This window comes from Methylobacterium marchantiae, assembly GCF_042679825.1.
Taxonomy (GTDB): Bacteria; Pseudomonadota; Alphaproteobacteria; order Rhizobiales; family Beijerinckiaceae; genus Methylobacterium; species Methylobacterium marchantiae.
The window spans coordinates 1-54,281 of sequence record NZ_JBHTND010000017.1 but is presented as its reverse complement, the minus strand read 5'-3'; the positions used below and the strand labels follow the sequence as shown (position 1 = coordinate 54,281).

58 protein-coding genes and 1 tRNA gene (1 of these 59 running past the window's edge) are annotated in these 54,281 nt (G+C 67.1%); 30 read left to right on the top strand and 29 right to left on the bottom strand.

Annotated features, from left to right (window positions below; all coding sequences use genetic code 11):
• Both ACFQ4G_RS13630 and ACFQ4G_RS13625 read left to right on the top strand, forming a co-directional pair.
• Positions 1–270, top strand: the 3' portion of a protein-coding gene (locus tag ACFQ4G_RS13630) for a pyridoxamine 5'-phosphate oxidase family protein (RefSeq protein WP_238207394.1). 693 nt of this gene lie to the left of the window's left edge; the window shows 270 of its 963 coding nt (coding positions 694–963); the start codon falls outside the window, past its left edge; its stop codon occupies positions 268–270.
• Between the two features lie 135 nt (positions 271–405).
• Positions 406–2,106 carry a lysine--tRNA ligase gene (locus tag ACFQ4G_RS13625; RefSeq protein WP_238207393.1) on the top strand — a complete coding sequence of 567 codons (1,701 nt, stop codon included), beginning with the start codon at positions 406–408 and terminating at the stop codon, positions 2,104–2,106.
• Positions 2,107–2,122: 16 nt separating this feature from the next.
• Here the strand turns inward: ACFQ4G_RS13625 and ACFQ4G_RS13620 are convergent, their stop codons facing one another.
• The 8 genes from ACFQ4G_RS13620 to ACFQ4G_RS13585 all read right to left on the bottom strand — a co-directional run bounded on the left by ACFQ4G_RS13620 (position 2,123) and on the right by ACFQ4G_RS13585 (position 9,726).
• Positions 2,123–2,440 carry a type II toxin-antitoxin system RelE/ParE family toxin gene (locus ACFQ4G_RS13620; protein ID WP_238207392.1) on the bottom strand — a complete coding sequence of 106 codons (318 nt, stop codon included), beginning with the start codon at positions 2,438–2,440 and terminating at the stop codon, positions 2,123–2,125.
• Entirely contained in the window at positions 2,437–2,688 is a 252-nt protein-coding gene (locus ACFQ4G_RS13615; RefSeq protein ID WP_238207391.1) for a type II toxin-antitoxin system ParD family antitoxin, read from the bottom strand. The genes ACFQ4G_RS13620 and ACFQ4G_RS13615 overlap by 4 nt, the downstream gene beginning before the upstream one ends.
• Positions 2,689–2,825: 137 nt before the next feature.
• Complete coding sequence (locus ACFQ4G_RS13610; RefSeq protein WP_238207389.1) at positions 2,826–3,689, bottom strand: SDR family oxidoreductase; 864 nt, start codon at positions 3,687–3,689, stop codon at positions 2,826–2,828.
• Between the two features lie 4 nt (positions 3,690–3,693).
• Entirely contained in the window at positions 3,694–3,873 is a 180-nt protein-coding gene (locus ACFQ4G_RS13605) for a DUF1328 domain-containing protein (protein ID WP_238207388.1), read from the bottom strand.
• Positions 3,874–3,942: 69 nt separating this feature from the next.
• On the bottom strand, positions 3,943–5,292 hold the full coding sequence (locus ACFQ4G_RS13600) for a chloride channel protein (protein ID WP_238207387.1): 1,350 nt from the start codon (positions 5,290–5,292) through the stop codon (positions 3,943–3,945).
• 296 nt (positions 5,293–5,588) lie between these two features.
• Entirely contained in the window at positions 5,589–7,004 is a 1,416-nt protein-coding gene (locus ACFQ4G_RS13595) for a deoxyribodipyrimidine photo-lyase (RefSeq protein ID WP_238207386.1), read from the bottom strand.
• Positions 7,005–7,429: 425 nt separating this feature from the next.
• Positions 7,430–8,530, bottom strand: a complete 1,101-nt coding sequence (locus tag ACFQ4G_RS13590) for a TRAP transporter substrate-binding protein (RefSeq protein WP_238207385.1) — start codon at positions 8,528–8,530, stop codon at positions 7,430–7,432.
• 110 nt (positions 8,531–8,640) lie between these two features.
• Positions 8,641–9,726, bottom strand: a complete 1,086-nt coding sequence (locus tag ACFQ4G_RS13585; RefSeq protein ID WP_379040404.1) for a branched-chain amino acid ABC transporter substrate-binding protein — start codon at positions 9,724–9,726, stop codon at positions 8,641–8,643.
• On the opposite strand from ACFQ4G_RS13585, the gene ACFQ4G_RS13580 reads away from it, so the two are divergent.
• A complete protein-coding gene (locus tag ACFQ4G_RS13580; protein WP_238207508.1) occupies positions 9,725–9,868 on the top strand; it encodes a hypothetical protein in 144 nt (47 codons plus the stop codon). The genes ACFQ4G_RS13585 and ACFQ4G_RS13580 overlap by 2 nt on opposite strands.
• Before the next feature lie 153 nt (positions 9,869–10,021).
• On the opposite strand, the gene ACFQ4G_RS13575 is transcribed toward ACFQ4G_RS13580, so the two are convergent.
• Positions 10,022–11,191: a polysaccharide biosynthesis/export family protein gene (locus ACFQ4G_RS13575; protein WP_238207384.1), complete on the bottom strand. Its 1,170-nt coding sequence runs from the start codon at positions 11,189–11,191 to the stop codon at positions 10,022–10,024.
• 347 nt (positions 11,192–11,538) lie between these two features.
• On the opposite strand from ACFQ4G_RS13575, the gene ACFQ4G_RS13570 reads away from it, so the two are divergent.
• From ACFQ4G_RS13570 to ACFQ4G_RS13535, 8 genes are all read left to right on the top strand, one after another.
• Positions 11,539–12,765, top strand: coding sequence for an alpha/beta hydrolase (locus tag ACFQ4G_RS13570; RefSeq protein ID WP_238207383.1), 1,227 nt, complete (start codon positions 11,539–11,541; stop codon positions 12,763–12,765).
• 65 nt (positions 12,766–12,830) lie between these two features.
• On the top strand, positions 12,831–13,364 hold the full coding sequence (locus tag ACFQ4G_RS13565; RefSeq protein ID WP_238207382.1) for a gluconokinase: 534 nt from the start codon (positions 12,831–12,833) through the stop codon (positions 13,362–13,364).
• A complete protein-coding gene (locus ACFQ4G_RS13560; RefSeq protein WP_238207381.1) occupies positions 13,361–14,188 on the top strand; it encodes a Cof-type HAD-IIB family hydrolase in 828 nt (275 codons plus the stop codon). Before ACFQ4G_RS13565 ends, ACFQ4G_RS13560 begins: the two co-directional genes overlap by 4 nt.
• A gap of 225 nt (positions 14,189–14,413) precedes the next feature.
• Positions 14,414–15,322: a lytic transglycosylase domain-containing protein gene (locus ACFQ4G_RS13555; RefSeq protein ID WP_238207380.1), complete on the top strand. Its 909-nt coding sequence runs from the start codon at positions 14,414–14,416 to the stop codon at positions 15,320–15,322.
• 476 nt (positions 15,323–15,798) lie between these two features.
• Positions 15,799–16,716, top strand: a complete 918-nt coding sequence (locus ACFQ4G_RS13550) for a helix-turn-helix transcriptional regulator (protein ID WP_379040400.1) — start codon at positions 15,799–15,801, stop codon at positions 16,714–16,716.
• A gap of 242 nt (positions 16,717–16,958) precedes the next feature.
• The gene (gene cysE, locus ACFQ4G_RS13545) at positions 16,959–17,819 is read left to right on the top strand and encodes a serine O-acetyltransferase (RefSeq protein WP_238207375.1); all 861 of its coding nucleotides are present in this window, start codon (positions 16,959–16,961) and stop codon (positions 17,817–17,819) included.
• A 123-nt stretch (positions 17,820–17,942) separates the two neighbouring features.
• Entirely contained in the window at positions 17,943–18,155 is a 213-nt protein-coding gene (locus ACFQ4G_RS13540) for a DUF3126 family protein (protein WP_238207373.1), read from the top strand.
• A 165-nt stretch (positions 18,156–18,320) separates the two neighbouring features.
• Positions 18,321–18,653 (top strand): DUF6949 family protein, encoded by a 333-nt coding sequence (locus tag ACFQ4G_RS13535; RefSeq protein WP_238207371.1) that lies wholly within the window; start codon positions 18,321–18,323, stop codon positions 18,651–18,653.
• 51 nt (positions 18,654–18,704) lie between these two features.
• On the opposite strand, the gene ACFQ4G_RS13530 is transcribed toward ACFQ4G_RS13535, so the two are convergent.
• From ACFQ4G_RS13530 to ACFQ4G_RS13515, 4 genes are all read right to left on the bottom strand, one after another.
• A complete protein-coding gene (locus ACFQ4G_RS13530; RefSeq protein WP_238207369.1) occupies positions 18,705–19,397 on the bottom strand; it encodes a transglutaminase-like cysteine peptidase in 693 nt (230 codons plus the stop codon).
• Positions 19,398–19,549: 152 nt separating this feature from the next.
• Positions 19,550–20,146 (bottom strand): transglutaminase-like cysteine peptidase, encoded by a 597-nt coding sequence (locus ACFQ4G_RS13525; protein ID WP_238207500.1) that lies wholly within the window; start codon positions 20,144–20,146, stop codon positions 19,550–19,552.
• 392 nt (positions 20,147–20,538) lie between these two features.
• Positions 20,539–21,165: a PilZ domain-containing protein gene (locus ACFQ4G_RS13520; RefSeq protein WP_238207368.1), complete on the bottom strand. Its 627-nt coding sequence runs from the start codon at positions 21,163–21,165 to the stop codon at positions 20,539–20,541.
• 110 nt (positions 21,166–21,275) lie between these two features.
• Positions 21,276–21,893 carry a PAS domain-containing protein gene (locus ACFQ4G_RS13515; RefSeq protein ID WP_238207366.1) on the bottom strand — a complete coding sequence of 206 codons (618 nt, stop codon included), beginning with the start codon at positions 21,891–21,893 and terminating at the stop codon, positions 21,276–21,278.
• 493 nt (positions 21,894–22,386) lie between these two features.
• Here ACFQ4G_RS13515 and ACFQ4G_RS13510 point away from each other — a divergent pair, with 493 nt between their 5' ends.
• Positions 22,387–23,211, top strand: a complete 825-nt coding sequence (locus tag ACFQ4G_RS13510) for a rhomboid family intramembrane serine protease (RefSeq protein ID WP_238207364.1) — start codon at positions 22,387–22,389, stop codon at positions 23,209–23,211.
• A gap of 146 nt (positions 23,212–23,357) precedes the next feature.
• Complete coding sequence (locus ACFQ4G_RS13505) at positions 23,358–23,789, top strand: CBS domain-containing protein (RefSeq protein WP_238207362.1); 432 nt, start codon at positions 23,358–23,360, stop codon at positions 23,787–23,789.
• Positions 23,790–23,799: 10 nt separating this feature from the next.
• On the opposite strand, the gene ACFQ4G_RS13500 is transcribed toward ACFQ4G_RS13505, so the two are convergent.
• From ACFQ4G_RS13500 to folE, 3 genes are read right to left on the bottom strand one after another with little or no spacing between them, the layout of a single operon-like run.
• Positions 23,800–24,876: a patatin-like phospholipase family protein gene (locus ACFQ4G_RS13500; RefSeq protein ID WP_379040396.1), complete on the bottom strand. Its 1,077-nt coding sequence runs from the start codon at positions 24,874–24,876 to the stop codon at positions 23,800–23,802.
• Complete coding sequence (hisI, locus tag ACFQ4G_RS13495) at positions 24,873–25,313, bottom strand: phosphoribosyl-AMP cyclohydrolase (protein WP_238207359.1); 441 nt, start codon at positions 25,311–25,313, stop codon at positions 24,873–24,875. The genes ACFQ4G_RS13500 and hisI overlap by 4 nt, the downstream gene beginning before the upstream one ends.
• A gap of 17 nt (positions 25,314–25,330) precedes the next feature.
• Positions 25,331–26,158, bottom strand: a complete 828-nt coding sequence (folE, locus tag ACFQ4G_RS13490; protein ID WP_238207357.1) for a GTP cyclohydrolase I FolE — start codon at positions 26,156–26,158, stop codon at positions 25,331–25,333.
• Positions 26,159–26,379: 221 nt separating this feature from the next.
• Here folE and ACFQ4G_RS13485 point away from each other — a divergent pair, with 221 nt between their 5' ends.
• The 3 genes from ACFQ4G_RS13485 to ACFQ4G_RS13475 are packed head-to-tail and all read left to right on the top strand — an operon-like array spanning position 26,380 to position 27,708.
• The gene (locus ACFQ4G_RS13485; protein WP_238207355.1) at positions 26,380–26,823 is read left to right on the top strand and encodes an iron-sulfur cluster assembly scaffold protein; all 444 of its coding nucleotides are present in this window, start codon (positions 26,380–26,382) and stop codon (positions 26,821–26,823) included.
• Between the two features lie 4 nt (positions 26,824–26,827).
• A complete protein-coding gene (yidD, locus tag ACFQ4G_RS13480) occupies positions 26,828–27,160 on the top strand; it encodes a membrane protein insertion efficiency factor YidD (protein WP_238207353.1) in 333 nt (110 codons plus the stop codon).
• A 41-nt stretch (positions 27,161–27,201) separates the two neighbouring features.
• On the top strand, positions 27,202–27,708 hold the full coding sequence (locus ACFQ4G_RS13475) for an OsmC family protein (RefSeq protein ID WP_238207351.1): 507 nt from the start codon (positions 27,202–27,204) through the stop codon (positions 27,706–27,708).
• Here ACFQ4G_RS13475 and ACFQ4G_RS13470 read toward each other — a convergent pair.
• Positions 27,659–29,020 carry a 2-hydroxycarboxylate transporter family protein gene (locus ACFQ4G_RS13470; RefSeq protein WP_238207348.1) on the bottom strand — a complete coding sequence of 454 codons (1,362 nt, stop codon included), beginning with the start codon at positions 29,018–29,020 and terminating at the stop codon, positions 27,659–27,661. The genes ACFQ4G_RS13475 and ACFQ4G_RS13470 overlap by 50 nt on opposite strands.
• A gap of 361 nt (positions 29,021–29,381) precedes the next feature.
• On the opposite strand from ACFQ4G_RS13470, the gene thrS reads away from it, so the two are divergent.
• The gene (gene thrS / locus ACFQ4G_RS13465; RefSeq protein WP_238207346.1) at positions 29,382–31,409 is read left to right on the top strand and encodes a threonine--tRNA ligase; all 2,028 of its coding nucleotides are present in this window, start codon (positions 29,382–29,384) and stop codon (positions 31,407–31,409) included.
• 203 nt (positions 31,410–31,612) lie between these two features.
• On the opposite strand, the gene ACFQ4G_RS13460 is transcribed toward thrS, so the two are convergent.
• The 6 genes from ACFQ4G_RS13460 to ACFQ4G_RS13435 form a co-directional block, all read right to left on the bottom strand.
• Positions 31,613–32,740, bottom strand: a complete 1,128-nt coding sequence (locus tag ACFQ4G_RS13460; RefSeq protein WP_379040392.1) for a branched-chain amino acid ABC transporter substrate-binding protein — start codon at positions 32,738–32,740, stop codon at positions 31,613–31,615.
• 71 nt (positions 32,741–32,811) lie between these two features.
• The gene (locus tag ACFQ4G_RS13455; RefSeq protein WP_238207342.1) at positions 32,812–33,186 is read right to left on the bottom strand and encodes a DUF6867 family protein; all 375 of its coding nucleotides are present in this window, start codon (positions 33,184–33,186) and stop codon (positions 32,812–32,814) included.
• Positions 33,183–33,968, bottom strand: a complete 786-nt coding sequence (locus ACFQ4G_RS13450) for an ABC transporter ATP-binding protein (RefSeq protein ID WP_238207340.1) — start codon at positions 33,966–33,968, stop codon at positions 33,183–33,185. Before ACFQ4G_RS13450 ends, ACFQ4G_RS13455 begins: the two co-directional genes overlap by 4 nt.
• A complete protein-coding gene (locus tag ACFQ4G_RS13445; RefSeq protein ID WP_238207497.1) occupies positions 33,965–34,831 on the bottom strand; it encodes an ABC transporter ATP-binding protein in 867 nt (288 codons plus the stop codon). The genes ACFQ4G_RS13450 and ACFQ4G_RS13445 overlap by 4 nt, the downstream gene beginning before the upstream one ends.
• Positions 34,832–34,887: 56 nt before the next feature.
• Positions 34,888–36,240 (bottom strand): high-affinity branched-chain amino acid ABC transporter permease LivM, encoded by a 1,353-nt coding sequence (gene livM, locus ACFQ4G_RS13440; RefSeq protein ID WP_238207337.1) that lies wholly within the window; start codon positions 36,238–36,240, stop codon positions 34,888–34,890.
• Position 36,241: 1 nt separating this feature from the next.
• Entirely contained in the window at positions 36,242–37,159 is a 918-nt protein-coding gene (locus ACFQ4G_RS13435; protein ID WP_238207335.1) for a branched-chain amino acid ABC transporter permease, read from the bottom strand.
• Positions 37,160–37,485: 326 nt separating this feature from the next.
• Between ACFQ4G_RS13435 and ACFQ4G_RS13430 the strand changes: the two genes are divergently transcribed.
• The 4 genes from ACFQ4G_RS13430 (at position 37,486) to ACFQ4G_RS13415 (ending at position 39,908) form a co-directional block, all read left to right on the top strand.
• Positions 37,486–38,112: an acyl-homoserine-lactone synthase gene (locus tag ACFQ4G_RS13430; RefSeq protein ID WP_238207333.1), complete on the top strand. Its 627-nt coding sequence runs from the start codon at positions 37,486–37,488 to the stop codon at positions 38,110–38,112.
• An 80-nt stretch (positions 38,113–38,192) separates the two neighbouring features.
• Positions 38,193–38,384, top strand: coding sequence for a hypothetical protein (locus tag ACFQ4G_RS13425; protein WP_238207331.1), 192 nt, complete (start codon positions 38,193–38,195; stop codon positions 38,382–38,384).
• Between the two features lie 117 nt (positions 38,385–38,501).
• Positions 38,502–39,182 (top strand): cation transporter, encoded by a 681-nt coding sequence (locus ACFQ4G_RS13420; RefSeq protein WP_238207329.1) that lies wholly within the window; start codon positions 38,502–38,504, stop codon positions 39,180–39,182.
• Between the two features lie 111 nt (positions 39,183–39,293).
• Entirely contained in the window at positions 39,294–39,908 is a 615-nt protein-coding gene (locus ACFQ4G_RS13415; protein ID WP_238207328.1) for a PRC-barrel domain-containing protein, read from the top strand.
• A gap of 12 nt (positions 39,909–39,920) precedes the next feature.
• Here the strand turns inward: ACFQ4G_RS13415 and ACFQ4G_RS13410 are convergent, their stop codons facing one another.
• A complete protein-coding gene (locus ACFQ4G_RS13410; protein ID WP_238207327.1) occupies positions 39,921–41,036 on the bottom strand; it encodes an aldo/keto reductase in 1,116 nt (371 codons plus the stop codon).
• Between the two features lie 78 nt (positions 41,037–41,114).
• On the opposite strand from ACFQ4G_RS13410, the gene ACFQ4G_RS13405 reads away from it, so the two are divergent.
• A complete protein-coding gene (locus tag ACFQ4G_RS13405; RefSeq protein ID WP_238207326.1) occupies positions 41,115–41,741 on the top strand; it encodes a TetR/AcrR family transcriptional regulator in 627 nt (208 codons plus the stop codon).
• 135 nt (positions 41,742–41,876) lie between these two features.
• On the opposite strand, the gene ACFQ4G_RS13400 is transcribed toward ACFQ4G_RS13405, so the two are convergent.
• Both ACFQ4G_RS13400 and ACFQ4G_RS13395 read right to left on the bottom strand, forming a co-directional pair.
• Positions 41,877–41,961: transfer RNA gene (locus ACFQ4G_RS13400), tRNA-Leu, on the bottom strand.
• A 113-nt stretch (positions 41,962–42,074) separates the two neighbouring features.
• Complete coding sequence (locus ACFQ4G_RS13395; protein ID WP_238207325.1) at positions 42,075–42,380, bottom strand: FliM/FliN family flagellar motor switch protein; 306 nt, start codon at positions 42,378–42,380, stop codon at positions 42,075–42,077.
• Between the two features lie 68 nt (positions 42,381–42,448).
• On the opposite strand from ACFQ4G_RS13395, the gene lipB reads away from it, so the two are divergent.
• From lipB to ACFQ4G_RS13380, 3 genes are all read left to right on the top strand, one after another.
• Complete coding sequence (gene lipB / locus ACFQ4G_RS13390) at positions 42,449–43,195, top strand: lipoyl(octanoyl) transferase LipB (RefSeq protein WP_238207324.1); 747 nt, start codon at positions 42,449–42,451, stop codon at positions 43,193–43,195.
• A gap of 315 nt (positions 43,196–43,510) precedes the next feature.
• Positions 43,511–45,634, top strand: a complete 2,124-nt coding sequence (locus ACFQ4G_RS13385; protein ID WP_238207323.1) for a TonB-dependent siderophore receptor — start codon at positions 43,511–43,513, stop codon at positions 45,632–45,634.
• An 11-nt stretch (positions 45,635–45,645) separates the two neighbouring features.
• Positions 45,646–46,803, top strand: a complete 1,158-nt coding sequence (locus tag ACFQ4G_RS13380) for a PepSY-associated TM helix domain-containing protein (RefSeq protein ID WP_238207322.1) — start codon at positions 45,646–45,648, stop codon at positions 46,801–46,803.
• A gap of 61 nt (positions 46,804–46,864) precedes the next feature.
• On the opposite strand, the gene ACFQ4G_RS13375 is transcribed toward ACFQ4G_RS13380, so the two are convergent.
• The gene (locus tag ACFQ4G_RS13375; protein WP_238207320.1) at positions 46,865–48,673 is read right to left on the bottom strand and encodes a beta strand repeat-containing protein; all 1,809 of its coding nucleotides are present in this window, start codon (positions 48,671–48,673) and stop codon (positions 46,865–46,867) included.
• Between the two features lie 118 nt (positions 48,674–48,791).
• Entirely contained in the window at positions 48,792–49,679 is an 888-nt protein-coding gene (locus ACFQ4G_RS13370; protein WP_238207318.1) for a cation diffusion facilitator family transporter, read from the bottom strand.
• A gap of 287 nt (positions 49,680–49,966) precedes the next feature.
• Between ACFQ4G_RS13370 and ACFQ4G_RS13365 the strand changes: the two genes are divergently transcribed.
• Together ACFQ4G_RS13365 and ACFQ4G_RS13360 are read left to right on the top strand one after the other, a co-directional pair.
• On the top strand, positions 49,967–50,470 hold the full coding sequence (locus ACFQ4G_RS13365) for a Panacea domain-containing protein (protein ID WP_238207316.1): 504 nt from the start codon (positions 49,967–49,969) through the stop codon (positions 50,468–50,470).
• Positions 50,471–50,545: 75 nt separating this feature from the next.
• Entirely contained in the window at positions 50,546–51,238 is a 693-nt protein-coding gene (locus ACFQ4G_RS13360) for a hypothetical protein (RefSeq protein ID WP_238207314.1), read from the top strand.
• A gap of 27 nt (positions 51,239–51,265) precedes the next feature.
• Here ACFQ4G_RS13360 and ACFQ4G_RS13355 read toward each other — a convergent pair whose 3' ends face one another.
• Positions 51,266–51,565 (bottom strand): hypothetical protein, encoded by a 300-nt coding sequence (locus ACFQ4G_RS13355; protein WP_379040384.1) that lies wholly within the window; start codon positions 51,563–51,565, stop codon positions 51,266–51,268.
• A gap of 138 nt (positions 51,566–51,703) precedes the next feature.
• Between ACFQ4G_RS13355 and queA the strand changes: the two genes are divergently transcribed.
• The 3 genes from queA to tgt are packed head-to-tail and all read left to right on the top strand — an operon-like array spanning position 51,704 to position 54,217.
• A complete protein-coding gene (gene queA / locus ACFQ4G_RS13350) occupies positions 51,704–52,792 on the top strand; it encodes a tRNA preQ1(34) S-adenosylmethionine ribosyltransferase-isomerase QueA (RefSeq protein ID WP_238207310.1) in 1,089 nt (362 codons plus the stop codon).
• A gap of 13 nt (positions 52,793–52,805) precedes the next feature.
• On the top strand, positions 52,806–53,009 hold the full coding sequence (locus tag ACFQ4G_RS13345; RefSeq protein WP_238207308.1) for a hypothetical protein: 204 nt from the start codon (positions 52,806–52,808) through the stop codon (positions 53,007–53,009).
• Between the two features lie 20 nt (positions 53,010–53,029).
• Positions 53,030–54,217 carry a tRNA guanosine(34) transglycosylase Tgt gene (gene tgt, locus ACFQ4G_RS13340; RefSeq protein ID WP_379040382.1) on the top strand — a complete coding sequence of 396 codons (1,188 nt, stop codon included), beginning with the start codon at positions 53,030–53,032 and terminating at the stop codon, positions 54,215–54,217.
• Positions 54,218–54,281 lie beyond the last annotated feature (64 nt).

Genomic DNA, 54,281 nt, shown 5'->3' with positions numbered 1-54,281 from the left:
CTGACGATCCCGGATTACTCCGGCAACCGGTTCTTCAATACCCTCGGGAATATCCGCATCAATCCCCGCGCCGGGCTCGTCTTCCTCGACTTCGCCACCGGGGAGATGCTGCAGATGACGGGGCATGCGGAGGTGATCCTCGACGCTCCCGAGATCGCGACGCTTCCGGGGGCGGAGCGGCTCTGGCGCTTCACGCCCCGAACCATCGTCCAACGGCCCGGCGGATTGATGGAGGGGGCTGCTCCCCGATCGCCCGGCCGGGACGGGTGAACCGAGAACCACCTTCCAGTCCAAGACCGTCACGGCCGTTGCGTTGACCCTCCCGGACACGCTCCCTAGGGTGCCCGGCCCCGCTCGGTCCTCTCCGGGCGTCCCGCCTCTTCTCGCAGAACTGACGCTTTTCCCATGTCCGCCCCGCCTGTTTCGTCCCCGCTCGCCCTCGATCCCGCCCTCGTGGAGGCCGCCGCCAACGCGGCCGCATGGCCGTTCGAGGAGGCGCGCAAGCTCGTGGCGCGGCTGGAGCGCAGGCCGAAATTGGAGGTGCTGTTCGAGACCGGATACGGACCGTCGGGCCTGCCGCATATCGGCACGTTCGGCGAGGTCGCCCGCACCTCGATGGTGCGGCACGCCTTCCGCGTGCTCACCAACGACAGCGTCCCCACCCGCCTCATCGCCTTCTCGGACGACATGGACGGCCTGCGCAAGGTGCCGGACAACGTGCCGAACAAGGAGATGCTGATCCCGGCACTCAACCAGCCGCTGACCAGGGTGCCCGATCCGTTCGGCACCCATGACAGTTTCGGCGCGCACAACAACGCCGAACTGCGCCGCTTCCTCGACGCGTTCGGTTTCGACTACGAGTTCCGCTCCGCCACCGAATGCTACAAGGCCGGCCTGTTCGACTCGGCGCTGCTCACGGTGCTGGAGCGCTACGACGCGGTGATGGCGATCATGCTGCCGTCGCTGCGGGCCGAGCGCTCGGCGAGTTACTCGCCGTTCCTGCCGCTGCACCCGGAGACGGGGGAGGTGATGCAGGTGTCCATCGACGAGGTGCGGGTGAGCGCCGGCACACTGGTCTGGCGCGACCCGAAGACGGGCACCGCCTACGAGACCCCGGTCACCGGCGGCCATGCCAAGCTGCAATGGAAGCCCGACTGGGCCATGCGCTGGGTGGCGCTCGGCGTCGATTACGAGATGGCCGGCAAGGACCTGATCGATTCGGTGAAGCTCTCGGGCGAGATCGCCCGCGCCCTCGGTGGCGAACCGCCGGAAGGCTTCAACTACGAGCTCTTCCTCGACAAGGAGGGCAGGAAGATCTCGAAGTCGAAGGGCAATGGCCTCTCGATCGACGACTGGCTCGTCTACGGCACCGCCGACAGCCTCGCTCTGTTCATGTACAACAAGCCGCGCGAGGCCAAGCGCCTGTTCGTGGAGATGATCCCGCGTCAGGTCGACGATTACCTGAACTTCCTCGAGAAGTTCCCCGGCCAGGAGCCGGCCCAGCAGCTCGGCAACCCGGTCTGGCATCTCCACGCCGGTCATCCGCCGGCGGCCGAAGCCGTGGGCAAGGGCGGCGCGCTGAACTTCGCGATGCTGCTTAATCTCGCGGCGGTGGCCAATACCGAGGATCCGGCGGTCCTGTGGGGCTTCATCCGCCGCTACGACCCGGAGATCGGGCCGCGGACACATCCCGTGCTCGACCGGCTGGTCGGCCACGCGCTCGCCTATTTCCGCGATCTCGTGCGTCCGGCGAAGGTCTACCGGGCGGCGACGGAGGAGGAGAGGGCGGCGCTCACGGACCTGTCGGCGACCCTCGAGGCCCACAAGGATTCGACCGATCCGGAAGGGCTGCAGGCCATCGTCTACGAGGTCGGGCGGCGTCACTTCCCCGATCTGTCGGGCAAGGCCAAGAGCCCGGACGGGCGCCCCGGCGTGTCGCAGGCCTGGTTCGGCACGATCTACAACGTGCTGTTCGGCGAGGCGCGCGGACCGCGCTTCGGCTCCTTCATCGCGCTCTACGGCGTGGCGGAGACGCAATCGCTGATCGAGAAAGCCCTGTCCGGCGCGTTCCTGCCGGCCTCGACCGAGACGACCGCCCTATCGTGACTCTCGACCTCACCGATCATTCGCTGGCCGGATGATCGGTGAGGTGAGGACCGGGATCTCGGCTGGAATGCAGGATCGCGACGATCTCCACCGTCCCGGCATCATAGCGGAAGAAGATCACGTAACTTTCGCAAGGAAAGCTGCGTATGTCGCTCGGCAATTCCCGACGTGCCCGACCGAGCTTTCCCGGGAGCGTCGCCAATCGATGGCATTGGCTGCGAAGTCGCGCAACGAATCCCTGTGCGATGGCCAGGCTGCCGCTCATTTCGGTGACGTAACCGAGAATATCGACGAGGTTGGTTCGTGCGAATGGCAGGAACCGAGCCTTGCTCACTCCCCGTAGCCCAGAGCCTCGAGTTCCGCGCTCTTTGCCGCGAGCGCGGCATCGATCTCGTCCTCGCTCGCATGACCACCCGCTTCGATGGCGTCGCTCAAGGTCCGGCGCAGGGCCTGGAGTTTGGCTTCGCGCTCTTCGACGAGGCGAAGACCCTCGCGCACCACCTCACTCGCCGAGCCATAGCGTCCATCCTGCACGATGCGGGAAATAAACCCCTCCCACCGATCACCGACCGATACGTTCATGCCGTCCTCGCATTTGGATCGAGGCAAAAGCATAACATAAACGGTGCATTTTTTGACATAGAGACGCGGGCTGGAGGAGTAGCGACCATTCCGACGATGTCTGCGGCCCTGTCTCAGCCGGCGCCATGACCGTCGCCCTATTCCGACCGCCCGACCTGTCGCAGGCTCAGCGCCCAGACGCGTTCCTGAAGCGCCTCGTCCCGTCCGAGGGAGGAGGTCGGCACGGGCCTGCACTTCGAGAAATAGCGCCCGCTGACGCCCGCCACCTCCGGCGATGTGGCGAGATGGAGGGAGGTCGCGGCGCCATCGGTCGGATTGCTGAGAAAGGGCCGGATCAAGGACCAGCCGAAGCCGAACCAGCCTCCGGTGCCACCGGCGAACCCGCTGGCGATCACGCCGGGATGGAGGGAATTCGCGGTCACTCCGGTGCCGGCGAGACGGCGGGCGAGGGCGGCGGTGAACAGCACGTTGCCGAGTTTCGCCTGCGAATAGGCCTTCAATGCGCCGTAGCCTCCGGCACCGTCGATGTCGTCGAGGTCGATCCGGCCGCGCTTATGCGCCATTGAGGCGACGTTGACGATGCGGGACGGCGCGCTCGCCTTCAACAGGTCGAGGAGTTCCAGAGTCAGCAGCATGTAGGCGAGATGGTCGAGGGCCCAGGTCCGCTCCAGACCATCCACGGTGATATGCCGGGAATCGAAGATCGCCCCGGCATTGTTCACCAGCACGTCGAGGCGGGAGTAGGCATCCCGGACCTCGCCGGCGAGGCGTCGGATTTCGGCCTGCGAGGACAGATCGGCCAGGAAGACGTCGATACGGGCGCCCGGCACGGTCGCGCGGATACGGGAGGCCGCCCCCTCGGTGCGGGCGGCATCCCGGCCGACGATCCCGACGCGGGCGCCGGCCCGCGCCAATCCCAAAGCCGTCTCGTAGCCGATGCCGGAAGTGGCGCCGGTGACGAGACAGGTCTGTCCGGGGATCGACGGAGCGGGCGCCTTCATCGGCTCAGAAGATCATCTTCCCGGCGGCCACGGCGAGCACGACGATGACGATCGCGATCACGAGGAACACGCCGAACAGGATCCGCGACAGGGAGCGCGCACCCGAGGCGATCCCGGTGAAGCCGAGGCCACCCGCCAGGAGCGAGATGACGAAACAGATGAGGGCCCATTTGAGAAGGGTCATACGCGCGAAACTCCAGCGTGCGGAACGACCGATAACCGTCTCGGCCCGGAAGCGTTCCGCTCAAGCTTGTCAGGCCGTCCGGATCACGGGCGCGGAGCCGGGATCGGCCTTCTCCAGGATGATGGCCGCCAGCGCGTGGTAGAGCCCTTCGCGGCAGATCAGCTTGGAAACCGCGTCGGCGATGAGAGCGGTCACCATGAGCGGGATCATCATCGAGTGGTCCTGGGTCATTTCGGTGACGATGACGAAGGCGGTGATGGGCGCCTGCAGGGCGCCGGTGAGGTAGGCGGTCATGCCGATGAGCACCAGGGCACCGATCGGCACCTCCGCGAACAGGCCGTGCAGCCAGACGCCCATCCCCGCCCCGACGCTGAGGGAGGGCGCGAACAGGCCGCCGGGGATGCCGCTGATCGACGAGAACACCGTCGCCAGGAACTTCAGCGGCGCATAGGCCGGGTGGCCGGTATCGGTGCCGTGGAGCATGGCACGCGCCTCCTCGTAGCCGGTTCCGTAGACCGTGCCGCCCGATGCAAGCCCGCACAGGGCGACGCCGAGCCCGCACAGGGTGCCGAACACGACAGGATGGCGACGGATGGCGCCGCCGATCCGTCCCGGCAGCCCCCTGGCGAACAGGATGGTGACGCGGCCGAACACACCGCCGGCGACACCGCCGAGCACGCCGAGGATCGGCACGGCGAGCCAGCCGGGGCCGAAGGGCAGCAGGGCCTTGGTCGTGCCGAAATAGGTGTAGTCGCCCTGGATCGCGAGTGCCGTGAGCCCGGCGGCGATCACCGTGGCGACGATGAGCCCGCTGGTGCGCGCCTCGTAGGTCCGGCTCAGTTCCTCGATCCCGAAGACGATGCCGGCGATCGGCGTGTTGAAGGCCGCGGCGACCCCCGCCGCGCCGCCGGCCAGGATGACGCCGGGCAGGCGGTCCGCGTCGAGGCGGCCGACGGCGGCCATGATCGCCGCGCCCACCTGGACGGTCGGTCCCTCGCGTCCCGTGGAGGCGCCGCAGGCGAGACCGAAGGTCATGACCAGGATCTTGCCGAACGCCGTCCTGAGGGAGACCAGGGCGCTGCGGATCGCCGGATCCTCGGTATGGCGCGCGGCGATCACCTGCGGAATCCCCGACCCTTGCGAGTTCGGGAACACCCGGATGGAGAGCAGGATCGCGATGGCGAAGCCGAGCGGCGTCAGCACCAGTGCGACGAGCGGCGAGGGCGACACCATCCAGCGGAACACGTCCTGGGCCCAGTCGGCGAGCTTGGCCATCGCCACCGCCGCGAGTCCCACGCAGAGCCCTCCGAAGAGGAACAGCAGCCGCTGCCGCCACAATGGCGCGGCATCGAAGGCCGCGCCGCGCAGGCGGGACAGGCGTGTCCGCGCCGGAGGGGAGGCGGGTTCGGGTTCAAGCATGATCACCGGCCTGCGCAGACTTCGAAGTCACGGTTACGTGCTCGATCGCTCGTCCGATTGGCTGAAAGGAAGTGAACCGACCCCGTCTTTCCGGGGCTGCGCAGCAGAGCCCGGAATCGAGAACCATAGGTCGACGTTCATTCTGCTCCACCGGCGATTCTGGATTCCGGGCTCGCCTGCGGCGCCCCGGAATGACGGAGGGGATCACGGTACGGTACGACGCCAGTGCCGACACGAACTCGAAGCCCGAGGACACTCACCGGGCAAGGCCTGCGACGCAAGGCACATACCGCCCCTCAACCCGACTTCCGCGGTGGCTTCGCCTCGCTTTCCGCCTTGCAGAGCTCGCCGACGGTCTTGAGATAGGCCTTGGCGTCGAATTTCCTCAACGAGTTCTCGCTCTGGTAGCGCACGGTGCCGAAGATCTTGCGCCGTGCCCAGGGCCGGTCGTGCAGGCCGTAGACCCAGGCGACGTTGGTGAAGGAATTCGCGTCGCGCCCGTCGAGGAAGTAGCGGTTGTTGAGGCGCAGGGTCCGCTTGAATCCCTCCTCCGCGCTCGGGGACCATTCGAGGATCTTCTTGCCCCAGTACATGCGCAGGTGGTTGTGCATGTAGCCGGTCACCCGCATCTCGGCCTGGGCCGCGTTCCAGTATTCGTCGTGGGTCTCACCCTCCGCGAGCTGCTTTTCGGTGTAGCGATGCGGGCGCTCGTCCTCGGCATGGTCGGCCAGGGATTTCCGCGCCCAGTCCGGCACCGCATGCTCGTAGCTGTCGTAGCGCTCGGTGAAGTAGACGTGGTTCATGGATAGCTCGCGCCGCACGATCAGTTCTTCGAGATAGGAGGCCCTGTCCTCGGCGGCGCCCGCCTTCGATTCCCGGACGGCGAGGGCGATCTCCACGGGCGAGATCTGCCCGAAATGCAGGTAGGGGCTCATATGCGAGGCGGCCCCCGCCTCGGGCCGGTTGCGGTCGTTGCCATAGGAGCGGAACGGCCCGGCGAGATAGGCCTTCAGGCGCCGGCGCGCCTCGCTCTCTCCGCCGGTGAAGCGCTTCACCGGAGCGACCTCGCGGTCGAGGGTCATTCCGGCCAGCACGGAATCGGGATCGGAGACGTCGATCTCGCTCTTCGGCAGCCCACGTCCGGCCTTGTGCTTCACGGTCCGGGGTTTGAGCGCCTCCACATACTCGTCGAGGAGCTTGAGGATCTTGGGGCGCAGGGTGCGGGCCGCGTATTCGTGCTTGGGAGAGGCGGTCTCCACCGGCACCACCACGTCGCCCTCCACCTGGACGATACGGGTCTTTGCCGCCTTCACGATCTCGCCGTACCAGCGCTTCTGGATGGCGAGGTAGCCGCGGTCGAGGACGAGGAGTGCCGCCTCGTCGGACAGCGCGATGGCGATGTCGGCAGGGGACGCCTTGCGCATGACGAAGTGGATGCCGCGCGCCTCCAGCCCCGCCTTCGCATCGGCGAGGCCCTGCAGCAGGAAGGCGTAATGGCGCGCATTGGCCTCGGGAAAGCCGTTCGCCCCGTCGAGCAGCCCGAAACAGGCGACGACGGGAAGGCCGAGCCTGTTGGCCTCCTCGATGGCGAATTCGAGCGCCGGGTTGAAATGCGCTCGGTTGGCCTGCTGCATCAGATAGAGGACGTACGATCCGCCCGCTTGCGGATCGCCGTCATTCAGATCTCGAATTCTCTGCGCCTGTATCGCCATCGTGTGAAACGGGTCCTGTGTGGTCGATGAATCTGTGGCCCGGCAGGCGAGGGGCGGGAGTTAACGATTTGGTCATGGATCGGCGCCGGAGACGGACGCCGCCAACATTCGCAGGCGTGAATTCAATGCATCGACAACGCCATGACGAGCGATGATTGCCATAGATGCAGCAGATCGGCCGCAAGACTGTCGCCGGATTTGACCTGAGACATTTTCGATACAGAAGGATTGCGAAGTGTGTCGCCGCACGAAAAGGGATCGTCGCGTTGCGCGAACGACCTTGCAATTCCGTGCAGGAGGATCAGATTGTGCATTGCGGGAGCGCGATGGCGTCGCGGTCCTGCTGCCCTCCTTGGGCGTTTCCTCCCTAGACTTCGGGCCGCTCTTCGGAGCGGCCTTTTTTTCTGATCTCAGCCTCGGGCCGGTCATCCGCGAGCCCGCGCCCGGATCATGAAATTGTCGTAGGTGTATTCCGCCACCTGGAACCAGAGATATTCCTCGTTCCGGAACGTCTTCATAGCTTCGTAGATGCGTTTGAAATCGGCGCTCCTAGCCGAAATCTCGCCGTAGACGTCGTTGGCGTGTTTCAGCGCCGCCTCCATCACGTCCTGGGGGAAGGGACGGAGCTGCGCACCGCCGGCCACGAGGCGGCGAAGGGCGCGGGGATTGCGCGCATCGTATTTCGCCTGGACCTCGGCATGGGCCTGCGCCGCCGCGGCCTGCAGGATCGCGCGATAGGCTTTCGGCAGCGCCTTCCACGCCTCCGCGCCGATCCAGAAATGCAGCATCGCGCTGCCCTCCCAGAAGCCGGGGTAATGATAGGTCGGCGCTACCTTCTGCAGCCCGAGCTTCTCGTCGTCGTAGGGACCGATCCATTCGGCCGCGTCGAGGGCCTTCGATTCCAGGCCCGCATAGATCTCCGGTCCCGGCGTCGCCTGGGGCACGGCGCCGAACTTCGCCAGGACCTGGCCGCCGAGACCGGCGATGCGGATCTTCATGCCCTGGAGGTCGGCGGTGCTCTTCACCTCCCGTCGGAACCAGCCGCCCATCTGCGCGCCGGTATTGCCGCCGGGAAGGCTCACGAGCCCATGCTTGGCGAAGACCTCCGAGAACAGGTCGGCGGCGCCCCCCTGGAGCCACCACGCATTCTGTCCGCGCGCATTGAGACCGAAGGGCAGGGCGGTGGCCAGCGCGAAGGTCGGATCCTTCGCGGTGCCGAGGGTCGCCGGCGCATGCCCCATCTCCACCGCGGCGCTCGACACCGCATCGATCACGCCCTCGGCCGGAACCGGCTCGCCCGGCGGCAGGACCTGGATCTGGAAGCGGCCATCCGTGGCTTCCGAGACGAGGCGCGACACGGTCTCCGGCGCGCCGAACAGGATGTCGAGGGATTTCGGGTAGTGGGAGGCGAGCCGCCAGCGCGTCTCGGGCATCGTCTCGGCCCGCGCCGCTCCCGTCGACAGGGCCGCGGCGGCACCGCCGAATCCGGCGGCGAGCAGGCTGCGGCGCGCAGGGTATGAGGCCATGGAAACTCGCTTCGCCCGTTTCTCGGTTCGTTCACGAACGGGACAGGAAGCAAATCGATCCGATATTCGTCCTCGTTCCACCTGTCCGGCCCCTCGCCCGCCGAAAACGATCAGGGAGGGCTGGCGTAGGTGAAGGTCCCGTCCTTCCATACATAGAGCACGTAGCCCTGCGCGGTGACATCGCCCTTGCCATCGAATCCCACCGAACCGAGGACGAGGTCGAAACGCTCGGTATGCAGGGCCGCCGCGATGCGCCGTGCATCCGTGCTGCGGGCGAAATTGCCCGCCTCCACCAGCGCCTGGAGGGCGGCATAGCCGTAGATCGTCGAGCCCTCCACGTCGCCGCCCGCGGCCTTCAGCGCCTGGACCACGGGGGCGGCCTCGGGTTTGCGGCGCGGGTCGAGATAGAAGGTCATCAGCACGCCGTTGCTGGCCGGGCCGGCGGCTGTGGCGAAATCCTGCGTGGCGATGGCGGAGGTGCCGAACCATTGCGGCCGGAAGCCCCGCTCCGCGGAGATCCGCACGAGCCGGCCCATTTCGAGGGCGTCGCCGCCATAATAGGCCACGGCGATCCCCGCATCCTTCAGCCGGTCGGCGAGCGCCGCATCGTCGGCGTCGCTGGCCACGAAGGCCGTGGCCAGCGCCTCGTTGATGCCGATCCGGTTGAGGTTGTCCTTGGTGGCTGCGGCGAGGGCACGGGAGCCCGGACTCTGGTCGTTGAGGATCGCGATCTTCCTGTCGCGGAAGCGCTCAGCCAGCACGGTGGCGGAGAGCTTGGCCTGGTCGTCGTCGCGCCCGCAGACCCGGAACACGTTCGGAAGCCCGCGATCGGTGAGTTTGGCGGCGACGGAGGCCGCGGTGATCATGGTGATGCCGTTGGCGGCATAGACCTCGGAGGCGGCGAGCGAGGCGTTCGAGCAGACATGGCCGACGACGAGGCGCACCTCGCTCAAGGCGTAGTGCTTGGCCACCGCCACGGCCTTGTTGGAATCGCAGGCATCGTCCTGGACGTCGAGCTGGATGGTCTGCCCGGCGAGCCCGCCCTTGGCATTGGCGTCCCGCACGGCGGCGCGGACGCCGCGAAGGACCTGCTCGCCGACGGCGACGTAGGCGCCCGATTGCGGAACCGCGACGCCGACCGTCACATCGGCTCGCGCAGCGGAAACGACGAAGAATGCGGCAGAGACGGCGACCATGAGAGCGGAAACGACCGTTCTCGGCGCGGCGGATGCCGGCCTGCGCAGGGCCACGCGGAAGCATCCGCTCGCCGGCCCGAAGAAGCGGGCCACCCGTCTCATCCTCATGTCGCCCCGCCCCAACGCCCGTCCGGCCCCCTGAAAGACAAGCGAGCCCCGCGAGTTACCCCCCGGCTCCCATGGCATCGCGGAGCCGTGCGACAAGGCCGGCCAGAACGCAAGTGCCCCGGTCTGTCCACCTGGCCGGACCGGGCCGATCTGAGGGCCGTCCCGACCCGCGAGGACAGAGGCGATCTCAGTCGATCGCGCTGCCGACGCGGACGCCGGTGGTGATCGGCTGGGCCGCTGCGGCGAAGACGGAGAGCACCTTCTTGATCTCGGTGAACGGCGCGTTCGAGACGTAGATCATGTCGCGATTGCGCATGCGGAACGCCTGGGTGAGAAACAGGCTGTTGGGATCGCGCATGTCGACCCGGTAGACCACCGGCACCAGCGGCGTGCCGAGGAGCGGGCTTCCGGGCTTGAGGCGGCGCACCACGGCCGCCGGCTCGAACCGGAAGATGAAGGTCCCGGTCGGATCGGCATCGACGTCGCGCTGGCCGCGCGCCTTGGCCAGGGCCTGGGCCAGGGTGATGCCCTCGGCCTGGAACGCGATCTCGGTCGCCTGACCCAGGGCACCCACCGCCAGGAAGGTCTGGGGGTCGCGCACGAGGGTCAGGTTGTCGTTGGGGCGCAGGTAGATGTTCTCTTTCGGGTTCGACACCACCGTGGTCAGCGGCACCGTCGCCGTGGTGCCGCCCCGCGACAGGCGCACGAACGTCTCGTTGACGGGCGTCTTGACGCCGCCGGCGCTGGCGATGACGTCGAGGATGCGGTCGCCCTGGGAGCCGAGGGGGACGCGGGCGCCGCCGATGGATTCGCCGCCCACGGTGACCGATTGCGAGATCGCCCGGGTCACGGTGACGATGACCTGCGGCTGGATCGCCTTGCCGGCGAGTTCGGTCTCGATCAGCGACTGGACGTCCTGGGCGCGCCGTCCGGCGACCTTGATGCGTCCGGCATAGGGCACCGAGATCGCGCCGTCGCGCGAAACGACCTGCTCGGGCAGCTGCGCCGCCTTCGAGCCGGCGGAGAAGGAATTGACCGTGAGAGGTCCCGAGAACAGACCGCCCGATCCCGCCTCGAACACCGAGACCGCCACGGCGTCGCCGATACCGATGACGGATTCCGCCGGAGCGCGATGGTCGCCGAAGGATGCGAACAGGCTGTCGAGGGGGCGTCCGCGCATGGCCTCGACCACGGCGGAGCTCATGTCGATGAGTTCGTAGCGGGCGAAGGTGCCCTCGCTCGTCGCCTGATCCGCCCCGTCCACCACAGCCGAGGTCGAGGGACCCGCAGCCGGCAGGAAGGCGTTGCATCCAGACACCGAAAGGGCGGTGACAAGGACGATAGGCAGAGTGCGCATGCAGTTTCGCCTGTCGGTTTCTCTCATCCGCTGCCTAAACCAAAGCCGAGTCACTGTCCGTGGCGAGGCGGTCACACTCCCGACCCGAAGGCAGGACCGGTGCGGATCGTCCCCGTTACCCACATGCCGGCACCGTCGATCCTTCCGCGCCGGTCGCGAGCGAAAGCGCTCGACGCTGGACGGAAGTCCATGCGATTTTCCCCATCGTGAGCAGGGGCGCCTGCGACGATGCCCATGCGACGAGCAGGACGCCATTGTCTGATACGATACCCGACGGTCCGCGCGGCCACCTCGCCGGGAACTCTCGAGCCGGGACTACCTGTGCGGAGAGTTCCCGGCACGGCCCCGTGCGAAGACGGCACGTCTTCTATGTGCCCGGCTACGATCCGGAGGGGCGCACGCGCTACCGCATGCTCTTCGTGCGCGAACTGACCCTCTACGCCAAGCGGTTCGGCCAGCCCAAGCGCCGCCTCGAACGAGCGGTGATGGGAAAGGACGGGCTCTCCCAGCGCTGGACGGTCGCCGCCGAACCGGCCGTCGAGGGGGCGGAGACGAGCTACGACGTGCTGCTCTGGGACGATCTCGTGCTCAAGGATTTCGCCCGGTGGCGCATCCTCAGCGTCGTCCTGCTGTTCCTGGGCAGCCTCCACGCCATCGTCACCGGCATGATGGTGAGATTCTACCGGCTGAACTGGAAATACGGCAACGTCATCCTCTATCCGCTCTTTCTGATCCTGCTTCTCACCCTCGTGAGCGGGCTGATCGCGCATCAGGTCCACGCCCATCTCGGGGAGGGGTACGGACACAGTCTGCGCTGGCCGTTCTGGCTGACGGTGCCGCTGGGCCTCATGGTCGGCATCGTCTGGATCAAGTCCCTCGATGCCCTGCTCGAGAGGGCCTTCTTCTGGCAATTGCTCAACGACTGGGTGTTCAACTGGCAGCACGGGCAGGGCTGGCGGCCGGATTACGACGCGCGTGTCGATGCCTTCGCCGCCCTCGTGGTGGACCGGCTCGCGACGTTCCGGGCGGAGGGAATCGTCCTCGACGAAGTGGTGATCCTGGGCCATTCCACCGGCGCCCTCACGGCCGTGGAGGTCGCCGCCCGCGTGCTCGCCGCCGACCCCGTGGTCGGGACGGGGACGACAGCGCTCGCCCTGCTGACCCTCGGTTCGGGGCTCCCCATCGTCGCCCTGCAGAGCGCGGCGCGCCGGGTGCAATCGGACATCGCGAGCCTCGTCGTCTCGGACCGCATCGTCTGGGTCGACTATTACGCTCCGCAGGACTGGATGAACTTCCCCGATTTCGACCCGGTGGCGCGACTGCCCCTCGATCTCGACGGACAGGTGGCGCGCAACCCGCTCGTGCGCTCTGCCAAGTTCCGCGAGATCATCGATTCCGAAACCTACATCAAGGTCCGATGGCGGCCGTTCCGGATGCATTTCCAGTTTCTCTTCGCCAATGACCGTCTCGGCGAATACGATTTCTTCGCCATGGCGCTCGGGCCGCAACGCCTGCGCGACCGCGTGACGGGCCCCCGGGTCTTCGCCGGCGCCGACAGGACGACCAGGCCTTGACGACGGGATCCGCGAGAGGCTCGGACGCGGCAGGTTCGGACACGGTAAGGGCACCCGGAACGGACATGCCCCGCGTCATCATCGTCATGGGCGTCTCGGGCTCGGGCAAGAGCACCGTGGCCGGCCTGCTCGCCGAAAGCCTCGGCTGGGGCTTCGTCGATGGCGACGCCTTCCACACCCCCGAGCATGTGGCCAAGATGCGTGAGGGCCATGCCCTCGACGACGCCGACCGCGCACCCTGGCTCGACGCCATGGCGGCCTGGATCGGCACGTGCCTCGCGGCCGGCAGACCCGGCATCCTCGTCTGTTCGGCGCTGAAGCGGGCCTATCGCGACGCGCTCGTCCGGGGGCGGGCGGGCATCCGCATCGTCTATCTCGAAGGCGACCGCGACCTGATCGCGACACGGGTCGCGGTCCGGACCGGCCACTTCATGCCGGCGGCCCTGCTCGACAGCCAGTTCGCCATCCTCGAGCCGCCGGCACCGGAGGAGGGCGCCGTGGCAGTGCCCATCGCCGGCAGCGCGGAGGCGATCGTGGCAACGATCCTCCGCGCGTTGGGTTTGCAACCCGACGCGTCGATTCCGCAGGACACAGAATGACATCGGGCCCCCTCTCCGGCGATCGGCGGATCGCCTTCGTGATTTCCGACGTGGACGGCACTCTCGTCACCTCCGACAAGGTTCTGACACGGCGCAGCAGAGAGGCGGTCCGGCGGCTCGAAGCATCCGGCATCGGCTTCACCATCGCCTCGGCCCGACCGCCGATGGGGCTCACCTCGTTGATCGCCGATCTCGACCTGCGGCACCCGATCGGTGCCTTCAACGGCAGCACCCTGATCGAGCCCGACGGCAGCATCATCGCCGAACACCTCATCCCGGAGGACACGGCACGCGAGGCCGTACGGGGTCTCGGCGCGCTCGGCCTCGACATCTGGGTCTTCGCGAAGGGACAATGGAACCTGCGCAATCCGCACGGGGCCTATACCGATCTCGAGCGACGGACCCTCCGGGCGGAGCCCACCACCGTCGCGGATCTGGCTCCGCTCCTCGACGCGGCGTCCAAGATCGTCGGCGTGAGCGCGGATGCCGACCATCTCGCCGCGTGCGAGAGCAGGATCGCCGAGGCCCTGGGGAACGGCGCCGACGTCCACCGCTCGCAGGCCTATTATCTCGACGTGACGCCGCACGGGCAAGGCAAGGGCAGCTTCGTCGACGAGATGGCCCGCCGCCTCGGCATCCCCCGGGCTCGGATCGCCACCCTGGGTGATGCGGCCAACGACGTGCCGATGTTCGCGCGCAGCGGGTTTTCGGTCGCCATGGGCAACGCCGGAGAGGCGGTGAAGCGGGCCGCCTCGACGGTGACGGCGACAAACGACGACGAAGGGTTCGCCGAAGCCGTCGAAGAATTTTTCTTGACCCGCTGACGCGCGACTCCCCGCGGGAATCGCCATCGCCCCTCAGAGCGTTGGCATTGCTCGCGAAACCGCCGATCCACGCCTCACCAGTCCCGCGCCACCTGTGCCATGTGCGCCACAGCACACGGGGAAACGGCTGCGCTCGTCCACAATCGTGGCAGCGGAGCCGCCTTCCGGCCTCAATTGGCCTCGACCCTGGCAGTCAGATCAAGAACGACGCCACCGGGTCTACGAATGAATCAGCGCCTTCTGCTCCTCGCCGTGGCTGCGGCCGTGCTACCGGGCCCGGTTCTCGGCCAGGGCACCCCGGCCCGCGACAACATCGATGCGTTGATCGAAGAGCAGGCCAAGGCAAACGGCGTTCCGGCGAGTTTCGTCCATCAGGTCGTCAAGCGCGAGAGCAACTACAACCCCAATGCGAAGGGCGGCAGCGCCCTCGGGCTGATGCAGATCAAGCACGCCACCGCGCGCGGTCTGGGTTATCGCGGCGACGCGGCGGGGCTCTACGACCCCAAGATCAACCTTCGCTACGGCATCGCTTATCTTGCCGGCGCCTATCGCACCGCCAAGGGCAATATCCACCAAGCCTATACCTACTATAATCGCGGCTACTATTACGCCGGCAAGCGCCAGGGCACCCTCGTCGCCGGCCTCGAGGATACCACGACGGCCTCGCCGCAATCGGGCGCGGCCTTCGGCGACGTCTTCAACCGCGGCTTCGGCGGCACGCGCAACGCGCAGCCCGATGCCAACATCACCGCGGCCGCCACCGCCCTGGCCTACGCTCCCAGCCCCACCCTGCAGGCCGTGCCGACCGAATTGGTCGAAGTCCCGCTGCCGCCGCGCCGCCCGGCCGCGCTCTCCGGCTTCGCGCCGGCAGTGGCCGAGATCGGCCCCGCCCACGCGACGGTCGCCACTCCCCAGACCACGGCACTCGCGGCGCTGTCCGTGAATCCCGCGGTTCAGCCGGCAGCCGCGGCGGTCACCGCGGAGGTCGCCTTCGGCGAGACCGTGGAAGTCCCGCTGCCGCCTCGCCGTCCCTCGGCGCTCGCTCTCGCCTCGGTCGGCCGGCCCGTGATCGCGAAGAAGGCGCCGACGCCCGGCACGGTGATGGAAGCTTCGGCACTCCCGTCGAGCCAGTAGGCGGAACGGTCGAGCCTCAGGATCAGGACGGACGATACCCGGCCCGAGGGCTGGTCCGGCGTTCGGGATGCCAGGCCACGAGATTTGGCAAGCTACGGGATTCGGCACGGGCCTCGCCCCCGAAGCCCGGACTCGCAAAAGCGACAAATTGCGCGCCGATTGAGGTGGAGTATGCGCATCCCCCGCTTGCGCCGGAGCCCCTCGGCGCTCACATGGTGCAGTGCGGCATAGCGGGCCCGAGGTTCGCAATGCGAGGGAGCCTGTCCGGAACTCGGGGGTCGGACCTCTAGCTTCGGGATCAGGCCTCAAGGTTGCGAAGCGTGGCCGCGGCTCTCATCCTCGCCGAGAACCGCGACACGCGATCGCCGCATGCGCGCCGGCCGTGATAGACCCTGTCGGCACGAATTGATGCTGTAGCAGGGCCGCCCGGCGGGATATGGTGTGATCAATCGGCATTCGGGACGGTGTGGTCCGGAATGCGAAAACGGAAGACGGACGACGGCATGGCCGGCGCGGCTGAACAAGAATCAATCTTCCTGGCCGAGCTCGGTCGGCGTGTCAGGCACGCGCGGACGGTGCGCGGCCTGTCGCGAAAGCTCCTCTCCCAGACCTCGGGGCTGTCGGAGCGTTACATCGCCCAGCTCGAGAGCGGGCAGGGCAACGTGTCGATCATCCTGCTGCGCCGCGTGGCGGACGCGATGGGGGTGCGTCTCGACGACATGATCGCGGTGCAGGACACGCCGCCGGATTGGCACGTGATCCGTGATCTCCTCGCCACGGCCTCGGCGGAGCAGATCGCGCTGGCGAAGGGTATCCTCTCCGGACATGCCCCGACGAACGGCGAGACGCCCCTGCCTCGGGTGGCCGTGGTGGGCCTGCGCGGAGCGGGCAAGTCGACCCTCGGCCGCCGAGTGGCCGATCGCCTCGGCTGGACCTTCATCGAACTCAACGCCGAGATCGAGCGCGAAAACGCGCTGTCGGTGAAGGAGATCTTCGCGATCTACGGCCAGGAGGGATATCGCCGTCTCGAACAGGCCGCCCTGCGTCGCCTGACCGAACATCCCGGCCCGATGATCCTGGCCACCAGCGGCGGAATCGTCGCCGAACCTCTCACCTACGACCTGCTTCTCCAGGCCTTCTTCACGGTCTGGCTGCGGGCCAAGCCCGAAGAGCACATGCAGCGCGTGCGCGACCAGGGCGAGCTCGCCACCACCGGCGACCACACCTCGGCCATGCAGGAACTGCGGGCCGTGCTCCTCAGCCGCGAGCCGCTCTATGCCCGCGCCCCGGCGGTGGTGGACACGTCCGACATCCCCGTGGACGAGATGGTCGATCGGCTCGCCGCCGTGATCGAGACGCGTTTCGGAGCGGTGGATTACCGGCGCACCGCCTGACGGACTGGCGAGACGGCGCATGCCCCTTGATCCGCGAGGTGCGTTTCCCCACGCTATAGGGCATGGGAAAGGAACGGAGTGCTCCGGCTCTTCTTGACCTACGGGAGAGTGTTCTCCCGTATCCGTTCCCGGCGAGGCCGAGACGGTCGGTATGAGGCGGTCGCGCTGTCGAGGCCGCGCCGCATGCCGTAGATCTCGCGATCGAGACCCTGCGATCAAGACCCCGCGATGCGGAGGAATCCATGTCCGCCAGCCCTCTCCCGAATTCAGGATCCGGACACGAGTCCATTGCCGGGACCGTCGATCCCGTCTGGTCGCGCCTGCGCGGCGAGGCGGAGGCGGTGGTGCGCGAGGAGCCTCAGCTCGCCTCGTTCATCGTCGCGACCATCCTCAATCATTCGACCCTCGAAGCCGCGGTCTCGCACCGCGTCGCGGCCCGGCTCGGCCATGCCTCGCTGCCGGCGGAGCTCGTGGCGCACGGGTTCTACGAGGCGATCGCCGCGGACCCTCGGATCGGCGACAGCTTCCGCGCCGATATCGGTGCGGTGCTCGACCGCGACCCGGCAGCCGGCCGGGCGCTCGAACCCGTCCTGTATTTCAAGGGCTTCCACGCCATCCAGGCGCATCGGCTGGCGCATTGGTACTGGACCAGCGGCCGCCGCGATCTCGCGCTCTATCTCCAGAGCCGGTCCTCAGAGGTGTTCCAGACCGACATCCATCCTGCCGCCCGGATCGGTCGCGGCATCTTCCTCGACCACGCCACCGGCGTCGTCGTCGGCTCCACCGCCGTCATTGAGGACGACGTCTCGATCCTGCACGCCGTGACCCTCGGTGGCACCGGCAAGCAGGGCAGCGACCGCCACCCGAAGATCCGCCGCGGCGTCATGATCGGTGCCGGGGCCAAGATCCTCGGGAACATCGAAGTCGGCGAATATGCCCGCGTGGCCGCCGGTTCCGTGGTCCTGCGGCCGGTTCCGGCCCATACCACCGTCGTGGGCGTGCCCGCCCGCGTGGTCGGCACTGCCGGTTGCGCCGAACCGGCCCGCGCCATGGACCAGTTCGTCAATCTCGACCAGTTCATCCACATGGCCGAGGGCATCTGAACCCGTTCGCCCGCGCTTGCCCGGCGCGAAGCGGCATGGCAAGCGGTGCCCATCCCGCGAGGCACGGGACGGATCGAGCCGGTCCCGCCTCGACCGACCACCGATGAAGCAAGAGGCGAAAGCGTGAACAAGACCGACATCACGAAAGTCCAGGACTATATGCGTCGGACATTCGCCAACGCGAACATCCGGCTCGTGGCCCGACCCAAGAAGGACGATTCCGCCGAAGTCTATATCGGTGAGGAATTCCTCGGCGTGGTCTCCGTGGACGACGAGGACGGCGACCGCTCGTTCAACTTCGCGATGGCGATCCTCGACATCGATCTCGAGGATTGAGGGTCGAAAGGCGGGGACATGGGCGCGTGACCGACCGCGCCCCGCCCGGACACACGTATTTCTCCCTGTGCGTCGGTTAACCCTGACGCCGGGAAATCCTTAACGTTTCGTAAACGCTCTGGCAGAGTGCGTGCTTAACCCGTCGTTAACGGTGAAGCGCGCGCCATGGACATCAGCCCTTCCGCCATCGAATCGATCCAGACGCTCTGCGTCGGCCTCGCATTGTCGGGCCTTCTCGCGAGCGCCTTCGAACTGTTTTCCGATCGTCGCGCCAGTTTCAGCCTGCTGGAGCGCGGCGGCGTCGAGGCGGTCGCGGCCCTGCCCATCCTGGCTTTCGGCGCGCCCTTCATCATCCTGCGCAATACCGTGCGTGGCCGCCGCATCGAGCGCCGCCCGATCCCCTTCGTGATGATCGCGACGATCATCGCCTGTGGCTGGAGCCTCCTCTCGGGCCGCGTCGCCCTCGACCTCGCGCATCTGATTGCTGGCGGGATCTGACACCGGATCGCAGATTGCGATCGATCATTCCGCCCCCTTTCCCGGACGCCCTCACCGATTCGCGGTGGCCACCGGCGAGGCGACGCCGTTGAGCGAGACCCAAGCCATGCTGTCCTGGCCTTCGCGCTTCACGTAGGTGTATCCGGTACGCGGCGCGGAGAGGATCGCGCTGGTCTTGTTGTCGAGGATCAGGTCGCCCTTGTCGGTGCGCACCATCAGCACGGCATGACCCTCGCCGATATCGTCGATCACCACGGTCATCCGCAGCGCCCGACGGGGCAGGCCCCGCTCCACCAGCATCCTGCGCTTGAGCAGCTGGAAATCCTCGCAATCGCCGAATCCGTCATCGGGAAAATCCCAGCGGTCCACGACGCCCCAATGCGCCATGTCGGTGATCGGGTGGATGCGTCCGTTGACGCGGCGGTTGACGCTGGTGAGCGTGCGCCAGATCGCGGGGTTCAGGGTGATGAAGGCCGGCTGCGAGGTATCGACCGCGCATTCGGCGGGATATTTGGCGCAGAAGCCGTTCCAGGCCGCCACAGGCCGGGCGCCGCCATTCTCGCCCACGCTGGTGGCATCCGGGATGGCGGCGGTCGTGGAGACCGGGCGGGCTTGCGTCGCGGGCCCACCGAGGAGCAGGATCGAGCCCACCAGGGACAACTTCGCCGCTCGACCGGCCCGTCGCCACAGCCCGCTTCCCGAGAAGCTTCCGCCGCCGACGCCTCGCAGAACCGCGTGCCGCATTCCGGTCGCCCTGCCACTTGTTGCCGATGGCAAGAAACTGGCACGCCCGGGGCCGGGGCTCAATCCAAAAGTTAAACTCGAATTAACTTCCCACGAGGCCGGGGGTTCCGTGGCAGAGAAGTGATGTTTTCAGGCAACCCGGGAAACTGCGATCAGCGGTTGGCCGTGGTCACCGGAGACGTCACTCCTCCAAGCGAAACCCAGGCCACGGAATCCTGGCTCTCGCGTTTGATGAAGACGTAGCCGGTCCGGTACCAGGGCAGGATCTCGCTGGTCTTGTTGTCGAGGATCAGCTCCCCACGGTCGGTGAGGAGCGTCAGGACGGCGTGACCCTCGCCCTTCTCGTCGATGACGACGGTCATCCGCATGGCGCGGCGGGACAGGCCGGCATCGGCGAGGCGCTTGCGCTTGAGGAGCTGGAAATCCTCGCAATCGCCCATGCCGTCCTCGGCGAGGTCCCAGCGGTCCGCCTCGCCCCAATGATCCATGTCGGTGACGGCGCGCAGGCCGGTGTTCACCCGGCGGTTGACCGAGACGATGAGGTTCCAGGTCGCGGAGGTGAGGGCGATGCGCGCCGGCTCGTTCGCGTCGATGGCGCATTCGCCCGGGTAGCGCTGGCAGAACGAGACCCATCCGACGATCGGGCGGGCGGCGCCGAGGACATCGGCGGACTGGGACGGCGAGGGCAGGGCGGCCAAGGTCTGAGCCTGGGCGCCGCCGGCGCAGAACAGCGCGAGCCCCGCGAACATCCCGAGAAAGAGTGACTTCGTCCGTCCCATCGCGACCACCTCGTCCAACGAGGATCACGATGCCGCCACGCTTCCTGTGCCGCGCTGAAGCCGATACGCGCAATTTTATCGATTCGGCCTCGGGGCGGGGCCGGTGCGGGACAGGGCCAACCGCCGGCTGAACCGAAGGCTCGGATTGGCGAGATCGAGATCAGGAAGGCGTAACCATGCCAGGGCCGAGTGGACGGCGCGGCCTCGGTCGTCGACGATGGCGAGATCGCCATCGCCCGGTTCCGCGACGAAGCCGGGGCGAACGAGGGGATCTCGCCGACGCCCGGAACGCCGTCGGTGACAGGGGGAATGTCGGGGGATCGAAGGCTCTGTCCTGCCCTATCCGGGCCGGGATGCCGATCTCAGAGGATCAGGCCTTCGTGGAACAGATCCGGCGAGATCGGCAACATGAAGCTCACGCCGATACCGCCCTCGAAATAGCGCACGACGCGGCCGGGCGTCCGCCCGACCATGAGGCTCGCTCCGATCGACGGTGTCGTCTGGGTCGAGAGGGCGACGCCGGACATGGAGACGTCGATGATGCGGGCGGCGACCTCGCGCCCGCTCTCCAGCTTCAGCACCACCCCGGGATGGGACGGTGTGAGACGTTCGTGGTTTCGCCCTTCGGGAAGGCCGAGGGCCTCGCGGTTGGCGATCCAGGTGAGCTGGGAGGCGATCTTGTCCCGCTTGCGCTGGGTCGCGCTGAGGCGCAGGGCCATGCCGCCGGTCGTGAAGCGGGCGACGATCCCTTCGATCCGGCCGATGCTCTCGAGATACAGCACCACGCGCTCGTCGAGGGTACCGAGCACCGCACAGGTCAGGCGCACGCCGCCCGGGGACATGTCCACGGTCTGGCACGGGAATTCCCGGCGATCGGCCAGCATGTAGCGGCCGAGGAGGGCCACCTTGACGCGCTGATGCCGACGGAGATCCGACGGCCGCAGCAGGCGGACCGGCTTCGCTTCGGTGTGTGCGAAAGCCTCGATCATCAATACGGCAGACTCGGGTTGGATCGTCGTCGACGCAACCGTACGTGTCGGCTGGTTACGAAAATCTTTGCCCTGGAGAGATTGAGCCGGCATTCGCCCGGGAAAGCGTATCAGGCCCTTCCGCCGGGATGCACCATGAGATGACCGCGGCGCACCGGGATGCTGTCATTGGCCGGCTCCGGCAGGTTCCGGAGACCCGCCGCGGCGCCGTTCTCGGCGAGATCGATGACGTCGTAGACCGGGTCGAGCACGCGCAGGGACATCGAATCGAGCCGCACCACCGGCCGAAGCCCGAGCCATTGCGGGACGACCTGCGGGCTGAGCGATCCGAGCATGCGGACCTGGGTCTGGCCGCGATGGCGCAGGGGCAGAAGAAGCAGCTCGAGGTCGATCGGCTCGGCCTCCTGCGTGAACCCGCGCAATCCGGCGACGATCCCCAGCGTATCGACGGCGACGGTCTCCACCAGGCGCCAGGGATCGGCTTGGGTCGGGCCCCATATGTCGGCGAAGGCGCTGCCGCGCAACTCGCGGCCGAACAGGGCGCAGACCCGCGTCCCGGCGAGCCGGACCGTCGCGGCGGAGCGCGGCATGTCGAGTTCGAGAATGAGGCTTTCGGCCAGGACATTCCGGATTTCGCCGGGCTCGATCTCGCTCCTCTCCGGAGCGGCACGCTCCCGGCGAAGGCGATTCCAGTAGTGATAGAGCATTCGGCTGGTCGGATGCTTCATGGCGTCCCGTCGTGGCACGGCCCCGGTGGGACCTGTTCGAAATCGGGCCGGTCCGCCGAGCGCTGTGCCAGCGTCCGGGTTCGGCTACCGAGCCTGCCGCACACCTTATGCCCCTCCAAGGCGACGTGCCTCCTTAAGTTTTGATTAAGGTTAACAAGAGGTGGACGTTGCCGATGGGCGGCATCCGAGCGACACTGTCCTCGTTGATTGAAGCGAGACCGCCGATGCGGTCGCTCTTCTTGCGAAGTCATCGGAAGGACGGGTCTCGACCCGGGCGGCCTGCTGGTCCGGGCCGTTTCCGCTGAGGCGGATCTTTCTCTTGGGGGGAGGGCGTGAAAGCGTCCTCCCCCTCTTTTTTGATCGATGTCGTTTTCGATCATCTTCGCGACCCTCGCCGGATGAAGGCGGCCGATGGGCGAATCACGGGCCGCTCGCCGGAATTTGCGGGGTTCGGGGCTTGCGGCGGCGGCATCCGGCCCGACATGGTGGCGCCATGGATGCCACGCCCGACCTGCCGCGCCAGAGCCGCGTCCCCGTCTTCAACATGCCGACCGCGGTGACGGTCTCGATCGGCCTCCTGCTCGGCATTCATGCCCTGCGGGAGTTCGTCCTGCCGGACGAATGGGACATCACGCTCCTCCTGAACCTCGCTTTGATTCCGGGCCGTTGGCTCGTTTCGGTGGCTCCGGACCGGGCAGCGGAGATCCTGTCCGCCGCCGCCTCGGCCGTGGGGGATGCGGACGTGGTCCAGGCACGCTCGGCCTTCGCTCAATACGTGGTGGCCAATCCCTCCGCGAGCCTGTGGACCTTCGCCACCTATGCCCTGCTCCACGGCTCGTGGACGCATGTCATCTTCAACGTGGTCTGGCTGGCCGCCTTCGGCTCCCCCGTCGCACGGCGATGCGGCCCCTGGCGTTACGGTCTCCTCGGGCTCATCGGTGCGCTGGCAGGCGGAATCCTGCACGTGGCGATCGACCCGATGAGCACCGCCCCGCTGATCGGAGCCTCGGCCGGCGTCTCGGCCCTGATGGCCGCCGCCGCGCGCTTCGTGTTCCAGTCCCCGCCGCCCTTCCTGACCGGCCAGCCCTGGCAGCGCGTCACGCATCAGCCGCTGCAGACCATCCCCCAATTGCTCGGGAACCGCACGGCGGTGATGTTCCTCGGCATCTGGCTCGCCACCAACTTCGTGTTCGGGATCATCTCGCTGCCGCTGGGGGCCGAATCCGCGACCGTCGCCTGGGATGCGCATCTGGGCGGGTTTCTGGCAGGATTTTTCCTTTTCCCGATGCTGGACCGCTTGGGAGGCACGAAAGCGTAATTTTTCCGCAGGTTTCGGCATCGGAATGCGGGTCTGGCGGGTTGTCACGTCGAGCCTCGCGTCACACAATTCCGTGATGCGCCGGGATCAACCCGGTCAGCCGCCGCCCTCCGGGCGGCGTCCAGGACACACGGGAGACCACGTTCATGACCGTCGCACGCATTCTTGCCGAGAAGGGCGGGTCCGTCGTCACGGTGGAGCCGCACCGGACCCTCGACGAAGCCATTCATCTCCTTGCCGAGAAGCGGATCGGCGCCATCGTCGTGAGCGACGTTGAGGGCGCCGTCCTCGGCATCCTGTCGGAGCGCGACATCATCCGCGCCCTGGCCCGCCAGGGAGCCGGCGCCTTCGATGCCCCGATCTCGGAGCACATGACGGCGACGGTGACCACCTGCACCCGGTCGACCACCGTCGAGGACGTGATGCAGTTGATGACCGACGGGCGGTTCCGCCACGTGCCGGTGGTCGAGGACGGGCGCCTCGCCGGCCTCGTCTCCATCGGCGACGTGGTCAAGCGCCGGATCGCCGCCGTCGAGGCGGAGCACCAGGCCATGCGCGACTACATCACCATGGCCTGACGGATCGGCGTCAGACCCGTTCGGCCGCCGAGGCGATGAGTTCCCTGATCCGGGGCAACGCCGCCTTGGCCGCTTCCCGCCCGAGGAGAATGGCCTCCTCGGCGCGGTGAAATTCGAACAGGCCCATCTCCGCGAGACGCGGCGACAGCATCAGATCCGGCGGGTCGCGCTCCAGCCGAGCCCGCGAGATGCGGTCCTGCGTGATGTTGAAGGCATCGAACATCACCCGTCCCATGCCGGGCGTACCGGGCTCGCGGGGGACGGAGGAAGGTTTCCCCGTCATGATGCGCTGGGTGCCGCGCATGCGCCGCAACAGGCCCCATCCGCGCCGGGACGTCGCCATCGGCATCGTCGGCGACAGGGACGGGGAGGCGATACCCTCGGTTTCCGGCCCGATCACGAGTCCGGGCTCGGTGCGCGGATCGCCGTTGAGATTGACGCAGATCACCAGTTCGGCCCCGAGCCCGCGCGCGAGCTTGACCGGAACGGGGTTGACCAGGGTCCCGTCCATCATCAGCCGTCCGTCCAGACGCACCGGCGGAAACAGGCCGGGGAGGGCGTAGGAGGCCCGGATCGCCTCCACCAGGGAGCCGCGGGTCAGCCAGACCTCGTCGCCCGAGCCGAGATCCGTCGCGACGCTGGCGAAGCGGATCGGCAGGTTCTCCACCCGCCGCGTCCCGAGATCGCCTTCGAGGCGCCGCTTCAGGCGATCGCCGGCGATGAGGCCGGAGCCCAGCCGCAGGTCGAGAAGGCCCATGACCCGGCGCTTCGTGAGCGACAGGGCGAAATCCTTGAGGAGGTCGAGCTTGCCGGCGGCATAGCAACCGCCGACGACTGCGCCGATGGAACAGCCGGCCACCATGTCGGGATGGATGCCGGCCTCCTCCAGGACCTCGATCACGCCGATATGGGCCCAGCCCCGGGCGGACCCGCCCCCCAGCGCCAGACCGATCCGCGGTCGCGGCGGCGGCTGTTCGGCCACGGGCTCGACGCTGCCGCGCGGGAAGACCGGCTTCTGCGACAGGTGGGACAGCATGCCCTGGCGGTAGAGGGCGACCCCGCGAAAGGAGAGCCCGTCCCAGGTCACGGCCCGGCGGGTCCGAGCAGGGCCTCGCCGGTGGCGGGATCGAGGGTGACGGCACGGTAGAAACAGGATCGGCGCCCGGTATGGCAGCATCCGCCATCGCCACCGACCTCCACCGAGATCAGGAGCGCGTCCTGGTCGCAATCGACGCGCATCTCGACGACACGCTGGATCTGCCCGCTGGTGGCACCCTTGTGCCAGAGCTCGCCGCGCGAGCGAGACCAGTACCAGGCCTCGCCGGTCTCGAGCGTCAGCCGCAACGATTCCGCATTCATGTGGGCGAGCATCAGGACACGCCCGTCATGGGCATCGACGGCGATGCAGGCCACGAGGCCGTGTTCGTCGAAACGCGGTGTGAGCCGCATCCCTTCCTCGACCTCGCCGCGCGAGCCGGGCGGGGAGAACCCGCCGGGCGAGGCGGAACCTTGGCTGACCGTCATCGCCGAAGGAACCCGCCTCAGGACTTGCTATTGCGGACGAGGGTGAGGAACCGGACCTGCTCGTTGGCATCGTCCTTGAACGCGCCGCGGAACTGCGTGGTCAGGGTCGAGACGCCGGCCTTCTGCACGCCGCGCATGGCCATGCAGAGGTGCTCCGCCTCCACCATCACGGCGATGCCGCGCGGCTTGAGGATGCTCTCGATCACGTCGGCGATCTGGGCCGTCATGGTCTCCTGCGTCTGCAGGCGGCGGGCGAAGGTATCGACCACGCGGGCGAGCTTCGACAGGCCGACCACGCCCTTGGTCGGATAATAGGCGATGTGGGCCAGCCCCATGAACGGCACCATATGGTGCTCGCAATGGGAGTAGAACGGGATGTCACGCACGAGGACGATGTCGGAATAGCCCTCGACCTCCTCGAACACCCGCTCCAGCAGGGCGTCGGCATCCTGCTCGTAGCCGCCGAAGAGCTGGCCATAAGCCTTGGTCACGCGGGCGGGGGTATCGCGAAGCCCTTCGCGGTTCGGATCGTCGCCGGCCCAGCGCAGAAGCGTGCGCACGGCGGCTTCCGCCTCCTCGCGGCTCGGGCGGCCGGTGGCGATGGCATCGGGCACGCGCTTCGCCGAGGGCGGCAGTGGCGCGACCTCGGCGGGGGTCTCCACGGAGCGGGCGTTGTCGTTTCGCATCCCGTTCAGGGCCGCGGAGGCAGCTTTGGCAGTCGGGTCCATTCCCTGATCTTCCGTCTCGGTCAGCCGGTACGACAGGGATTTGAGCGCGGCATCCATGGCATCTCCCGCCCGGGCAACACGGGTCTTCATCGTCGTGCTATCTGGCTTTGCGTACATCGTCGAACCATCTCGGTCGCGTTTTCAGCCGCGTTGCCGCTGGCCGGCGCCCGAACGGTGAGGTCTCCTTGGCCGTGGGCGCGACCCTGGTCGACGAGCCGCCTCCTCGCGAAACGGCACGCTGGCGCCTATATCGTCGTTATCGCGCCGCCGCGCAATGCGGGGAATGCGGATCAGACCACCGAGATCGGAAGCCGGCTCCCTCCGGCAGGACGCGCCCCATGCTCGACGACATCTACAACCGCCGCATCCTCGAACTCGCGGCCGACATCCCCCGCCTCGGCCGGCTGGGCGCGCCGGATGCCAGTGCCACCGCCCATTCGAAGCTGTGCGGCTCCACCGTCACCGTCGATCTCGCCGTGGCCGACGGCACGGTGACGGATTTCGCCCACGAGGTGAAGGCCTGCGCCCTCGGCCAGGCCTCCTCCTCGCTCATGGCCCGCCACGTGGTCGGCGCGACGACGGACGACCTGCGGACGCTGCGCGAGACCATGCGACGGATGCTCAAGGAGAATGGCCCGGCACCGGAAGGCGCATGGGCGGAACTCGCGGTGCTGGAGCCGGTGCGGGACTTCAAGGCCCGCCACGCCTCGACGCTCCTCACCTTCGACGCCGTGGTCAACGCCCTCGATCAGGTCGCCGCGAAGGCCCAGGCGGCCGAATAGGGCCATGGTCCGCCGCGCGGCGCATCTCGCGATCCGGGGCTACCAGCTCACCCTGTCGAGCCTGATCGGCCGGCAATGCCGGCACTGGCCGTCCTGCTCGGACTATACCGACGAGGCGATCCGCCGGCACGGGTTCTGGCCGGGCGGCTGGATCGGGCTTTCGCGGATCTGCCGCTGCGGCCCGATGGGCACGCATGGCATCGACCTCGTGCCCGAGACGTTGCCCGAAGCCGCGGGCTGGGCCACGCCCTGGCGCTACGGCCGCTGGCGCGGGGTGAACGCGCCGCCCTCGCCGTTCGCCTGCGAGGCGGTGGAGAGCAATCCTGACCGGGGGTAGTGTTGCCCGATCACCGGTCGCGCATCCGGGAGAGACCGACCATGTCGACCCACATCGCGGACGTTGCCTGGATCCTGAAGCCCGGAGAGGACTTCGCCGCCGGGCGCTACAGCCGGGGGCACACAGTGAGTTTCGATGGCGGCGTGACGCTCGCCGGCACGGCCTCGGAGCATGTCGTCGGCAAATGGGCCGTGCCGGAGGCCGTCGACCCGGAGGAGATGCTGGTCGCCGCGCTCTCGAGCTGCCACATGCTGACCTTCCTCCACGTGGCCCGGCTCGCCGGCTTTGCCGTCGCGGCCTATCGGGACCATGCCGAGGGCGTGCTGGAGGAGACGGCTCCCGGTCGACATGCCCTCGCGCGGGTGACCTTGCGGCCCGAGATCGAGTGGTCGGGCGTCGCCCCCGACGCGGAACGCCTCGCCGGCCTTCACGAAGCGGCGCACGAGGGCTGCTTCATTGCGAACTCGGTGAAGACCGACGTGGTCGTGGCCGAGCCGGTCAGCTCGCGCCGATCCAGCGCATCACCACTAGCGTCCCCGTCACCGTGAGCGCGCCGCCGATCCGGGTAGCGATCTGGGCGAAGGGCATCAGGGCCATGCGGTTGGCCGCCGTCAGGATGGCGACGTCGCCGGTGCCGCCCTGGCCGCTATGGCAGGCATTCACGATGGCGGTCTCGATCGGGTACATGCCGAGGCGGCGGCCGACGAAGAAGCCCGCCGCCATGAGGGTCACCACCGTCGAGACGATGGTGATGAGATTCACCAGCGTGAACGCCGCCACCAGCTTGTCCCAGGGCGTCATCGACACGCCGATGGCGAAGAGCAGCGGGTAGGTCATGCTGATCTGGACGAACTTGTAGGCGACGAAGCCGCCGGCCTGGAGGCGCGGGGAGACCGCGCTGGCGAGCTTGGCGAGCACCGCCAGGAACAGCATCGCCACGGGGGCGGGAAGCCCCGTGAGATGGTGCATCATCACGCCGAGGAGATAGAGCGTCACCGCGGTCAGACCCGCCGCTCCCACGGTGGCGGCGTCCACGGGGATGTCGTCGACCTTCAAGGCGATGACGTCGTTGTCCTTGTCCGGCTGGAGCCGGCCCTCGCCGGTGAGGTGGGGCTTGCGCTTGCCCACCGCGTTGAGGGTGCCGGCGAGGATAATCGCCGTCAGGCTGCCGAGCATCACCGGCGGCAGCACCTGCGCGAAAACGTCGCCCTGGCCCTGCCCGAGGATCGCCGCGTAGCCGATGGAGAGCGGAATCGCGCCCTCGCCGACGCCGCCGGCCATGATCGGCACGACGAGGAAGAAGAAGGTGTGATAGGCGCCCAGGCCCAGAAGGGTGCCGACCAGGGTGCCGACGCAGGCCGCCGCCACGGAGCCCGCCGCCAGGGGCACGAAGATCTTGAGGAAGCCCTTGATCAGCACCTCGCGGTCCATGCCGAGGATGCTGCCGACGATGATCGTGGCGATGTAGAGGTAGAGGAAGTTGGTGAACTTGGTGAAATCCGTGATCGCCTTCACGATCGGCGTCGGGATCAGCATGTAATAGACCAGCGCCGAGGGGATGAAGGTCGCGAAGATCGCGCCCGCCCCGATATTCTTCAGGATCGGCAGGCGCTTGCCGATCTCGGCGCAGGTGAAGCCGCCGAGCGCCAGCACGGCGATCATCGTCGGCGCATCGGACTTGATCTCGCCCTCGGAGGTGAGGACGGCGAGGAGGGCCACGAGGATGACGTAGACCGGCGCCGGGATGATGCCGATCTTGAAATCCACGAGACGCCACCATCCCTCCGGCCGGAAGCGGCGCGTGGGCGCCTGGGCCGCCGGACCGGATTCGGTGGCGGAGGCGGAAGCTGGGCTCGCCATCGATACTCTCCCGTCGGCCGATCTCTTCGCGGGTCGGCACGTTCGATCGGACCTTCGTGGAGAGCGGCGCAGGACCTTTCGCCCGTCACCGGTCCCTCCCGGGTCCGTGCTGGATTCATGGGCTGACCGGGCCGGTGGATTGTCAATCTCGGGAGGTATCAACCCGGCCGGATCGTCTCGCGCCCTCGTTCACGTCCGCGAGAGGATACAACCACACGCGGCGGCGCCTCGTGCAGCGAACGGATTTCTTCCTCCTGCGAAACGGTCTAAACCGCGCCCCTCGCGCCGAGTGCGCGCCGCTCGAACACCACCCCGCTTACCTGCCTCGTTCGCAGGAGTGAGCGACAGGAGACCCTATCCGATGCCCATCCTGACATTCCCCGACGGCAACACCCGCAGCTACGACGCCGCGGTGACCGGCCGTACCGTCGTCGAGGGCATCGCCAAGAGCCTGGCCAAGCGGACGGTCGCCATGGCCCTCGACGGGCGCGTCCGCGACCTCGACGATCTGATCGAGGCGGATGTCCGAATCGAATTCCTCGACCGCGCCGACCCGCGCAGCCTCGAACTGATCCGGCACGATTGCGCCCACGTCCTGGCGGAGGCCGTGCAATCCCTGTGGCCGGAGACGCAGGTCACCATCGGCCCGGTGATCGAGAACGGATTCTACTACGACTTCGCCCGCGAGCAGCCGTTCACGCCCGAGGACTTCCCCAAGATCGAGGCGAAGATGCGCGAGCTCATCGCGCGGGACGCTCCCTTCACCAAGGAGGTGTGGAAGCGCGACGACGTGCGGTCGCTCTTCGAGGGCAAGGGCGAACAATACAAGGTCGAGCTCGTGGACGCGATCCCGCCGGGCGAGGATCTGAACATCTACCGCCAGGGCGAGTGGTTCGACCTGTGCCGCGGCCCGCACATGACCTCCACGGGCAAGGTCGGCACCGCGTTCAAGCTGATGAAGGTGGCCGGCGCCTATTGGCGGGGCGATTCCAACAACCCGATGCTGACCCGCATCTACGGCACCGCCTGGGCGACGAAGGAAGACCTCGACGCCTATCTCCACCGCCTGGAGGAGGCCGAGCGCCGCGACCACCGGCGCCTGGGGCGCGAGATGGACCTGTTCCACTTCCAGGAGGAGGGGCCCGGCGTCGTGTTCTGGCACGCCAAGGGCTGGACCATCTTCCAGGAGCTCATCGCCTACATGCGCCGGCGCCTGAAGGGCGACTACGCCGAGGTGAACGCGCCGCAGATCCTCGACAAGTCCCTGTGGGAGACCTCCGGCCACTGGGACTGGTATCGGGAGAACATGTTCGCCGCCCAATCCGCCGGCGACGAGGCCGAGGACAAGCGCTGGTTCGCGCTCAAACCGATGAACTGCCCCGGCCACGTGATGATCTTCAAGCACGGCCTGAAGTCTTACCGCGATCTACCTCTGCGCATGGCCGAATTCGGCATCGTCCATCGCTACGAGGCGTCGGGCGCCATGCACGGGCTGATGCGCGTGCGCGGCTTCACCCAGGACGACGCCCACGTCTTCTGTACCGAGGACCAGCTCGCCGCCGAGTGCCTGAAGATCAACGACCTGATCCTCTCGACCTACGACGATTTCGGCTTCGGCGACATCGTGGTGAAGCTCTCGACCCGCCCCGAGAAGCGCGTCGGTTCGGATGCCCTGTGGGACCATGCCGAGGAGGTGATGACCCGCGTGCTGGCGCAGATCGAGGAGCAGTCTGGCGGCCGCATCAAGACCGAGATCAATCCCGGCGAGGGCGCCTTCTACGGGCCGAAATTCGAATACGTCCTGCGCGACGCCATCGGCCGCGACTGGCAATGCGGCACCACCCAGGTCGATTTCAACCTGCCGGAGCGCTTCGGGGCGTTCTACGTCGATGCCGACAGCCAAAAGAAGGCGCCGGTCATGGTGCACCGGGCGATCTGCGGCTCGCTGGAGCGGTTCACCGGCATCCTGATCGAGCATTTCGCCGGCCATTTCCCGCTCTGGCTGGCGCCGGTGCAGGTGGTGGTGGCGACGATCACGCAGGATGCCGATCCCTACGCCCGCGAAGTGGTGTCGGCTCTCGACCGCGCGGGGCTGAGGGTCGAGTCGGACCTGCGCAACGAGAAGATCAACTACAAGGTCCGCGAGCATTCGCTGGCCAAGGTGCCGGTCATGCTCGTCGTCGGGCGCAAGGAGGGCGAGGAGCGTACCGTCTCGATCCGCCGGCTGGGCAGCCAGCAGACCCGCACCGCCCCCCTCGACACCGCCCTGTCGGAGCTGCTCGCGGAGGCGACCTCACCGGATCTGCGCCGCAAACAGGCGGTGCAGGAAAGCGTGCCGAGTGAGGACGTGGCGCTGGACGGGCAGCACGGGGAAAGCCCGACGCCGTGAGCGGGCATCGGCTCATCCAACACCATCGACCTCATCCTGAGGTGCCTGCGTAAGCGGGCCTCGAAGGAGGGCTTCAGGGATCGTGGTGCCTGCTGGACCCCTCCTTCGAGGCCTCCGCTACGCTGCGGCGCCTCAGGATGAGGTGGTCTGTTTGGACATATCTGCCGGAGCGGTGCCCGATCGGGCACCGCTCCGTGATCCAATTACGGAACTTCGTTGCCGGCGTAGTTGATGGAGCCGTCAGCGCCCTTCTTCCACATGTACATGACGTAGTCGGGCCGGGTGATGTCGCCCTTCTTGTCGTAGGAGATGTCGCCGATCACCGTGTCGAACGGCTTGCCCTGCTGCATGTAGGTGGCGAGCTTCTGCCCGTCGCTGGACTTCGTCGCCTCCATCGCCTGCTTCAGGATCTGCACGGCGGCGTAGGAATAGAGGGTGTAGCCCTCGGGGTCGAAGTTGATCGCCTTGAAGGCGTCGATGGTGGCCTTCGCCTTCGGGTTCTTGCGGGCGTCGGGCGAGAAGGTCATCAGCGTGCCGTCGGAGCCGGGGCCGCCCACCTGCGAGAATTCACGATCGGCGATACCGTCGCCGCCCATGAGCGGGGCGGCGAGGCCCTGGTCGCGCATCTGGCGGATCAGCAGGCCGGCCTCGGTGTAGAGGCCGCCGAAATAGACCACGTCGACGCCGGCCTGCTTCAGCTTCGAGACCAGGGAGGAGAAATCCTTCTCGCCGGGGTTGATGCCCTCGAAGACGACGTTGGTGCCGCCCTTGGACTTCAGCGCCTTCAGGGTCTCGTCGGCGAGACCGCGGCCGTAGGGCGTCTTGTCGTGGACGAAGGCGATCTTCTTGCCCTTGAACTTCTCGGCGAGGTAGGTGCCCGCCACCGCGCCCTGCTGGTCGTCGCGGCCGCAGGTGCGGAAGGTGTTCCAGTTGCCGCGCTCGGTATACTTGATCGCCGTCGAGGCCGGGCTGATCTCGATGATGCCGGCTTCCTGCAGCACGTCGGAAACCGGGATCGAGACGCCGGAATTGAACGCGCCGACTACGGCCTTCACGCCCTCGGAAGCGAACTTGTTGGCCACCGACACGCCCTGCTTGGGATCGGAGGCGTCGTCGCCCACGGTCATGACGAGCTTCTCGCCGTTGACGCCGCCGGCCTTGTTGATGTCGGCGATCGCCTGGGTCGCCCCGGTCTTGATCTGGGCGCCGAAGGCCGCGTTGGGGCCGGTGACGGGGACCACCACGCCGATCTTGATCTCGGCCTGCGCGGCGCCCGCCAGCATCAGCGCGCCCAGTGCCACGCTCATCGCCATCAGTGTTTTCATGGTCATTTCCCCTTGGATCGGCGCTGCGGCTCGACGCCCTGACCGCATGCGCAGGATTGCACGAAGATGTGTCGGGCTCACGTCCCCTGGTTCTGGCCCTGGCTCCCGCGCTCGCGCCAGGTGAGGGGGCCGGTGCGCTCGTAGAGCCAACGGTACTGCGTGGTCATCTGGCCCGTGCGGGTGACGCGGTAGCCCAGCGCGCCGATGGCGAGGATCACCACCGCGTCGAGGGCGTAGCCGGCCGGCGAGAGCAGCGTGCCCGAGAACAGGGCGTAGTGGAGGAAGCGCGAGACCGCCGCGATAGCGAGGCTCGCCAGCACGCAATGCCAGAACGGGCGCCAGCCGCGGGCGAAGCCGCTGCCGGCCATCCAGGCGGCGCCCCCGCCCATCGCCAGGGTGACGAGCAGGAAGATGCCGAGATTGGGCGTGTCGAGGGACAGGGTCTCGGTCAATGCTGGCCCCCTTCGAGATAGGCCGCCTTCACCTGCGGATCGTCGAGGAGCTCGCGGCCCGTGCCGCTCATCGTCACCGCGCCCGTCACCATGACGTAGCCGCGATGGGCCAGCTTGAGGGCGTGATAGGCGTTCTGCTCGACGATGAAGACGGTGAGCCCCTCGCGCTCGTTGAGCTCGCGCACGGCCGAGAAGATCTGCTTGACGATGAGCGGGGCGAGGCCGAGCGACGGCTCGTCGAGCATCAGGAGCTTCGGACGGCTCATCAGGGCGCGGGCGATGGCCAGCATCTGCTGTTCGCCGCCGGACATGGTGCCGCCGCGCTGGTCGAGCCGCTCCTTCAGGCGCGGGAACAGGACGCACATGCGCTCCAGGTCTTCCGCGAAGTGCCGCCCGCCATGCACGGCCGCGCCCATCTGCAGGTTCTCGCGCACGCTCATGCGGGAGAAGATGCGCCGTCCCTCCGGCGATTGGGCGATGTTGAGCCGCGCGATCTCGTGGGTGGCCATCCGGGTGATGTCGCGGCCCGCATAGGTGATGCTGCCGGTGCGCGCCTGCGGCTGGCCGAAGATCGTCATCATCAGGGTGGACTTGCCGGCCCCGTTGGCGCCGATCAGGGCGACGATCTCGCCCTCCTTCACGTGGAGGTCGACACCCTTCAGAGCCTGGATGCTGCCGTAATAGGCGGAGACGCCGCGCACATCGAGAAGCGGCGCCTTGGTCTGCGCGGCCTGCAGGGCGCGCGTCTCCTCCACGAGGACGTTGATGCCGGCGACGCTCATGGCTGGGCCTCCGCATGGGTCAGGCCGACCTCGGCCTCCACCGCCGCCACCTCCTCGTCGTCGACGCCGAGATAGGCCGCGATCACACGAGTGTCGGTGCGGATGTCGTCGGGCGTGCCGTCGGCGATCTTGGTGCCGTAATCGAGCACCACGATCCGGTCGGAGATCTGCATCACCACGGACATGTCGTGCTCGATGAGGAGGACCGAGGTGTCGTACTCGTCGCGGATCAGCCGCAGCAGGGTGTTGAGCTCGGCCGATTCCCTCGGGTTGAGGCCGGCGGCCGGCTCGTCGAGGCAGAGCAGCACCGGATCGGTGCACATGGCCCGCGCGATCTCGAGGCGGCGCTGGTCGCCGTAGGGGAGGTCGCCGGCCGCATCGTCGGCGCGCGCGGTGAGGCCGATCCGGTCGAGCCAAGCGGCGGCCTTCTCGATCCCCGCCTTCTCGGCGCTGCGATAGGCCGGCAGCCCGAGGATCCCGAAGATCGAGAAGCCGGAGGCCTTCATCAGCGGCTTGTGCATGGCCACCAGCAGGTTCTCCAGCACGGTCATGCGCGGGAACAGGCGGATGTTCTGGAAGGTGCGGGCGACGCGGGCGAGGCGGTTGACGTCGTGGCCGGGCAGACGCTCGAGCAGGTAGGTCTCGCCGCCCTCCTGCACCAGGCGGATCATGCCCTCCGTCGGCTTGTAGAAGCCGGTGATGCAGTTGAAGACCGTGGTCTTGCCGGCGCCGTTGGGGCCGATCAGCGCGGTGATGTCGCCGCGCCCGACCTTGAAGGAGAGGTCGTTGACGGCGGTCAGCCCGCCGAACCGCATGGTCAGGTGATCGACGATCAGGACCGGGTCCGCCGGGCCGCCGGGCATCGCGGCGGGGGGCTCGTCCTGCACGGTGGCGAGCCGGGTGAGGCCTCCGGCGAGCGTCATCGTGCGCGCTCCGCGATGGTGACCGAGGGCGTTCGTTCGGAGATGAGGCCGCGCGGGCGGAACACCATCATCGCCACCATGGCGAGGCCGAACAGCAGCAGGCGGTACTCGCTCGGATCGAAACCCTCACCGAACACGGCCTTCAGGAAGCCGAGATTGCGCAGGAGTTCGGGCCCGCCGACCATGACGATGGCGGCGATGGCCACGCCGATCTGGCTGCCCATGCCGCCGAGCACGACGATGGCGAGGATGATGGCGCTCTCCAGGAAGTTGAAGCTCTCGGGGCTGACGAAGGCCTGACGCACGGCGAAGAACGAGCCGGCGAAGCCCGCGAACATCGCCCCCAGCGCGAAGGCGGTGAGCTTGGTGATGGTGGTGTCGATCCCCAGCGACCGGCAGGCGATCTCGTCCTCGCGCAGGGCCTCCCAGGCGCGGCCGAGCGGCAGGCGGCGCATGCGCAGGGTCACGAGGTTGGTGACCAGGGCCAGGACCAGGATCAGGTAATAGAGGAAGACCAGCCGGTGCATCGGGTTGAAGGCGAGCCCGAACGTGGCGGCAAAGCCGTTCTCGCCGGCCGTGAAGGGCAGGCCGAAGAAGCTGACGCGCGGGATCGAGGAGATGCCCGCCGAGCCGCCCGAGAAATCGGTCCAGTTGATGAGGACGAGGCGGATGATCTCGCCGAAGGCCAGTGTCACGATGGCGAGGTAGTCGCCTCGCAGGCGCAGTACGGGAAAGCCCAGCAGCACCCCGAAGGCCGCGGCGAACAGGCCGGCGAGCGGCAGACAGACCCAGAACGACAGGCCGAACACGGTGGAGAGCAGGGCGTAGGAATAGGCCCCCACCGCGTAGAACGCGACGTAGCCGAGATCGAGCAGGCCTGCGAGGCCGACGACGATGTTCAGGCCCCATCCGAGCATGACGTAGGTCAGGATCAGGATGCCGAGATCGATCCAGTAGCGGCCTTCGCCCAGAGACCCGGCGCCGAGGGCGGCGAGGAGGGGCAGGGTGAGGGCGATTCCGAGGGTGATGGGCGAGAGGATCGCGGCGAGGCGGCTCGCCCCTTCCGCGACGGGCGCATGGGCGGCACGCCGCCGTGTCCGGCCGGTGAGGTAGAGCTGCTGCAGGAACCGCAGGACGAAGATGGCGGCGCAGAGGGCGAAGACGGTGCCCCAGCGGCTGGTGATGACGAGGCCGATGCCCTGGCCGAGATCGGTGCGGTAGCTGACGATGGGGACGCAGAGGCCCAGCGTCACCAGGGCGAACAGGCCCGCATCCTTGATCAGGCCGGGCAGGGCGGAGGCGTCGGCGCGGGCGGTCACGGCGATGGGGGTGGTCGAACCGGATGCCACGTCAGACCTTCTCCACTTCGGGCCGGCCGAGAATGCCCGAAGGCTTGAAGATGAGCACGACGATGAGGATCAGGAAAGCCGCCACGTCCTTGTACTCGATGGAGAAATAGGCCGACCAGAACGTCTCGATCAGCCCGATGATGATCCCGCCGATCACCGCACCGGGCAGCGAGCCGATGCCGCCGAGGACGGCCGCCGTGAAGGCCTTCACGCCTGGTACGAACCCGTCCGAGAACGAGACCACGCCGTAATAGAGCAGGTACAGCGTGCCCGCGACCGCCGCCAGCGCCGCGCCGAGGACGAAGGTCAGCGAGATCGTGCGGTCGACATTGATGCCGAGCAGGGCGGCCATGCGCCGGTCCTGCTCCACGGCGCGCTGGGCGCGGCCGAAGGGCGTCTTCTGCACGAGGTACCAGAAGCCGGCGAGGAGCACGGCCGTGGTGATCATGATGATCGCCTGCTTGTAGGACAGGGTCACCGTGTATTGCTCGTTCTGGTACAGGACGATCACGTCGCGCACGAGGGGCGGCACCGGCTTGTTGCGCGCACCCTGGACCACTTGGACGAAGTTCGACAGGAAGATCGACACGCCGATCGCCGAGATCAGCGGCGCGAGGCGGAACGAGCCGCGCAACGGCCGGTAGGCCACCCGCTCGATCGCCCATCCCCACAACGCCGTCAGCGCCATGGCGACTAACAGCACGATCAGGAAGACCAGGGCCACGGAGGACAGGCCGAGCCAGGTGGTGAGGATCAGGAAGGCGATGAGGGCGATGAAGGCCGAGACCATGAACACGTCGCCATGCGCGAAATTCACCATGCCGATGATGCCGAAGACCATCGTGTAGCCGATGGCGATCAGGCCGTAGATCGACCCGAGGGTCAGGCCATTGATGAATTGCTGGGCGAAGAATTCCATTGATGGGCTTTCGCGAATGGCGTGCCAGAGGGCCGCTCGGAAAATGCCCCGAGCGGCCCGGCCGCCATGCTCACAGTGAGTTATGCGCGGGAGAGGGGAGTATCCGCAAGAACGCCCCGGGGTCAATGCGAGAATCGCCGGACTCCCGTGCGATCCCCCCGCATCGTCACCATGAGAATTCCGGACGGCGAACGACGAGTGCCAGGAGATGGACAGGCTCCGAAAGCAACGCCGCGCGGAAAGTCCGGCCATGGACCCTACGGTTTCCCGTAGTACGCAAGCGTGTCGGGCGCTGCCAAGGATAAGCCGGAGACGGAGAGACCGGCATGATCCACATTATCACTCCCGCCAACGAGGCCAAGTATCGCGACGAGATGGAACAAGCTTGGCGTCTCCGTCACGACGTCTTCGTGACGGAGAAGGGGTGGTCCGACCTCGCCAAGCCGGATGGACGCGAGATCGATCAGTTCGATACCCAGCACGCCATCCATTTCCTGGCGATCGAGGAGAGCAAGGTCATCGGCTATAGCCGGCTTCTCCCGACGACACGGCCGCATCTTCTGTCGGACATCATGCCTCAGCTTTGCGAAGGCGATCTTCCGCGCGGCAGCGAGACCTGGGAATGGACGCGCCAGGCCGTGGCGCGCTCGCACCGCGCCCGGGGCAAGGTGGTGAACCCGATCTCCATCGCGCTCCTCACCGGCATCGTCGAATGGGGAATGAGCCACGGCGTGAACCGGCTCGTGCTGCAGATGCCGACGCTCTACCTGCTGCACGTGGTGCAGCTCCACTTCCGCGCCCGCCCGCTCGGCCTGCCCCACGCGATCAGCGGCGAGGACATCATCGCGGCGACCGCGGAGTTCGACGAACGCACCCTGGCGCGGCTGCGCAGCATCCGTGGCAATTCCGACTCGGTGCTCGCGCCATCGTCCTACGCGTATCTCGCCGCCTGATCCGGGGCCGCTCGACGGCCATCTCGAACTGCCACGAAGACAAAGATCTTCGGCACCATGATATTGAAGGGGCTGACATCATGTACGCATCGGTCATCGACCGGGACGAGAGTCTCGACAAATTGGCGGAGTATTGCATCGCGGCTCGGGGCGTCATCGAGGCATCGGGCACGTCGGTCATGCGTCAGCTGATTGACCTCCTGCTGTTCGAGATCGGCGTCGCCCTGGCCGAGAAGGCCGAGATCGAGCCGCAGCCGGCGCGCAGCAACTGAGGCGTCGGGGCGGTGTCTGCGCCGCCTTGACTATGCCGGGCCACCTCATTTCGGCCCCGACCCACCGGTCTGGTAACGCTCACGGCGACAGCATTCATCGCCGCCGAGACGTCTTCGATGAATCATCACGATACATCGCAGGCCCGGACGGTATCCGCGCCGGCGGGCGAGGTCAGCGCCGCGGCCGGCTATCGGCGCACGGTCTGGGTCGTCGCGGCCGGCACCCTGGCCTTCGCGCTCGGCGAGGCGCTCTGGGCGCATCTGATCGGCTCCGCCGACCTGATCAAGGATGCGAGCGGGTTCGGATACGACATCGCGCTGAACGTGGTCGCCGCATCGGTGTTCAGGCGCGGGGTCAGGATCGAGAGCCTGTCGGCCCTCGTCATCGGCGGCCTCCTCGCCGCCACCGGGATCGACGGCCTGATCGATTTCTGGACGGAAGTACAGAATTCCACGGTCGAGAGCATGGAGGAGGTCGTCACGTCGAACGGCGTCGCCACCGCCGTCTCCTGCCTCGCGATGGCCGCGCTGGTGCGCTTCCGCGACGACGAGAATCCTCTGATCAAGGCGACGTGGCTGAATGCGCGCAACGACGCCGTCGCCGACCTGCTCACCTCGGGCCTCAGCGTCTTCGCCCATCTCGCCCCGGTCCGCTGGCCGGAATACGCGCTGGACCTGATCGCGGTCATGTTCTCGTTCCAGGCCGCCTACACCGTCCTGCGCACATCCTGGCCGGATATCCGCGCCGCCCTGCCGGAGCGTGCCGCCGTCGCGCGGGTGTTCCGCCCGGGCCCTTGAGAGGCCGCATCGATCGGGGGAACGGCGGGGAGAAGCGTCCGGTATGAACCAGGGCCCGCTCGCACGTGTTGAAGTCCGGTAGATCGCACCCGATCGATTGAAAGACCCGACATGCCGGCACTCGCCCGTACCTTCGCGCTCATCCTCGCCGTCTCGGCGGCACCGGCCCTCGCGCAGGATGTCCGGAGCGGGAAATCTCCGTTCCTCACCCAGGCTCCGCTCGGCAGCGTCAAGGCTTCCAGGATCATCGGCCTGCGCGTGGTCGGGCAGGACCACGTCAAGGTCGGCACGATCGAGGATGTGGTGGTGGATGGCAGCGGCCGCATCCAGGCCGTCGTGATCGATGTCGGCGGGTTCCTCGGTGTCGGCGGCAAGCGGATCGCGGTGGCGTTCGACCAGATGACCTGGAACACCGACGCGAAGGCGGGGCAGGCGCCCGATCCCTCCATCGTCAAGCCGAAGGATGCTCCCTCCGAGGCCCAGGCGGCCAAGGTGACGCCGGAGACCATGCCTGGCGCCAGATCCGGCAACGCCGTCCTCAACGCGGAGACCACCGGCGACACCGAACAAGCCACCGGCCCGGCGGGCGCAGCCGCGACGACCGATGCCACGAAGGGCCGGGCGACGATCCAGATCGGCGAGCCGATCGAGGCGGAGATCCGCCAGACCAAGGCCGAGTTGCAAGCCGCACCGACCTTCGCCTACCCGACGCAGAAGGCGCCGTGAGACCCAACAGGCTCAGTCGGTCCAGCCCCGGACCGGCGAGCCTCCGAACACCACCTGCCGGCGCATGGCCGGCGTGAACAGGCCATAGAGCATCCGCGGGTCGGCCGGCGCGCTCGCGGCATCGAGCAGGCTGCGATGCTCGGCCGACAGGGTGACGTCGAGGGCGGCGACGTTGTCGGCGACCTGCTCGGCCCGGCTCACGCCCATCAGTGTCGAAGCGATGCCGCGCCGGCCCATCACCCAGGCGAGAGCGATACGGACGGGCGATTGCCCCGCTTCGTCGGCGATCCGGCGGAGCAGCGCGACGATCCGCCAGTTCCGCTCGGTGAACAGGCTGTCGCCGAAGGGATTTGCCCCGTCGAGACGCTTGTCGTCGGCCGGCCGCTCCGCACCGGGATCGGCCGCATCGCGCGGCAATCCTCCGGCCCGTGGGGCGGCGGCTTCCACGCTCGCCCGCTCGTACTTGCCGGTCAGCAGGCCGTAGGCGAGGGGGCTCCAGGGCACGAGGCCCATACCGGAATCGGCGGCGAGGGGCACGTGCTCGTCCTCGATGTCCCGGTTCACCAGCGAATAGAAATACTGGAGCGCGATCGGCCCGGGCGATCCACGGCAGGCGGCGAGCGTCGCGAGCTTGGCGGCGTACCAAGCCGGCGCGTTCGACACGCCCCAGTAGCGAATCTTGCCCGAACGGACGAGGGCGGACATCGTCTCCAGCACCTCCTCGGCGGGCGTCACCGCATCCCAGACATGGAGCCAGAACAGGTCGACATGGTCCGTGCGCAGGCGCGTCAGCGATCCGTGCAGGGCGGCATGGAGGTGCTTGGCGCCGTTGCCGCCGGCATGCGGCCCCGATCCCGTCGCGAAGCCGGCCTTGGTCGCCACCACGAGGCGCTCGCGCAAGGCGCGCTCGGCGATGAACCCGCCGAGCATCTCCTCGCTGCGGCCGCCCGAATAGACGTCGGCGGTGTCGATGAAATTGCCGCCGGCCTCGACATAGGCGTCGAACACCGCGCGCGACTCCGCCTCGCCCGAGCCCCACCGCGCCGTCCCGAAGGTCATCGTGCCGAGGGCGAGGGGACTGACGGCGAGGCCGGAACGGCCCAGAGTACGGTAATCGGTCAACGGCATGGCAGATCTTTCATAATGATCGATATGGAACGAGTACAGCGATTGTCCCGCTGCGTCGATTGTTTCATATTGATCACTATGGAAGATGCTCTGCCGAAGCTGCCGCGAAAGACCGGCCGCCCCCTCTCGTTCGACCGCGATGCCGCTCTGGAACAGGCGATGCTGCTGTTCTGGCGGCACGGCTACGAATCCACCTCGCTCAGCGACCTGACCGCGGCGATGGGGGTGACGCCGCCAAGCATCTACGCGGCCTTCGGCGACAAGCGACGGCTGTTCCTGGCAGCGGTGCATCGCTACCTGTCGGGTCCCGTGACGGCGGAGACGATCATCGAGGGTGCCGGGACGGCCCGGGAAGCGGCTCGGCAGCTGCTCGAAGGATCCGCCATCGCCTTCACCGGCACGCAAACCCCGCCGGGTTGCCTGCTGGCCTCCGGCGCGATCAGCTGTTCGGCCGAGGCCGCCGACGTGCAGGCGGAGCTCGCCGCCCTGCGCGGCGGGATCGAGGCCCGGCTCGCCAAGCGGATCGCGAGAGGGAAGACGGAAGGAGAACTGCCCGGCGGGACCGATGCCGAGGCGCTCGCCGGCTTCGTGATGGCGATGATCCAGGGACTGTCGACCCTGGCGCGCGACGGCGCATCCCGCGAAAAGCTGCTGCGCGTCGCGGCGAACGCCATGCTGGCCTGGCCTTCGGGACCATCGGCATGAATTCGAGCGGGATCACCGGCTCGAAACCGATCGGGTCGCCACGACGATGTGCAGGCTGTGTCGACCGACGATCCCGTGCGGCCCTTTGGCTTTCATCGGGATCAGACGCTTCGGGGTACATCAACTCGAACGAGTTGGTGCGGCCAAGAGGACTCGAACCTCCACCCCTTGCAGGACTAGCACCTCAAGCTAGCGCGTCTACCAATTCCGCCATGGCCGCATCGGTGCCACCCGGACGCCGCGATGTCCGCCGGAGGGCGGTGCGGGCGTTTCGTGTGGCGCGGCGCAGCGGATAACAGATCGATTCCGCCGCGACAAGCGCCGTCATGCGACTCAGATGAGATCGACGGTCCCATCGAGGATCGGGACGGCCCCGTCACCGATGGTGACGCCGGGAACACGCACGACCTCCGCCTTGCGGATCAGCTCGGTGATCTCCACCGAGATCCGGTTTCCGGTCACCACGATCTGGCCACGTGCGATCGGGTGGTCGTTGGCGAGAATCTCGACCATATCCGTCTCGGTGGATTCGAGCTCGATCACGGCGCCGCGGCCCATGCGCAGCAGCATGTGGAGCGGCATGTGGCTGCGCCCGAGCACCACCGAGAGATCGACCTTCAGGTCTTCGAGAACCGCCACGCGCCACGCACTCCCTCGGCCCGTCCAGGGCCTGCATCGGCGGAGTGTTCATGAAATAGGGTGAAGCCTTGGTAAACGATCCCGCCCTCAGCGACCGGCTCTCCGTCTCGACGGTCGATTTCCGGCCGCGATCCGGCACGCGGCCGATCCTGTGGCGGATCAGCGACACGCCCGTCCCCTATGACGAGGCCGTGGCCGCGATGGAAGCGCATGCCGCGCGTATCGCCGGCGGCGACGCGCCGGAGATGGTCTGGCTCCTCGAACACCCGCCGCTCTACACGGCCGGAACCTCGGCGAAGGCGGCGGACCTCGTCGAGCCGGACCGTTTCCCGGTCCACGCCACGGGACGGGGCGGGCAGTACACCTATCATGGGCCGGGCCAGCGGGTGGCCTACGTGATGCTCGATCTCAACCGGCGCAGACCGGACCTGCGCGCCTACGTCTCCGCCCTCGAGGCCTGGATCATCGCCACGCTCAGCGCCTTCAACGTCCGGGGCGAGCGGCGCGAGGACCGTGTCGGCGTCTGGGTGCGCCGGCCGGAGAAGGGGGAGGGGGCGGAGGACAAGATCGCCGCCATCGGCATCCGCGTGCGGCGCTGGGTGAGCTTCCACGGCATCAGCCTCAACGTGGAGCCCGACCTGTCGCATTTCTCGGGCATCGTCCCCTGCGGCATCAGCGGCCACGGGGTGACGAGCCTCGTCGATCTCGGCCAGATCGTTACCCTGCCGGAGGTGGACATGGCCCTGCGCGCGGCCTTCGAGGCGATCTTCGGAGAAACGATCCTGGAAGAGACGATCCTGGAGGAGACGACCTGAGCGCGGAAGAGAGGTCGCACTCGGGCGGCCCGCGATGATGCAGGCCTCGATCGATCCCATGGCAGGCTTGCCGTGACAGGACGACGATCGTGCAGCAAGTTTCCCGTCATTGTCTCTAATTCACGCAGATCGATCACCAGTAAGGAAATAAATATCAGTTCTGAAATTTGAATTATTACAATTCATGAGCGGAAACTCTGTGTCCGCGCTCGCGACGATTGACATTCCAACAGTCATGTCGGTAGTCCGAAGCTGCAAGGCCGATCGCGCATCCATCGGCTGATCAGACGATCATTCCTTCAGAGATTCGTTCCCATGTTGAAGACGCTCGCGGCCGCCGGCCTCGTCGCGGCCGCGCGGCTGCTGATGTCGCCCGATGCCGCCCTGGCGCAGCAGGCCAGCGATCCCGTGATCGCCCTCGACGAACTCTCCGTCACCGGCGATGGTAAGGCGATCTCGCGGGGCTACCAGCCGGTGCGGACCTCCGTGGCGATGGGCACCGAAACGCCGATCATCAAGATCCCGCAATCGGTGGCCGTCGTCACCGAGCAGGTGCTGCAGGACCAGGCGGTGCACACCCTCGACGAGGCGCTCTACAACGTCTCCGGCATCACCCAGGCCAACACCCTGGGCGGCACCCAGGACGCCTTCATCCGCCGGGGCTTCGGCGACAACCGCGACGGCTCGATCCTGCGCGACGGCCTGCGCACGGCGCTGCCGCGCTCGTTCATGCCCACCACGCAGCGGGTGGAGGTCCTCAAGGGTCCGGCCTCGGCGCTCTACGGCATCCTCGATCCGGGCGGCCTCATCAACATCGTGACGAAGAAGCCGCTGTTCGAGCGGGCGGGCTACGTCGAGGCCTCCGGCACCAGCTTCAACGGCAGCGGTTTCGAGCTCGACCAGACCGGTCCGATCGAGGGCACCAACCTCGCCTACAGGCTCATCGCGCAGCATCGCAACTCCGAGTACTGGCGGAACTTCGGCACCCAGAACCAGCAGGTCCTGGCGCCCTCCGTCACGTGGCGGGGCGACGATACGCGGGTGACGCTGTCCTACGAATACTCGCACTACAAGGTGCCGTTCGACCGGGGCACGATCTTCGACCCGCGCACCGGCAGGGCCGTGAACACCCCACGCGATCGGCGTTTCGACGAACGCTACAACATCACCGCCGGAGAAAGCCACGTTGCCGGGATCGAGGTCGAGCGCATCCTCAGCGACACCTGGAAGGCCAATTTCAGATATGCCTTCAGCCACAATTTCTACGAGGACAACCAGGCCCGCGTCACCGCCTACGACCCGAATACCCGGGTCGTGACGCGCCGGGCGGATGCGACGCAGGATTCGAACTACTCGGTCCATTCCGGCCGCCTCGACCTGACCGGAAAGGTCAGCTTTCTCGGCGTCGAGCACGACCTCCTGGTGGGCGGCTCCTACGACTACTCGGACGTGCTGCGCACGCGGCTGATCCGTGGCCCGAGCAACAGACGCTTCGACATCTTCGATCCGGTCTACGGGCAATTGCCGCAAAGCGATGCCGTGAGCCTCGCGGACAGCGACCAGCGCGAGCGGATCGAAACCGCCTCGGTCTACGGCCAGGATTCGATCTCACTCACCGAAAGCCTGATCCTCGTGGGCGGCCTGCGCTACCAGGACTTCTCGCAGAGCGCCGGAAAGGGCAGGCCGTTCAACACCAACACCGACGTGTCGGGCGGGCGTGTCGTGCCTCGCGTGGGCCTCGTCTACCTGCTGACGCCGAGCGTCTCGCTCTACTCCTCCTACAGCCAGACCTTCCGGCCGAACTCGTCGATCGCGAGCTTCATCGGGGCGCTGCCGCCGGAGGAGGGAGAGGCCTACGAGGTCGGGATGAAGGCGGAGGTGTTCGACGGCATCACCGCCACGGCGGCGCTCTACGACATCACCAAATCGAATGTGCTCTATACCGAGGTGATCGGTGGCATCAGCTATAGCCGCACGGCCGGACAGGTGAACTCGCGGGGCTTCGAACTCGACGTCGCCGGGCAGATCGCGCCGGATTGGAGCGTCGTCGCCACCTACGCCTATACGGACGCCGTGGTGACCGCCGATCCGACGCTGAAGGGCAACGAGCTCCTCAACGTGGCGCCCCACACCGCCTCGCTGTTCCTGACCCACGATTTCGGTCAGGTCGGCGATGGACGCCTGCGGGCCGGGATCGGCGGACGCTATGTCGGGTCGCGGCCGGGGGATGCCGCCAACACCTTCCGGATGCCGGACTACGCCGTGGCCGACGCCTTCGTCGCCTACGACACCCGCGTGGGAGGCCGGCCGGCCACCGTGCAGCTGAACCTGCGCAACCTCACCGACGAGACGGTCTACACCTCCTCCATCGGCACCAATCTCGGCGTCGCCATCGGCGAACCGCTGCAGGCGATCGTCTCGGCCCGGCTGTTCTGGTAGGGCGCCCCGCCATGACCCTCCGCACCGTCCTCTTCCGCCTGCACTGGCTGCTCGGCCTTTCCGCCGGCTTCGTCCTCGCCCTCGTGGGCATGACCGGCGCCTTGCTGAGCTACGAGGAGGCGGTGACGGAATGGGCGAATGCCGACCGGGCCTACGTCGCCGCGAGCGAGGCCCCCCGCCTGTCGCCCTCCGCCCTGCTGGCGCGCATCGAGGCGCAGCATCCGGGCCTCACGGTCAATTCCCTCACGCTCTGGGGCGAACCGGAGCGGAGCCCCCGCGTCCGCTTCGTCAACGATGCGAGCCTCGGCACGCGACCGCCGACCCTCTATCTCGATCCGGTGGACGGACGGGACCTCGGCGCCATGCGGCTGGAGGGCGCCTTCGTCACGATCCGCAAGCTGCACCGCTGGCTGCTTTTGCCGGGCGACGGCAAGGGCTGGGGGCGCAGTCTCACCGGGATCAGCACCCTCGCGCTGCTCGTGTTCCTGGCCACCGGGCTCTACCTGCGCTGGCCGAAGCTCCATTCCTGGCGGATCTGGCTGAAACCCGCCCTCAAGCGCCCGGGCCGGCCGCGCTGGTGGTCGCTCCACAGCGTCGCGGGAACCTGGCTGCTGCCGGTCTACGTCCTCATCGCCCTCTCCGGTCTGTGGTGGTCCTACGACAGCTACAGGAGTGCCGCGACTTGGCTGCTCACGGGCGAGGTACAGCGCGCCAAGCCGCCCCGGCGCGCCGGACTGCCCGCCGAGGTCGCTCCCTCGACCCTCGACGCCGCCTTCGCGAGCTTCAGCACGGGCGAGGGGGAAGGGGCCCACATGGTCCTCATCGCATTGCCGGGCCCGGAACTCGCGACGATCCGCATCCGCTCCCTCGCCGCCGCCTCGGACCTGCCGAAGGCCCGCGACGAGGCCACTTTCGACCCCGCCACCGGTGCCCGCCTGTCCCGGGCCCGATTCGCCGACAAACCCCTCGGCCGCCAGATGGCCGAGAACATGCTGGAAGTGCATCGCGGGCGCTTCTTCGGCAGGGTCGTCGCCTTCGCGTTCTTCCTCGCCGCTCTGGCGATGCCGCTCTTCGCCGTCACCGGTCTCGTTCTCTACGTCCTGCGCCGGCATGCGCGGCGTCGCAGGACGATAGCGGCGATGGTGGCGATGGCCGGCGCCGGACGCTGAAAGCCGTGCTCGCCGATCCCGGTTCTGGCCGGGACCGGCGACGTCCGGATCGATGCGATCGTCAGACGACCAGCACGTCCGCGGCGTCGAGCACCGGCTTGCCGAGGAGCGTCGCGATCAGGACCGCGTCGTGGGCCGTGCCGGAGCCGTCGGCATCGTAGAACAGGTTGCCCCTGGCGCTGTCGTAGACGATGCGCTGGTCGGTCGTGGTCGCGGTGCCGAGGGCGAAGGCGTCGTTCGACAGCGCGCCGTCGGACAGCGCCGTGAAGGTGCTCGAATCGAAGGCGAGGGTATCCTCGCCATGGCTGAAATCGACGATGCGGTCCTTCTCGCCGGCCAAAGGCAGGACGTCGAACACGAAGGTGTCGGCGCCGGCATCGCCGCGCAGCACGTCCGTCCCCGCTCCGCCGGTCAGGGTGTCGTCGCCACCGCCGCCGAACAGCCGGTCATTGCCCGCGCCGCCGAGGAAGTGGTTCTCCCCGGAATCGCCCCTCACGGAATCCGCGAAAGCCGAGCCTTTCACGATCTCGAATCCGGAGATTCCGCCGGTCCCCGTGGCCCTGCCGCTGTCGAGGAACGCGCGCGCCGAGGAACCGTAATCCGAATAATCGAGTGTGTCGGTGCCGTCGCCGCCCAGACTCGTGCCGCGGATGGACGAGCCGCTCTCGATACCGAGCGTGTTGTCGCCGGACCCGAACTGGATGGCGGTGCCGCCGCCGCCGAGGATGCGGCCCGAATTGACGATCCCGTCGTCGAGGTCGCTGACGATCCTGATGGCGATGCCCGATCCGCCCTGGATGAGCCCCGCATTGTCGATCGTCGTCAGGAACGGCGCATTTCCCTGCGAACTGTCGTCGATCAGGATGCCGAGGCCGGCGCCGTAGATGCACGCACCGGCGAGGTTCGTGATCTCGCCGCCGCCCGCCGCGATGCCTTCCGCGGTGTTGGGCAGGCCGTCCGAGCCGGTACCGCCGGCGCCCAGACCGCGGATGACGCCATGGTTCTCGATCGTCGCCCGGAAATCGATGTCGATCCCGTCGCCGTCGCCGTCGTTGATGCCGTCCGGGCCGCCGCCATCCTTGGCCCCCGGTGTCGAGCCGTTGACGTCGGAGCCGGCCGTATCCGCGAAGGACCCCGTGATGATTCCGTAATTGACCACGCTCGCCGTGCCGTCCGAGCCGACGCCGGACCCGTTGCCGCCGAGGATGCGGGCGCCCGCCTCGTTCGTCACCGTGACGAGGCTGCCCTCGCCCATGTCGATGCCGTGACGGTCGCCGAGGATGGCGCCGCCCGCCGCGTTGAGGATCGTCCCGCCCGCATCGTCCTCGAACTGGATGCCGTCGGCGCCCTGGACGTAGCCGGGCGCGGAACCGCCCTGGATCGTGCCGCTATTGACGAGATCGAGCTTGGCGCCGATGCGCAGGCCATCGGAGATCCGCGACAGCACCGACCCGGCATTGTCGATCTCGGCCAGGAAATCGCCCATGGTCGAGGCGAAATCGAGCGCCTGCCCTCCGTTGGAGACGATGCTGGAACCGGCCCCCGTGGTGAGCGTCAGGGTGCCGGCAGCGACGCTCCCGGCCGCGATCTGCACGGCGTCGTCGACGGCGAGGATGTCGCCGTCATTGTCGATCGTCGCGTTCAGCGTCGCGCCGACGCCGCTCTCGAAGCGGATGGCGCGGCCGCCGGAGGCGGTGTTCTCGATCAGGCCGTCATTGGTGATCACGGCGCCGTTCGGGGCGGTCGTGAAGCGCACGGTCTGAGCATCGCCCGAGACCGAGAGGGTGCCGTCCACCTGGAGCGTATCGGCACCCGACAGGGTCAGTCGTGCGGATTGTGTCGTGCCGGCGGCAACCGAATAGGCGGTCATGCTGTCTCATCCCGGTCCGTGGACGTCGGCCGGATGGCGGACGTCGATTCCTCGAAGCGCGGCGGACGCTAGAGGGGATGGATGACAGGCGGACGACCGCGCGGGGACCCCGGCAGCCTCAAACGACCGGCACGCCGCGCCCCTTGGCATGCTCGCTGGGCTCCACGTGGATGACGACCACGGCGCCCTCGATGGCGCCCTCGATGGCGCTCTCCAGCCGGTCGCAGATGTCGTGCGAATCCTTCACCGTCATCTCGCCGGGCACGACGAGGTGGAAATCGATGAAGGTCGCCTGTCCGGCGTGGCGGGTGCGCACGTCGTGCGCCTCCAGCGCGCCCTCGCCGTGGTCGGAGATCAGGGTGCGGATCTGGGTCACCATCTCGGCAGGCGCCGCCTTGTCGAGGAGGCCGCTCACCGAATCGCGCACCATGGTCCAGCCCGACCACAGGATGTTGAGGGCGACGAGGCCGGCGATGAGCGGATCGAGGATCAGCGTACCGGTGAACGCCACCAGCGCGACGCCGACGAGCACCCCGCCGGAGGTGACCACGTCCGACATGACGTGGCGCGCATCGGCGACGAGGGCGGGCGAGCGCCAGGCCTTGCCACGACCGAGGAGCGCGACGGCCCAGACGCCGTTGATCGCCGTGGCGAGACCGTTCACGGCGAGCCCCAGCATCGGCGCGTCGAGCGGCTTGGGGTCGAGGAGGCCGTAGAACGACTCGCGCAAGATCAGGATGGCCGCCACGATGATGAGGGCACCCTCGATCACCGCCGAGAAGTACTCGGCCTTGTGATGGCCGTAGGGATGGTCGTCGTCGGCCGGCGCCGCGGCCACCCGCAGGGCGACGAAGGCGAAGGCCGCCGCCGCCACGTTGATGATGCTCTCCAGCGCGTCGGAATAGAGCGCTAGGCTCCCGGTGAGCCAGTAGGCGGCGAACTTGAGCGCCATCACCAGAGCGCCGATTCCGGCGCTCGCGAGGGCGGCTTTCTGAGTGCGGTCCATGGCCGGTGCGATCCGTGGCGGGCCCGGCGGGAGACTGGGCGAGAGGCTGAGAAGAAGCTGGTTCAAAGCGCCCCCGCCCATACGATCATCACGGCGGACAAGGCCACGGCAAAGGTTGAACCCGCCGGTGAAGGGTTTAGTCGGGGCTATGTCTCGGGCCTTAGCCCGGCGTATTCACAAGTTTCTATCCCCGGCCGTCCTGGGTCAAATCGGCCTGCTCCGACCTTCCTTCAACCGAAAATTAACTATGCTGGAAGATAAAAATCGGGAATTTAGGCGCAACTATCATGCAAGATGCCCGAGCAATAGCGAATCATATACTATCAAATTATGACTCGTTATCAATGAACATTACCAATTTGAAAATAAATAAGATCATATATCTGGTGCATGGCTGGTATTTTGCACGGAAGAACGAAGCTCTGATTAGAAATCATTTTGAGGCATGGCAATATGGTCCTGTGATTAGGGTCGTTTTTGATTCGTTCAGTAAGTTCGGCGATCAGCCGATAACAGAAAAAGCACTATACATGGACCATAAGTTAGGAAAAATGAGGAGTGTCGATTTCGTTGCTTCAACAAAAATCGATTTTGAATTGATAAAAAAAATAACTGATTTCTATATTAAATACAGCGCATCCGAGTTAGTGACATTGACACACAAAAACGGCTCCCCTTGGCATACAATTTTCCATAATCTTGAGGAAAATAAAGGTATTCGGGATCGCATCCCAAACGAACTTATTTATGCCTATTTTTGTTCGCTTGGCGGATCAGGAAAATCTCACTGACTGTAGAGCGTTCTTTACTAAACAAATTTCAGTGCTAACGTCCACTTAGGAACAGGTTACGTTGGGAGCACTCCGTTGCACGCTCGACTTAAGACATTTCACTTTTTAGATGTCATCAAGTTCGCAAGACCAAGCATTGTCGACATTGACCCAATGCTAACTGCGAGGGAGATTGAGTCCAGGAACACTAATTCATTTCTATCATACGGTGCGATTTATTCTAGAATAAAGCACATCGCCGAAAATAAAATAGATCAAGATTATCTTGACAAAAATTTTTCATTTTACAAGAAAGAATGGAAGAATAGATGCCTTAAAGAGGTTGCAGGTCATTTAAATGATTACTTTTTAGCACGAGGATCATGGTACCCAAGCGGGCCAAAACTCACCCCTGTATTGGGCACTTGGTTCAGACCAATTAAAAACGGCTCTTGGTTTGTTGATGGCCGCTCATACGATGTCCTTATTAACCCAAGAAAAGGACAACCTTTAAACGAAGCCGATATGCGATTCTTAGTTCGTGCCATGTATGAAATCTTTGGGATTGATGATCCAAATAACCCTGATCAGCTGATAATCGATATCAGCGCGCCCAATCCCAAAGGGCCAAGAGTATTGCGCTCAAGCAATCTATCGGTCGAAACGGCAATTTCATTGAATGAATTTGAAGGTATCATGAAGTTGTTTTTTGAGGCGCTTGCTCTGGCAGGCATATCAACTCAGGCTACTCGGAGTGATGAGATGCGAGATCTTTTTCGCCGCAGGTAATTTGACATGAAATATATGTATTAAAAATTATTTATCTTTAGCTCGACGCGCGGTCTCGCGGGCGGCGCTTTTGGCGCTCTGTGCCCGCGCTCGCTCGGCCTTGCGCGCATAGCTCCGGGCCATCCAGGCCCAGCGGGCGTTGGCCGCCATGGTATCGAGCCGCTGAGCCTCCCGGTCCCAGTAAGACATCAGCTGCGAGTCGAGCGTGATCCGGCGACGAGGGCCCTTGATCCCGGACGTTTCGGCCTTGAGATTCTCAGTCATCGCGCGAACCAAATCTCGTTGAAATCGGCCGAGCACCACGCCTACTTGAACGCGTGCGGTCAAGGTTGTTTTGAGCGTAGGCCGGTGAAAATGCGGCCTGCTCGACATCCATTGTCGCGTGAAGCCGCACGAAGCCCTTTCGACCTCGCCGCGACCCGCCGGGCATTGATCCGCAGGCCCGAACCGTGCTGTTGGCGCCCGATGCGCGTCGACCTCTTCGATTTCGATCTGCCCGAGGCGAGCATCGCCCTGCGGCCGCCCCAGCCCCGCGATGCCGGGCGGCTGCTCGTGGTCAGGCCCGGCCAGCCCCTCGAGGACCGCGCGGTGCGCGATCTCGCCGACCTGCTGCGGCCGGGCGACGCCCTCGTCTTCAACGACACCCGCGTGATCCCGGCCCGCCTCCACGGCATCCGCCACCGTCCCGGCTCGCCGGGCCTGCGGATGGAGGCGATGCTGCATCTGCGCGAGGCCCCCGAATGCTGGCGCGCCTTCGCCCGCCCCGGCAAGCGCCTCGCCATCGGCGACAGGATCGGTTTCGGACGGAGCGGGGAGGGCGAGGCCTGCGCGCTGGGCGTCCTCGACGCCACCATCGTGGAGAAGCGGGAGGGCGGCGAGATCGTCCTGCGTTTCGACCTTTCGGGCCCCGCCCTCGACGAGGCCATCGCGCTCACCGGCGAATTGCCTCTACCGCCCTACATCGCGGGCAAGCGCCCCACCGACGCGCGGGACGCGGTGGATTACCAGACGGTCTATGCCCGGCAGGCCGGCGCCGTCGCCGCTCCCACGGCGGGCCTGCACTTCTCCGACGCGCTTCTTTCCCGGATCGACGCCGCCGGCATCGAACGCCACACAGTGACGCTGCATGTGGGCGCAGGCACCTTCCTCCCGGTGAAGGCCGACGACACCGACGACCACCGCATGCATGCCGAGATCGGCATCCTCGACGCCGGGACCGCCGACGCCCTCAACGCCGTCCGCGCCAGGGGCGGCCGGATCGTGGCCGTGGGCACCACCGCCCTGCGCCTCATCGAGAGCGCGGCGGACGGGGAGGGCCGGCTTCACGCCTTCTCCGGTCCTACCGAGATCTTCATCACGCCGGGCACCCGCATCCGCGGGGTGGACGCGCTGATGACCAACTTCCACCTGCCGCGCTCGACCCTGTTCATGCTGGTCTCGGCCTTCTCGGGCCTGGCGACCATGCGGGCGGCCTATGCCCATGCCGTCGCGGAGGGATATCGATTCTACTCCTACGGGGATTCGAGCCTGCTGTTTCCGGCCCCAACCGATTGAAGGGTCACTCCACTTGCCGGGTGCCGGGAGCGCATCACCTGCCGCGTCAGCGGCTCGAGGCGAGCGGCCAGGATGCCCTGCCGGCGCACGCGCGGGCGCCATCGGGCGCCTGCCCCTCGACAGCATCCGGCCCGGCCTCGCCCTGATGCGGCTCGTCATCGCCGAGGCCACGGGCTATCAGGCGCTCGATCCGGCCTCACCCGACGGCCGCCTGTAGAGACAAACGGCGCGCCTGCGATGTCCGATTCCCGCTCCACCTCCTCGCCGGACTTCACCTTCCGCATCGACGCCACCGACGGGCAGGCCCGCACCGGGGCGATCTCGATGCCGCGGGGCACGATCCGCACGCCGGCCTTCATGCCGGTGGGGACGGCGGCCACCGTCAAGGCGATGTATCCGGGCCAGGTCCGAGACCTCGGCGCCGACGTGGTGCTCGGCAACACCTACCACCTGATGCTGCGCCCCGGCCCGGAGCGCATGGAGCGGCTCGGCGGTCTCCACCATTTCATGAACTGGCCGCACCCGATCCTCACCGATTCCGGCGGGTTCCAGGTGATGTCGCTCTCCGCCTTGAGGAAACTCGACGAGCAGGGCGTCACCTTCCGTTCGCATGTGGACGGGTCGGCCCACCACATGAGCCCCGAACGCTCCATCGAGATCCAGGGACTTCTCGGCTCGGACATCCAGATGCAGCTCGACGAATGCGTGCGCCTCCCGGCCGAGCGCGGCGCCATCGAGAGCGCCATGCGCCTGTCCCTGCGCTGGGCCGAGCGCTGCCGGATCAGGTTCGGCGAGCAGCCGGGCAAGGCGATGTTCGGCATCGTCCAGGGCGGCGACCTGCCCGACCTGCGAGTGGAGAGCGCCAGGGCGCTCGCCGATCTCGACCTCAAGGGCTACGCCATCGGCGGCCTCGCGGTGGGCGAGCCGCAGGAGGTGATGCTCAGGATGATCGAGACGGTGGAACCGCATCTGCCCTCCACCAAGCCGCGCTACCTCATGGGCGTCGGCACGCCCGACGACCTGATGCGCTCGGTGATGCGCGGCATCGACATGTTCGACTGCGTCATGCCGACCCGCGCCGGCCGCCACGGCCTCGCCTATACCCGCCACGGCCGGATCAACCTGCGCAATGCCCGCCACGGCGAGGATACGAGCCCGCTGGACGAGACCTCGTCCTGCCCCGCCGCCCGCGACTATTCCCGCGCCTATCTCCATCACCTCGTGCGCACGGACGAGATCCTCGGCATGATGCTGCTGACCTGGAACAACCTGTCCTACTACCAGGATCTGATGGCGGGGATGCGCGCGGCGATCGCGGCGGGCCGCCTCGCCGATTTCTGCGGCGAGACCCGCGAGGCCTGGGCCCGCGCCGAGTCGACGCGCGCCGCCGCAGCCAGGGGAATCGCATTTGAGGATTTGATGTAGCGCCGGTTTGGGAATTGGGCTTCTGCGAGGCTTTTGGAGGGCATCGCATGCGGAGCCTGATCAC

Excerpts from the sequence above, each read along its gene's own strand:
- ACFQ4G_RS13515 (WP_238207366.1), bottom strand. The coding sequence starts at position 21,893 with ATGAAGCATCCGACCAGCCGAATGCTCTATCACTACTGGAATCGCCTT.
- ACFQ4G_RS13425 (WP_238207331.1), top strand. The coding sequence starts at position 38,193 with ATGTACGCATCGGTCATCGACCGGGACGAGAGTCTCGACAAATTGGCG.
- ACFQ4G_RS13435 (WP_238207335.1), bottom strand. The coding sequence starts at position 37,159 with ATGGAATTCTTCGCCCAGCAATTCATCAATGGCCTGACCCTCGGGTCG.
- ACFQ4G_RS13520 (WP_238207368.1), bottom strand. The coding sequence starts at position 21,165 with ATGATCGAGGCTTTCGCACACACCGAAGCGAAGCCGGTCCGCCTGCTG.
- ACFQ4G_RS13535 (WP_238207371.1), top strand. The coding sequence starts at position 18,321 with ATGGACATCAGCCCTTCCGCCATCGAATCGATCCAGACGCTCTGCGTC.
- hisI (WP_238207359.1), bottom strand. The coding sequence starts at position 25,313 with ATGACGGTCAGCCAAGGTTCCGCCTCGCCCGGCGGGTTCTCCCCGCCC.
- ACFQ4G_RS13475 (WP_238207351.1), top strand. The coding sequence starts at position 27,202 with ATGTCGACCCACATCGCGGACGTTGCCTGGATCCTGAAGCCCGGAGAG.
- ACFQ4G_RS13445 (WP_238207497.1), bottom strand. The coding sequence starts at position 34,831 with ATGCCCGGCGGCCCGGCGGACCCGGTCCTGATCGTCGATCACCTGACC.
- ACFQ4G_RS13450 (WP_238207340.1), bottom strand. The coding sequence starts at position 33,968 with ATGAGCGTCGCCGGCATCAACGTCCTCGTGGAGGAGACGCGCGCCCTG.
- ACFQ4G_RS13590 (WP_238207385.1), bottom strand. The coding sequence starts at position 8,530 with ATGGCCTCATACCCTGCGCGCCGCAGCCTGCTCGCCGCCGGATTCGGC.
- yidD (WP_238207353.1), top strand. The coding sequence starts at position 26,828 with ATGGTCCGCCGCGCGGCGCATCTCGCGATCCGGGGCTACCAGCTCACC.
- ACFQ4G_RS13375 (WP_238207320.1), bottom strand. The coding sequence starts at position 48,673 with ATGACCGCCTATTCGGTTGCCGCCGGCACGACACAATCCGCACGACTG.
- ACFQ4G_RS13585 (WP_379040404.1), bottom strand. The coding sequence starts at position 9,726 with ATGGTCGCCGTCTCTGCCGCATTCTTCGTCGTTTCCGCTGCGCGAGCC.
- ACFQ4G_RS13430 (WP_238207333.1), top strand. The coding sequence starts at position 37,486 with ATGATCCACATTATCACTCCCGCCAACGAGGCCAAGTATCGCGACGAG.
- ACFQ4G_RS13370 (WP_238207318.1), bottom strand. The coding sequence starts at position 49,679 with ATGGACCGCACTCAGAAAGCCGCCCTCGCGAGCGCCGGAATCGGCGCT.
- ACFQ4G_RS13410 (WP_238207327.1), bottom strand. The coding sequence starts at position 41,036 with ATGCCGTTGACCGATTACCGTACTCTGGGCCGTTCCGGCCTCGCCGTC.
- folE (WP_238207357.1), bottom strand. The coding sequence starts at position 26,158 with ATGTACGCAAAGCCAGATAGCACGACGATGAAGACCCGTGTTGCCCGG.
- ACFQ4G_RS13555 (WP_238207380.1), top strand. The coding sequence starts at position 14,414 with ATGAATCAGCGCCTTCTGCTCCTCGCCGTGGCTGCGGCCGTGCTACCG.
- ACFQ4G_RS13510 (WP_238207364.1), top strand. The coding sequence starts at position 22,387 with ATGGATGCCACGCCCGACCTGCCGCGCCAGAGCCGCGTCCCCGTCTTC.
- ACFQ4G_RS13505 (WP_238207362.1), top strand. The coding sequence starts at position 23,358 with ATGACCGTCGCACGCATTCTTGCCGAGAAGGGCGGGTCCGTCGTCACG.
- ACFQ4G_RS13625 (WP_238207393.1), top strand. The coding sequence starts at position 406 with ATGTCCGCCCCGCCTGTTTCGTCCCCGCTCGCCCTCGATCCCGCCCTC.
- ACFQ4G_RS13610 (WP_238207389.1), bottom strand. The coding sequence starts at position 3,689 with ATGAAGGCGCCCGCTCCGTCGATCCCCGGACAGACCTGTCTCGTCACC.
- cysE (WP_238207375.1), top strand. The coding sequence starts at position 16,959 with ATGTCCGCCAGCCCTCTCCCGAATTCAGGATCCGGACACGAGTCCATT.
- ACFQ4G_RS13575 (WP_238207384.1), bottom strand. The coding sequence starts at position 11,191 with ATGCGCACTCTGCCTATCGTCCTTGTCACCGCCCTTTCGGTGTCTGGA.
- ACFQ4G_RS13595 (WP_238207386.1), bottom strand. The coding sequence starts at position 7,004 with ATGGCGATACAGGCGCAGAGAATTCGAGATCTGAATGACGGCGATCCG.
- thrS (WP_238207346.1), top strand. The coding sequence starts at position 29,382 with ATGCCCATCCTGACATTCCCCGACGGCAACACCCGCAGCTACGACGCC.
- ACFQ4G_RS13525 (WP_238207500.1), bottom strand. The coding sequence starts at position 20,146 with ATGTTCGCGGGGCTCGCGCTGTTCTGCGCCGGCGGCGCCCAGGCTCAG.
- ACFQ4G_RS13380 (WP_238207322.1), top strand. The coding sequence starts at position 45,646 with ATGACCCTCCGCACCGTCCTCTTCCGCCTGCACTGGCTGCTCGGCCTT.
- ACFQ4G_RS13580 (WP_238207508.1), top strand. The coding sequence starts at position 9,725 with ATGAGAGCGGAAACGACCGTTCTCGGCGCGGCGGATGCCGGCCTGCGC.
- ACFQ4G_RS13600 (WP_238207387.1), bottom strand. The coding sequence starts at position 5,292 with ATGCTTGAACCCGAACCCGCCTCCCCTCCGGCGCGGACACGCCTGTCC.
- ACFQ4G_RS13530 (WP_238207369.1), bottom strand. The coding sequence starts at position 19,397 with ATGCGGCACGCGGTTCTGCGAGGCGTCGGCGGCGGAAGCTTCTCGGGA.
- ACFQ4G_RS13560 (WP_238207381.1), top strand. The coding sequence starts at position 13,361 with ATGACATCGGGCCCCCTCTCCGGCGATCGGCGGATCGCCTTCGTGATT.
- ACFQ4G_RS13615 (WP_238207391.1), bottom strand. The coding sequence starts at position 2,688 with ATGAACGTATCGGTCGGTGATCGGTGGGAGGGGTTTATTTCCCGCATC.
- ACFQ4G_RS13405 (WP_238207326.1), top strand. The coding sequence starts at position 41,115 with ATGGAAGATGCTCTGCCGAAGCTGCCGCGAAAGACCGGCCGCCCCCTC.
- ACFQ4G_RS13385 (WP_238207323.1), top strand. The coding sequence starts at position 43,511 with ATGTTGAAGACGCTCGCGGCCGCCGGCCTCGTCGCGGCCGCGCGGCTG.
- ACFQ4G_RS13460 (WP_379040392.1), bottom strand. The coding sequence starts at position 32,740 with ATGACCATGAAAACACTGATGGCGATGAGCGTGGCACTGGGCGCGCTG.
- ACFQ4G_RS13365 (WP_238207316.1), top strand. The coding sequence starts at position 49,967 with ATGCAAGATGCCCGAGCAATAGCGAATCATATACTATCAAATTATGAC.
- ACFQ4G_RS13420 (WP_238207329.1), top strand. The coding sequence starts at position 38,502 with ATGAATCATCACGATACATCGCAGGCCCGGACGGTATCCGCGCCGGCG.
- ACFQ4G_RS13470 (WP_238207348.1), bottom strand. The coding sequence starts at position 29,020 with ATGGCGAGCCCAGCTTCCGCCTCCGCCACCGAATCCGGTCCGGCGGCC.
- ACFQ4G_RS13550 (WP_379040400.1), top strand. The coding sequence starts at position 15,799 with ATGCGAAAACGGAAGACGGACGACGGCATGGCCGGCGCGGCTGAACAA.
- ACFQ4G_RS13565 (WP_238207382.1), top strand. The coding sequence starts at position 12,831 with ATGCCCCGCGTCATCATCGTCATGGGCGTCTCGGGCTCGGGCAAGAGC.
- ACFQ4G_RS13485 (WP_238207355.1), top strand. The coding sequence starts at position 26,380 with ATGCTCGACGACATCTACAACCGCCGCATCCTCGAACTCGCGGCCGAC.
- tgt (WP_379040382.1), top strand. The coding sequence starts at position 53,030 with ATGTCCGATTCCCGCTCCACCTCCTCGCCGGACTTCACCTTCCGCATC.
- ACFQ4G_RS13605 (WP_238207388.1), bottom strand. The coding sequence starts at position 3,873 with ATGACCCTTCTCAAATGGGCCCTCATCTGTTTCGTCATCTCGCTCCTG.
- queA (WP_238207310.1), top strand. The coding sequence starts at position 51,704 with ATGCGCGTCGACCTCTTCGATTTCGATCTGCCCGAGGCGAGCATCGCC.
- ACFQ4G_RS13415 (WP_238207328.1), top strand. The coding sequence starts at position 39,294 with ATGCCGGCACTCGCCCGTACCTTCGCGCTCATCCTCGCCGTCTCGGCG.